50 protein-coding genes (1 of these 50 running past the window's edge) are annotated in these 57,671 nt (G+C 53.2%); 15 read left to right on the plus strand and 35 right to left on the minus strand.

Annotated features, from left to right (window positions below; all coding sequences use genetic code 11):
* Positions 1–273: 273 nt before the first annotated feature.
* Entirely contained in the window at positions 274–1,053 is a 780-nt protein-coding gene (locus J0A68_RS17845) for a glycerophosphodiester phosphodiesterase (RefSeq protein ID WP_206579602.1), read from the minus strand.
* A 111-nt stretch (positions 1,054–1,164) separates the two neighbouring features.
* Complete coding sequence (locus J0A68_RS17850; protein ID WP_206579603.1) at positions 1,165–3,777, minus strand: DUF4838 domain-containing protein; 2,613 nt, start codon at positions 3,775–3,777, stop codon at positions 1,165–1,167.
* A gap of 174 nt (positions 3,778–3,951) precedes the next feature.
* On the opposite strand from J0A68_RS17850, the gene J0A68_RS17855 reads away from it, so the two are divergent.
* Positions 3,952–6,279, plus strand: coding sequence for a hypothetical protein (locus J0A68_RS17855; RefSeq protein ID WP_206579604.1), 2,328 nt, complete (start codon positions 3,952–3,954; stop codon positions 6,277–6,279).
* 124 nt (positions 6,280–6,403) lie between these two features.
* Positions 6,404–8,674, plus strand: a complete 2,271-nt coding sequence (locus J0A68_RS17860; RefSeq protein ID WP_206579605.1) for a hypothetical protein — start codon at positions 6,404–6,406, stop codon at positions 8,672–8,674.
* Positions 8,675–9,492: 818 nt separating this feature from the next.
* Here the strand turns inward: J0A68_RS17860 and J0A68_RS17865 are convergent.
* The 5 genes from J0A68_RS17865 to J0A68_RS17885 are packed head-to-tail and all read right to left on the minus strand — an operon-like array spanning position 9,493 to position 13,428.
* Entirely contained in the window at positions 9,493–10,734 is a 1,242-nt protein-coding gene (locus J0A68_RS17865) for a DUF4153 domain-containing protein (protein WP_206579606.1), read from the minus strand.
* Between the two features lie 45 nt (positions 10,735–10,779).
* Entirely contained in the window at positions 10,780–11,106 is a 327-nt protein-coding gene (locus J0A68_RS17870) for a potassium transporter KefB (RefSeq protein ID WP_206579607.1), read from the minus strand.
* A 30-nt stretch (positions 11,107–11,136) separates the two neighbouring features.
* Positions 11,137–12,468 carry a cell envelope integrity protein CreD gene (gene creD, locus J0A68_RS17875; protein ID WP_206579608.1) on the minus strand — a complete coding sequence of 444 codons (1,332 nt, stop codon included), beginning with the start codon at positions 12,466–12,468 and terminating at the stop codon, positions 11,137–11,139.
* Between the two features lie 50 nt (positions 12,469–12,518).
* A complete protein-coding gene (locus tag J0A68_RS17880) occupies positions 12,519–12,812 on the minus strand; it encodes a winged helix-turn-helix domain-containing protein (RefSeq protein ID WP_317195129.1) in 294 nt (97 codons plus the stop codon).
* 1 nt (position 12,813) lies between these two features.
* A complete protein-coding gene (locus tag J0A68_RS17885) occupies positions 12,814–13,428 on the minus strand; it encodes a hypothetical protein (protein ID WP_206579609.1) in 615 nt (204 codons plus the stop codon).
* Positions 13,429–13,804: 376 nt separating this feature from the next.
* On the opposite strand from J0A68_RS17885, the gene J0A68_RS17890 reads away from it, so the two are divergent.
* Both J0A68_RS17890 and J0A68_RS17895 read left to right on the plus strand, forming a co-directional pair.
* The gene (locus J0A68_RS17890; RefSeq protein ID WP_206579610.1) at positions 13,805–14,104 is read left to right on the plus strand and encodes a PAAR domain-containing protein; all 300 of its coding nucleotides are present in this window, start codon (positions 13,805–13,807) and stop codon (positions 14,102–14,104) included.
* Positions 14,105–14,308: 204 nt separating this feature from the next.
* Positions 14,309–16,843, plus strand: coding sequence for a phosphoenolpyruvate carboxylase (locus J0A68_RS17895; RefSeq protein ID WP_206579611.1), 2,535 nt, complete (start codon positions 14,309–14,311; stop codon positions 16,841–16,843).
* 72 nt (positions 16,844–16,915) lie between these two features.
* Here J0A68_RS17895 and J0A68_RS17900 read toward each other — a convergent pair whose 3' ends face one another.
* From J0A68_RS17900 to J0A68_RS17930, 7 genes are all read right to left on the minus strand, one after another.
* Entirely contained in the window at positions 16,916–17,569 is a 654-nt protein-coding gene (locus tag J0A68_RS17900) for a hypothetical protein (RefSeq protein ID WP_206579612.1), read from the minus strand.
* Positions 17,570–17,579: 10 nt separating this feature from the next.
* Entirely contained in the window at positions 17,580–18,131 is a 552-nt protein-coding gene (locus tag J0A68_RS17905) for a DUF4136 domain-containing protein (RefSeq protein ID WP_206579613.1), read from the minus strand.
* A gap of 54 nt (positions 18,132–18,185) precedes the next feature.
* Positions 18,186–18,779, minus strand: a complete 594-nt coding sequence (locus J0A68_RS17910) for an outer membrane beta-barrel protein (RefSeq protein ID WP_206579614.1) — start codon at positions 18,777–18,779, stop codon at positions 18,186–18,188.
* A gap of 2 nt (positions 18,780–18,781) precedes the next feature.
* Positions 18,782–19,423: a DUF4136 domain-containing protein gene (locus J0A68_RS17915; protein ID WP_206579615.1), complete on the minus strand. Its 642-nt coding sequence runs from the start codon at positions 19,421–19,423 to the stop codon at positions 18,782–18,784.
* 19 nt (positions 19,424–19,442) lie between these two features.
* The gene (locus J0A68_RS17920) at positions 19,443–19,913 is read right to left on the minus strand and encodes a hypothetical protein (RefSeq protein WP_206579616.1); all 471 of its coding nucleotides are present in this window, start codon (positions 19,911–19,913) and stop codon (positions 19,443–19,445) included.
* A gap of 124 nt (positions 19,914–20,037) precedes the next feature.
* Positions 20,038–21,237, minus strand: a complete 1,200-nt coding sequence (locus J0A68_RS17925; protein ID WP_206579617.1) for a BamA/TamA family outer membrane protein — start codon at positions 21,235–21,237, stop codon at positions 20,038–20,040.
* A gap of 146 nt (positions 21,238–21,383) precedes the next feature.
* On the minus strand, positions 21,384–22,040 hold the full coding sequence (locus tag J0A68_RS17930; RefSeq protein WP_206579618.1) for a porin family protein: 657 nt from the start codon (positions 22,038–22,040) through the stop codon (positions 21,384–21,386).
* Positions 22,041–22,292: 252 nt separating this feature from the next.
* Between J0A68_RS17930 and J0A68_RS17935 the strand changes: the two genes are divergently transcribed.
* Positions 22,293–23,693, plus strand: coding sequence for a sugar porter family MFS transporter (locus tag J0A68_RS17935; protein ID WP_206579619.1), 1,401 nt, complete (start codon positions 22,293–22,295; stop codon positions 23,691–23,693).
* A gap of 19 nt (positions 23,694–23,712) precedes the next feature.
* Here J0A68_RS17935 and J0A68_RS17940 read toward each other — a convergent pair whose 3' ends face one another.
* The 3 genes from J0A68_RS17940 to tamL are packed head-to-tail and all read right to left on the minus strand — an operon-like array spanning position 23,713 to position 27,620.
* The gene (locus tag J0A68_RS17940; protein WP_206579620.1) at positions 23,713–24,288 is read right to left on the minus strand and encodes a phosphatase PAP2 family protein; all 576 of its coding nucleotides are present in this window, start codon (positions 24,286–24,288) and stop codon (positions 23,713–23,715) included.
* Positions 24,285–25,196: an oxygen-dependent coproporphyrinogen oxidase gene (hemF, locus tag J0A68_RS17945; RefSeq protein WP_206579621.1), complete on the minus strand. Its 912-nt coding sequence runs from the start codon at positions 25,194–25,196 to the stop codon at positions 24,285–24,287. The genes J0A68_RS17940 and hemF overlap by 4 nt, the downstream gene beginning before the upstream one ends.
* 6 nt (positions 25,197–25,202) lie before the next feature.
* Complete coding sequence (tamL, locus tag J0A68_RS17950; protein WP_206579622.1) at positions 25,203–27,620, minus strand: translocation and assembly module lipoprotein TamL; 2,418 nt, start codon at positions 27,618–27,620, stop codon at positions 25,203–25,205.
* A 19-nt stretch (positions 27,621–27,639) separates the two neighbouring features.
* On the opposite strand from tamL, the gene J0A68_RS17955 reads away from it, so the two are divergent.
* Positions 27,640–28,389, plus strand: a complete 750-nt coding sequence (locus tag J0A68_RS17955) for a TrmH family RNA methyltransferase (RefSeq protein WP_206579795.1) — start codon at positions 27,640–27,642, stop codon at positions 28,387–28,389.
* Positions 28,386–29,390, plus strand: a complete 1,005-nt coding sequence (locus J0A68_RS17960) for a bile acid:sodium symporter family protein (RefSeq protein WP_206579623.1) — start codon at positions 28,386–28,388, stop codon at positions 29,388–29,390. The genes J0A68_RS17955 and J0A68_RS17960 overlap by 4 nt, the downstream gene beginning before the upstream one ends.
* Before the next feature lie 88 nt (positions 29,391–29,478).
* Here the strand turns inward: J0A68_RS17960 and J0A68_RS17965 are convergent, their stop codons facing one another.
* The 11 genes from J0A68_RS17965 to J0A68_RS18015 all read right to left on the minus strand — a co-directional run bounded on the left by J0A68_RS17965 (position 29,479) and on the right by J0A68_RS18015 (position 38,525).
* A complete protein-coding gene (locus tag J0A68_RS17965) occupies positions 29,479–29,739 on the minus strand; it encodes an acyl-CoA-binding protein (protein ID WP_206579624.1) in 261 nt (86 codons plus the stop codon).
* Between the two features lie 124 nt (positions 29,740–29,863).
* Positions 29,864–31,150, minus strand: a complete 1,287-nt coding sequence (locus J0A68_RS17970) for a citrate synthase (protein ID WP_206579625.1) — start codon at positions 31,148–31,150, stop codon at positions 29,864–29,866.
* Positions 31,151–31,393: 243 nt separating this feature from the next.
* Complete coding sequence (locus J0A68_RS17975) at positions 31,394–31,816, minus strand: BrxA/BrxB family bacilliredoxin (RefSeq protein WP_206579626.1); 423 nt, start codon at positions 31,814–31,816, stop codon at positions 31,394–31,396.
* Between the two features lie 24 nt (positions 31,817–31,840).
* The gene (locus tag J0A68_RS17980) at positions 31,841–32,179 is read right to left on the minus strand and encodes an iron-sulfur cluster assembly protein (protein WP_206579627.1); all 339 of its coding nucleotides are present in this window, start codon (positions 32,177–32,179) and stop codon (positions 31,841–31,843) included.
* Between the two features lie 2 nt (positions 32,180–32,181).
* Positions 32,182–32,613, minus strand: a complete 432-nt coding sequence (locus J0A68_RS17985) for a SufE family protein (RefSeq protein ID WP_206579628.1) — start codon at positions 32,611–32,613, stop codon at positions 32,182–32,184.
* Complete coding sequence (locus J0A68_RS17990) at positions 32,610–33,833, minus strand: SufS family cysteine desulfurase (protein WP_317195130.1); 1,224 nt, start codon at positions 33,831–33,833, stop codon at positions 32,610–32,612. The genes J0A68_RS17985 and J0A68_RS17990 overlap by 4 nt, the downstream gene beginning before the upstream one ends.
* Positions 33,834–33,840: 7 nt before the next feature.
* Entirely contained in the window at positions 33,841–35,109 is a 1,269-nt protein-coding gene (gene sufD / locus J0A68_RS17995; RefSeq protein ID WP_206579629.1) for a Fe-S cluster assembly protein SufD, read from the minus strand.
* Positions 35,110–35,126: 17 nt separating this feature from the next.
* The gene (gene sufC, locus J0A68_RS18000; protein ID WP_206579630.1) at positions 35,127–35,891 is read right to left on the minus strand and encodes a Fe-S cluster assembly ATPase SufC; all 765 of its coding nucleotides are present in this window, start codon (positions 35,889–35,891) and stop codon (positions 35,127–35,129) included.
* 42 nt (positions 35,892–35,933) lie between these two features.
* A complete protein-coding gene (locus J0A68_RS18005; protein ID WP_206579631.1) occupies positions 35,934–36,329 on the minus strand; it encodes a four helix bundle protein in 396 nt (131 codons plus the stop codon).
* A gap of 35 nt (positions 36,330–36,364) precedes the next feature.
* Entirely contained in the window at positions 36,365–37,810 is a 1,446-nt protein-coding gene (gene sufB / locus J0A68_RS18010; protein WP_206579632.1) for a Fe-S cluster assembly protein SufB, read from the minus strand.
* A 241-nt stretch (positions 37,811–38,051) separates the two neighbouring features.
* A complete protein-coding gene (locus J0A68_RS18015; protein ID WP_206567844.1) occupies positions 38,052–38,525 on the minus strand; it encodes an Lrp/AsnC ligand binding domain-containing protein in 474 nt (157 codons plus the stop codon).
* A gap of 482 nt (positions 38,526–39,007) precedes the next feature.
* On the opposite strand from J0A68_RS18015, the gene J0A68_RS18020 reads away from it, so the two are divergent.
* Positions 39,008–40,930, plus strand: coding sequence for a M14 family metallopeptidase (locus J0A68_RS18020; protein ID WP_206579633.1), 1,923 nt, complete (start codon positions 39,008–39,010; stop codon positions 40,928–40,930).
* Positions 40,931–40,936: 6 nt separating this feature from the next.
* Entirely contained in the window at positions 40,937–43,765 is a 2,829-nt protein-coding gene (locus J0A68_RS18025) for an alpha/beta hydrolase family protein (RefSeq protein WP_206579634.1), read from the plus strand.
* A gap of 370 nt (positions 43,766–44,135) precedes the next feature.
* On the opposite strand, the gene J0A68_RS18030 is transcribed toward J0A68_RS18025, so the two are convergent.
* Positions 44,136–45,131 carry an IS256 family transposase, variant Zn-binding type gene (locus J0A68_RS18030; RefSeq protein WP_438839575.1) on the minus strand — a complete coding sequence of 332 codons (996 nt, stop codon included), beginning with the start codon at positions 45,129–45,131 and terminating at the stop codon, positions 44,136–44,138.
* A gap of 264 nt (positions 45,132–45,395) precedes the next feature.
* On the opposite strand from J0A68_RS18030, the gene J0A68_RS18035 reads away from it, so the two are divergent.
* On the plus strand, positions 45,396–45,890 hold the full coding sequence (locus tag J0A68_RS18035) for a hypothetical protein (RefSeq protein WP_206579635.1): 495 nt from the start codon (positions 45,396–45,398) through the stop codon (positions 45,888–45,890).
* 18 nt (positions 45,891–45,908) lie between these two features.
* On the opposite strand, the gene J0A68_RS18040 is transcribed toward J0A68_RS18035, so the two are convergent.
* The 4 genes from J0A68_RS18040 to J0A68_RS18055 all read right to left on the minus strand — a co-directional run bounded on the left by J0A68_RS18040 (position 45,909) and on the right by J0A68_RS18055 (position 50,104).
* A complete protein-coding gene (locus tag J0A68_RS18040) occupies positions 45,909–46,640 on the minus strand; it encodes a LytR/AlgR family response regulator transcription factor (RefSeq protein ID WP_206579636.1) in 732 nt (243 codons plus the stop codon).
* The gene (locus tag J0A68_RS18045; protein ID WP_206579637.1) at positions 46,637–47,734 is read right to left on the minus strand and encodes a sensor histidine kinase; all 1,098 of its coding nucleotides are present in this window, start codon (positions 47,732–47,734) and stop codon (positions 46,637–46,639) included. The genes J0A68_RS18040 and J0A68_RS18045 overlap by 4 nt, the downstream gene beginning before the upstream one ends.
* A 103-nt stretch (positions 47,735–47,837) precedes the next feature.
* Entirely contained in the window at positions 47,838–48,827 is a 990-nt protein-coding gene (locus J0A68_RS18050; protein ID WP_206579638.1) for a Kelch repeat-containing protein, read from the minus strand.
* Between the two features lie 5 nt (positions 48,828–48,832).
* A complete protein-coding gene (locus tag J0A68_RS18055; protein ID WP_206579639.1) occupies positions 48,833–50,104 on the minus strand; it encodes a DUF4270 family protein in 1,272 nt (423 codons plus the stop codon).
* A 230-nt stretch (positions 50,105–50,334) separates the two neighbouring features.
* On the opposite strand from J0A68_RS18055, the gene J0A68_RS18060 reads away from it, so the two are divergent.
* Positions 50,335–51,555, plus strand: coding sequence for a BamG-related protein (locus J0A68_RS18060; protein WP_206579640.1), 1,221 nt, complete (start codon positions 50,335–50,337; stop codon positions 51,553–51,555).
* A gap of 12 nt (positions 51,556–51,567) precedes the next feature.
* Complete coding sequence (locus J0A68_RS18065) at positions 51,568–52,125, plus strand: hypothetical protein (protein WP_206579641.1); 558 nt, start codon at positions 51,568–51,570, stop codon at positions 52,123–52,125.
* 85 nt (positions 52,126–52,210) lie between these two features.
* Here J0A68_RS18065 and J0A68_RS18070 read toward each other — a convergent pair whose 3' ends face one another.
* On the minus strand, positions 52,211–53,005 hold the full coding sequence (locus tag J0A68_RS18070; RefSeq protein WP_206579642.1) for a thymidylate synthase: 795 nt from the start codon (positions 53,003–53,005) through the stop codon (positions 52,211–52,213).
* Positions 53,006–53,151: 146 nt separating this feature from the next.
* Positions 53,152–54,192, minus strand: a complete 1,041-nt coding sequence (locus J0A68_RS18075) for an endonuclease/exonuclease/phosphatase family protein (RefSeq protein WP_206579643.1) — start codon at positions 54,190–54,192, stop codon at positions 53,152–53,154.
* Between the two features lie 243 nt (positions 54,193–54,435).
* On the opposite strand from J0A68_RS18075, the gene J0A68_RS18080 reads away from it, so the two are divergent.
* From J0A68_RS18080 to J0A68_RS18090, 3 genes are all read left to right on the plus strand, one after another.
* A complete protein-coding gene (locus J0A68_RS18080; RefSeq protein ID WP_206579644.1) occupies positions 54,436–55,011 on the plus strand; it encodes a DUF2911 domain-containing protein in 576 nt (191 codons plus the stop codon).
* Between the two features lie 125 nt (positions 55,012–55,136).
* The gene (locus J0A68_RS18085; protein WP_206579645.1) at positions 55,137–57,551 is read left to right on the plus strand and encodes a penicillin acylase family protein; all 2,415 of its coding nucleotides are present in this window, start codon (positions 55,137–55,139) and stop codon (positions 57,549–57,551) included.
* Between the two features lie 6 nt (positions 57,552–57,557).
* Positions 57,558–57,671: the start of a hypothetical protein gene (locus J0A68_RS18090; protein WP_206579646.1), read on the plus strand. The gene runs 258 nt beyond the window's last position; the window shows 114 of its 372 coding nt (coding positions 1–114); it begins with the start codon at positions 57,558–57,560; its stop codon lies beyond the right edge, outside the window.

Here is a 57,671-nt window from a genome sequence, read left to right on the forward strand (position 1 = left end):
ACATTGGAATTGAAACCAAGAATACCTGAACAACCAAAGAAGAAGAATCCATTGAAAACAGAAATTCTAACTCGATAATTGACAGAATAGTGACAACCATTTTCAGGCATAGTCAGAGTATCAAGTAGCAAGTAGCTAGAACCAAGAACCAAGTAGGGAGTATCAAGTAGCTAGAGCCTAGAGACAAGAGCCAAGCGGGTTGCAGAATAACCAATAACCACTTACTACTTACTGCTTACCACTCACCACTCACCAATTACCACAAACCAACCACTACTTCCCCTGGATCAGGCCGAAAAGCAGTTCCGGCTCGTCGGTGGTGATGAAGTCGACTTTTTGGTCGAGCAGCCACTGCATGTCCTCGGGATTGTTGACTGTCCAGACATTGACGGTCAAGCCGAGTTCTTGGGCTTCCTTGATCCACTCGGGCTTAGCCCTGACGATGCGGATGTTGTAGTCAAAACCGAAGAACCCCGCTTCTTTCAGTTCTGCGGGGGATTTTTCGCCATTGAGGTAGGCGACATTGGCCTTCGGGTCGAGCTCAATGATCTTTTTGCCGGCCTCGTAGCTGAAGGTGATGTAGTCCACCCATTTTTCGGCCTTCATGTCTTTGACGATCGCCACGCATTTGGCGGCCAGTTCCTCGCTGCGCGCCACGCTGATCTTGGAGGGCTTGACCTCGACGATCAGCTTGGTGCCGTTTTGTTTCATGCCTCGCTTGAGGTATTCCTTGACCGTGGGGATTTTTTCGCCATTGGGAAGCTTTTTGCTCCGAAGCTCTTTGAAAGAAGTCGTCTCTATGGGCATTTCCAAAAAGTCCGCGTCGTGGTTGACCACAGGCACCCCGTCGGCAGTCATCCAGACGTCAAACTCGGAGCCCTCACACTGCAATCGCACGGCCTCATTCAAAGAGGCAATCGAGTTTTGGGGAAGTCCGTTTGCTTTCCATGCACCGCGATGGGCGATGACGCTGTTTTTGTGGAAAGATCCTTGGGAAAAAGAAAGCGCGGTAGTCATGACCAAAGCCAGGCTGGCAAGAAGTAGTCGAAGCATTTTGTTTTGGTTTTTGAAAAAGACAAAGTGAAGCCTAAAGTAGAAAATCGGCCCAAATTGCCCATCCGGCTCCTATAATTTCACAGAAACTTCACGCTAGACGGCCGCTCTCTAGTCCCGGATCAGCCAAACCTCCGAGACGAGCGTGCCCCAACCCCCGGAGTTTCGCCACTGCTCCACCGTGACACGATCCCCGTTGGCGACGTCGTCGGACTTTTGAAACTGGATCACCAGCTCCCCGTCTTCGGTCAGCTTTGCGGGAATGTCAAACGTGAAAAAGTCGCTCATCTGGAGGGGCAGTTCCAAGTCGTCGGCAAGGATCTGTCCGTCGGCCAAGATCGACTCCGACTGCTGGTTCATGCGCATGGCGTAGCGCTCCTGGTACCAGGGCCTGACGAGAGTCACGCGGATCTTGTAGCGTGCCTTGGGATCGAGGTCGCGGTAGCGCAGCGTCACACCCTGGGATTCGTCTTGGGTGAAGTGCATGGAGCGCTGGCTGGGACGGTTGCCTTCGGAAAGCATCTCCTGCAGGTAGGGCTGTCCATGGTCGTAAGGGTAGCCAAAGACCACATTGGGAGCGGAGTTGCCCGTGCCGAGGTTGTCGTAGCGACCGCCTTCGCCGGGGTTTTCGTAGTCCGTGATCAGGGAAATCAACTCCTCTCTTTCTTTTCCTTTGGCGGCGATAGCCCGCCGGACTTGGCGGTCGAGCCAAGCCAAGCCGATGAAATCGTGCTCCAGGTTGAAATATCCCTCGCTTCTCGTGCCAAAGAGCTGGTCGCTTTCTTCTCCCAGTCTTTGGGCTTCCGCTTTCAAGGCGGTCATTTCCGGCGTTTCGTCTTTGGCTTTGCCCATCAAAAGAAGGGCCTGCTGAAGGCCTTGGTTCGAGGGTTCTTTTCGGACCAGGTTTTCGAGTTGGCTTTGGATGTCGCTTTGTTGGGTGACCATGAGCTGGATGTAGCGGTCGAGCGCGGCCTTTTGCATGTACATGCGCCAGAGCCAGTTGTCTTGGCTCCAGTTTTCCGGCATCAGCTTGCCCGCCTCGGCCACCAGCTGGTAGTAGGAAAGTACGCCTTCCTTCTCGGGGAGAGGCTTTCCGGGGATTTCTTCCAGATTTTCTTCGAGCTGGAAGATCGCCTTCGCCATCAGTGGTGCCGCCTCTGGCCCAAACCAGTTTTTGGCGTATTCCGCCACCACGTCCTCGACGGAAGCACGGGGGTTCCAAAGCAGGCGCTGCCACATCCACTGGTTGAAATGGTCATGGTTGCCGGAAGAGTGGGTGATGTCACCGACCCCGTAGCGCATGAGATCGTCGAAAACCCGGTGGTATTGCCTTGGCCAGGCGAAGAAAGTCAGCCGATGATACACCTGGGTCAAATACTGATCCGGCCTACGTTCGTAGATGTCATGTCCCCAGTGGGGCGGCAGGTCGCCGTTCTTGTCGGCGCGCGGATACATCTGGATGTAGGCGTGCTGGGCGTATTTCCAGTGGGTGATTTCGTTGTAGAAGACCAGTCGGTGTCTGGCGGGCATTTGCCGGGTGATTTCCATGGGATACAGTCCGTAGGGGCCGAAACCGGGATAGCGAAACAGGTCCATGCGGTGCGTTTGCCGATGGCCGGGCTGCCAAGTCGTCGCATCCGAACCCGGCCCATAGCCCCAGGCCCACAGCCAATTCCTAGGCTTCTCGTTGAGGTAGTCGAAGATGGCCTGATCGTCGGCATTGTCAAACTTCTGGTTGGTGAAGTAGATCCGTGTCTCGGGATGATACTTGTGGAAAATGTTTGCCATATCCTCTACCAATCGAATGAAGGTCAGGCCATAGGGGTCGCAGCGGTCGCATTCGCAGCCCCCGCCGTCTCCGCCATGAAACTTCAGCAGATCGTAGTCCGGGGCTTCCTTGGCAAACCCCTCGAATTTCTCCAGCATGTAGGCCCGGGCAGCGGGCACCGAAGGGCAGACATAGCCTTCCCTGCCAATGGACTCAAAGGCATTCCATTCCGGATTTTTGTTTTCGGGAGCCGTGTTCGCCCCGAACGCGCCCTGGGTCATCAGGCCAAAGGACTTGATGAACGCATACATGGGACCCTCGTCCACGCTGAAGATGTTGGCGCCAGCCAAGGCATAGTCCAGAATGACGCGCTGGGTTTCCTCCTCAGTCCAGTTGCGGACTTTGGCCAGGCTTTTTGCCACGCCACTCTGCCCAAACTGCGTTCCCCGAATCTCAAAGGCGGGAGCAGTCCTGATTTGCAGGGACTCGGGGAGGAGGATTTCGCTTGGCTCGTATTTCAGCTGGCGCAAAAGTTCGCCTACAGCGTAGAGGCAGCCCCTGTCGTCGATTCCGGCGGCGAGAAGGGTGTTTTGGTCTAGGCGCTGGAGCAAAAATCCCTCCGGCCCTGGTGCGAGCTCGGTCAGCGGCTGGATGCGATACTTGGCAAACTGGGCCTGCAAGGCCGGGTGGTTTTCTGGCCTGCCCAAAAGAACCCTCAGCGCTTGTCCTTGCCCTTGGGTTGGGGCTTGGCCGACGGTGACTGTGATTCGGGACTTTTCCAAAATCCGTTCTTTCAGCAATACCGCCACCCGCTTTTCCACCGCTCCGGCATTTTCTCCCAAGACAATCTCCACCTGCCCATGCCTCTCAAGGCCAATGTCTTGTGCGTAGAGCTTTGCGAAGCAAAAGATCAGGGAACAAAGGCAGAGTAGGAGGTTTTTGGGCAGGGTTTTCATGAGGATGCAGGAGCTTGGGAAAGCTTTGGTGGAGCCTTGGTTTCTGGAATAAACTACTGCTTTGGAAGAAAAATGGGCTATGGACTAGCCCAAAAACCGGATGCAGCGGTATTGGATACGAAAGCTTTCCAATCACCCTTTTGGGAGCGAGCGTCTCCCAGCTTCCCTTTGCCCATGCGAATTAAAATAGCCTTTCTTTTCCTCAGTTTGATTTTGACGGCCACGGCCGTCCAGGCGGCGTCGATCCCGGTCGGCAAGCTGAGCGTGCTCATCTCCGACGGTGTCAAGCCCCAAGTGCGGCAGTCGGCCTTGGAGATATTGCAGGAGGAAATCGGCAAGCGAAGCAAGACCAGCGTCAGCCCGATCACGCATTGGACCGAAGCGGGGAAGTTTACCGTCGCCCTGGCTTTGGCTAGCGATACGGAACTCGACGGAAAGCAGGTGCCTAGGCGCTCTGGGGAAAATTTGCCGGAGCTGCGGCCCGAGGGCTACCGACTGCTGTGGCAGGACAATGTGCTCTGGATCATCGGGGCGGATTCCCGGGCATTGATCTTTGGGATAGGGGAGCTGCTCAGGACGGCCTCTTTTGCCAAAGGCCAACTCCTGATCGACGAGCGGCTGGATGTCGCCTCCGCGCCGCAATATGCCCTGCGCGGGCACCAGATCGGCTACCGAAACACCGCCAATTCCTATGATGCCTGGACGGTGGAGCAGTACGACCAGTACATCCGCGAGTTGGCGCTTTTTGGCACCAATGCCATAGAAAACATCCCGCCTGACGGAGGCAATGACAACAGTCCGCATTTCAAGATTTCCCGCGAGGAAATGAATGTGAAGATGAGCGAAATCTGTGACAAGTATGATCTGGAGTACTGGATTTGGACTCCGGCCACGGTGGACTTGAGCGATCCGGCCATCCGGGCCAAGGAGCTGGACATCCACGAGGCCAACTATCCGAAAGTGCCCCGCCTGGACAATATCTTTTTCCCCGGTGGCGATCCGGGACACAACCATCCCCGGGAGGTGCTGCCTTTCCTGAAAGACCTCCACGCGCGGCTCGTGAAGTACCATCCCAATGCCGGAATCTGGATTTCCCTGCAGGGCTTCAGCGAGGAGCAGGTGGATTATTTCTATCAATACCTGGAGCAACACAAGCCCACCTGGCTTCGTGGCGTCGTGTCTGGCCCCAGCAGCCCGCCGATCTCCGAGACGCGCTTTCGCCTGCCCAAGCAATACAAGCATAGAAGCTATCCCGATATCACGCACAATGTGCGCTGCGACTACCCCGTGCCCAATTTTGACCAGGCCTTTGCCCTGACCATCGGTCGCGAGGGCATCAATCCCATGCCGGTGTTTTATGCCGGGGTGCACAACAAATACGCGCCTTTTACCGATGGTTTTGTCTCCTACTCCGACGGCTGCCACGACGATGTGAACAAGGTCATCTGGAGCCAAATGGGCTGGAATCCGGAAAAAGAAGTCCGCGACGTCCTGAGGGAATACGCCAACTTTTTCTTTGAGGCCAAAGTGGAGGAAGCGGCAGCCGAAGGCATCCTGGCCCTGGAGAGCAACTGGGGCGGATCCATCATCGACAATGGCGGCATCGCCCCGACGCTGGCGTATTGGAAAGGCCTAGAATCGGCCAATCCCCAGCTGGGCGACAACTGGAGATGGCAGATGCTGGTGATGCGGGCCTACTACGACGCCTACGTTCGCCAGCGCAAGATCTACGAAACCGGACTGGAAAAGCAGGCCAACCAACTGCTCTTGGACTACGAAAAGCTGGGCATCGACGAGGCTATGACGCAGGCTCTGGAGCTGGTGAACCGGGCCGATACCCAGCCAATCGAAGGGGAATCGAGGAAGAAAATCGAAGAATACGCGCAGGCGCTTTTCGAATCCATTGGGCTGCAGACCAGCGTGGACAAGTACCAGGCGAGCAATTCCCAGCGGGGCTGTATCCTGGACTTTGTGGACTATCCGCTCAATAATCGCTGGTGGCTGGCCGATCAGTTTGACTCGGTGAGAAAAATGGGCACTGAGGCGGAAAAAATCGAGCAGCTCCAGCTGATCGCCAACTGGGAAAATCCCGGGCCAGGCGGCTACTACGACGACATTTCCAACATCGCCAAGAGCCCGCATGTCACCACGACGGTGTACGATGCGGTGGACTTTGGCTGGTGGGACAATGGCTACAGCCGCTGGAGGCTATCCTCCCAAGTCTATCAGGTGAATCCCGAACTGGAATACGGGGATCTCGATCCCGATGCCCGCTACCTCATCCGGGTGACCGGTTCGGGCGATGCGCTGATCCGCGTGGACGGCAGACGCCTGGAGCCTTTGGTGTATGAAAAGGAACTGGGCGGGTTCAAGGAGTTTATCATTCCCAGGGATTTGGTGGGGGACGGCAAGATCTCGGTGAGCTTTGACCGGCCCGAAGAGTCGCACCTGCGCTGGAGAAATTACTCCAGGATTTCGGATGTGTGGCTGATCAGGAGGTAAGGATGACAGATGACCGGTGTCGGATGGATAATTGAAAGATTGAAAGATTGGAAAATTGGAAAATTGGGGCTGACATAAAGGAGTCGCTGATGGCCCAAGTGTCCTTTTTTTATAAAAGAAAAAGATGAGAAAATCGATATTACTTGTTTCCGCGTTTGGGGTTTTGCTCTCGGCTTGCCAAAAGCCTGAGCGCCTGGCCAAATCCAAGCAGCCCGTCTATGAAGACGTGGCCTACCTGCAGGACTATGCGGTGAAGTACTATGCGGAGGGGGAAAACGTGGAGTTTAAAAAGGTGTTTACCGACCGGAATGAGGTTATCCAAATCCTCAGTTCCGAGGGACTTATGATCCCGGACAATGGGCATTTTCAGTATCCCGGCAAAATCCGAAAAGACCAGCGCTACCTCCTGATGGGCGACAAAAAAGTCGCGGATTTGCTTCTCCATGAAAACCAGTTCGTCTACCTGGACGGAGAGGCGGTCTTCAGCAACGCGTGGGCTGGAAAGCTTTTTTCCAGACACGGGATGCCCGAGGCAGACTTGGTCGTGGGCGGAAGGGATTTTACCTTTTTGGTAGCCTCAGGCGCTTCTTTTTCCCTAGTCCAAGACTCGAAGGTCTTGGCCAAAGGCGAAGTCGGCGCGGACATCTTGGACGGGAAATACGATGCAAAAGCTGGTGTGTTTTACCTCTTGACGGAGAAGTCGGTCATTCGTGTGGCTGCTTTGGGAGGGGAAAAGCAAACGGTGTACGAGGGGGCAAACCTCAGGGCTTTTGACCTGCTGGCTTCCGGCGGGTTCGTTGTGGCGCGCGGTGAGGGCTTCGTGATCCTCGATGCTGCTGGCCAGATGGATCAGCCTCTTCGCAGCAACCTGCCTTGGCCCGAGCTGACGGCCGTGCGGGAGATCGATGGGATGCTCTGGTTTGGCTCGACTCGCGGCGCTTTTATGCTCAAGGATGACGGCAAATTCAACTATTACTATGGAGAGCGCTGGCTGCCCGGAGAGCAGGTGGTGGACATTGCCGCTGGACCGGAAGGGTCGGTTTTGATCCTCACGGACAAAGGCCTCGGGCAGATCAGGTTTGAATGGATGACGCTGGAGGAAAAGGCCCTGCGCTACGAAAAGCAAGTGCGCCAGCGCCACATCCGCTACGGCATCAACAGTAACCTGAGCCGACTTAGCGGCCACGACTTGGCTACGGCGGAAAATGGACTGGCTGACAGCGACAACCTCTGGACCGGCATGTACTTGGGCAGCCAGCTGTTCCGCTACCTGGTGACCCAGTCCGAAGAGGCCAAGCAAAACTGCATCGAAACTTTCGAGGCCATGGAGCGCCTGCACCACATCACGGGGGTGAAAGGCCTTTTTGGGCGGACTTTTGAGCGCAGCGGACACTACGAGTTTCGCAAGGAGTACCGCACCTATGTGGAGGATTTTTGGTACGAAGGCTACAACGACAACGTGAGTTGGAACCACTCCACCGATCCGGAATGGGACTGGAGGGCCAGCGCCAGCAGCGACCAGACGGTGGGGCAGATCTTTGCGCTGATCCTGATGGGCGAATACATGGACGACGAGGAATACCGCCAGCGTGCGATCACGCTGCTGGATGACATGATGGGCTACATCGTCGCAAACAACTACACGCTGGTGGATGTGGACGGCAAGCCCTCGCTTTGGGGCTTTTGGAATCCCGAGCACATCAACCGTTTCCAGCCTATGATAGGCGACCGCAAGATCTATTCTTCCAATCTTGTCGCCTTCCTGCAGGCGGCCTACAAGCTGACCGGCAAGGAACTCTACAAGGAAAAGGCGCTGGATCTGATGCAAAACCACGGGTATCTGGAAAACCTCGCCCGGCCTTTCAAGGAAATCGGTCCAGCCCCGGCTGATGCGGACAACTGGAGCAAAATGCTCTCTGAGGAATGGAACCACAGTGACGACGAGATGTACTTCCTGGCCTATTGGGGTCTGTATCCCTACGCGCTGAATGACACGTTGAGAGAAGTGTATCGCGAGGCGATCAAGGATCACTGGGAGTTTGAGCGGCCGGAGAAGAATGCCCTGTGGAATTTCTGCTATGCCATGACGGGAGCCGAGGACTTTGACCTAGAGGAGTCGGTGTGGCACCTGAAGGAATTTCCCCTGGACATGATCGAGTACAAAACCGAAAACAGCCATCGCAAGGACATCGTCCATGTGCCGGTCAACTTCTGGGGACAAAACACCTCGGAGGTCCTGCCGCCTGATGAACGCCCCGAGTTGAAGCATAACCGGAACCTGTTCACCCTCGACGCGCCGGACAGGAAGTCCGAACTGAGCGCGGGCGACACGTATCTGCTTCCTTATTGGATGGGCAGGTACTTGGGGGTGATCAGCGCACCGGTCAAAAGATAATATAGATAGTTAATGGGTAGTTTAATTGGTTAAGTCCTTTCCCGTGTGGGAGAGGACTTTTTTTGTCAACTCGGGTGGGATTTTTTCACCACAGAGAGCGGGAGAAATGGGGGCTCAATGGAGTCGTGGAGGTTTCGCCAAAACCCGTGGAGGATTGGGCTGGATTTTATGCGCTTCGCGCCGGGTTTACCACCGAGACGCTGAGGACGCAAAGGTTTCGCAGAGTTTTTCTCCTTTCCCTCCGTGCACTCAGTGGCAAATTTTCTTATTGGATTTTTAACCACAGAGAGCGGGAGAAATGGGAGGGGGTAAAAGTCTTGGGACGGAAGCAATTTTTTGTTTCCCCTCCATGGTAAGATGACGTATTCAAAGCCCCATCGGGGCGGCCGGTGAATAGCCTAGGGTTTTAACCCTAGGTTATGGTGTTGGGATGTTTGATGGGAAGTTTTGGCCGAAAGGAGCTCAATAAAAACCATCAGGTTTCGCCAAAACCCGTGGAGGATTGAATCCTGTTTTTGCGCTACATAGAGACTTCGCGAAGATTCCCACCCTTATCTCTGCGCCTTTTGCGAGAGAGGAAAAAAAACCCACAGATCGGCACAGAAAAAAAACACGGATCAAGCACAGATTTGACACAATTTTCTGTGCCGATCTGCCTTTTGGCCACTCAGGGCTAGAGGGGAAAGGGGGGAGCGGTAGGACAGGGCTGTTGTTCTTAGCGCCTTCGTGTCTTCGTGGCAACTAATCTCCTTTGAAAAAAAGCCACAGATGCACGGATTTCCGGACTCATCCGTGCATCTGTGGCATTTCTTTTTTTTCTATTCAAACCCAAACAGCATGGGCAGAACAAAAACCACCACGGCACTCCAAACCATATACACGGGCAGGTAGCGCACGACCGACTTGCCAACGTCCGCGAGCTCGGCTTTTTTGACCGCACTGTGGTAGAGCTTCCAGGAGATGAGGAAAAGGTGGATCAACATCAGCAGGTTGCCGCCCAGCACGGCCGTACGGTTGGGGGTGAAACCCAGCTCTGAGATCCGGAAGATGATGGCAGAGATGGCGATCCCATTGACAATGATGGTGACCAAGGAAAGCAAAAACAGCGTCCAGGCTCCAAAAGCCCTTCTTTCCTGGGAAGAACCTTCGGCCACGGAGAAGAAGATCAAAGCCATGACCCCGATCAGCAGCAGATTAAAAAGCAGGAGAAATTCCCGGTCGTTGTAGGGATCTTTGCCGGTCACGGCGATGGCTATTAGATAAAAGACCAACATCACCAGCATGATCGGGCTGAATATCTTGGCGATTACCGGAGATACTTTGTTCACCAGCTGGGGATTGCTATGGGCGAGATAGGTGCCGAGGATAGGGATGGCGGGAAGTCCGAAGGCTGCGACATAGTGTGCCCAGAAGTCTTCGATGGGTACTTCGATTAGCGAAAACAAGCCGATGGTGATTGCGCTCAGCAGAAAGGCGGCGATGCCGATCAGTACCGATAGGACGGCGGCTTCCCCGTTAAACCGCAGGAAGTCCAGGCGCTTTTGCCAATCCCCGAGCTCTGGCCCGGAATAGGCGACGCCTAGCATCCCCCAGAGGAGCAGCGGCAGGTGGATACAGGCCAGTACGAGCGTGTCTGTTTCCTTTCCAGGTAGGGAGTTGATATAGACCAGCGAGAGTCCGGTGATGCCGATGAGGACGGATTTGGCGTTGAGTGAGAGCTCGTTTTTCCAGGCGAAAAAGGCAGTGATCAGCGGCAATACGATATAGCTGATGTTTCGCGGATAGAAAAACTCCTCGTCGATGGAGAAGATTTCCGGAATCTTGGCCAGAAATCCTGCGAAAAGAATAGCCAGGACCACCCAAAGGTGTTCCTTTTGGCTGCCCCAGGAGATGCCGTCGGCTTTGTCGCGAAGGCGCTCCTGCCAAAACTCGGCGATTTGCTGGCCTTGGATCTGGGGATAGACAGCTTGAAAAGCCCGTTTAAACTCGGACTTGTTGGCCCGGTAAAGCTTTTCCAGTTCTCCGGGCTGTTGGAGGTGGGAGAGAATTTGATTTTGCATGGTGCGGGGGATCAAAGTTGAATCTATGGATTTCTAGGGGAGAGTTTAGTCCCAGTGACCGGTGAAGTTGAAGGCGATCACCGCGCTGAGCCAGAGGATGACGAAATACACCAGGGTGCTGAAAATAACCGCGATGAGTTTTTGGCTGCCGCGGGGAAACCAGTGGAAACCCATCAGGTAGAAAAACACCCCGCCAAAGGCTCCTCCAGCGGGAATGATCGTGAGGGGAACGGCCATCCAGAGTTTGAAGCTGTCGCCTGAGGAGATGATCAGGAAGAGCAGGAGCGCCAAGGGCAGGATGGCTCCCAGCAAAGCGGGCAGGGGCAGAGACTTGAGCTCGATGTCGAAGGGGGCGTGCTTAGATGTTTTCATGGTTTAGGGGATTTTGAGGGGGAATGTTGCTTAGCTTTTGTACCAGTCGATTTTCCTGGAGATAAACATGGTCGTCGCCAATGCGATGAACAGGCCGATGCTGCCGATCAAGAGGGCGTATTCCTGCTGCTTGACGATCACGAAGATGAAGGTGTAGAAGAGGCCCAAGATCCCGGCAAACAGGCCGGTCGTCTTCAGGTCTCCAAAGAGGCTTTTCGCATAGCCTGCCAATAGTCCAACCGTCGCGGTGCTCGCCAGAAGGTAGGCCAGCGGGAAGCCCAACTGCTCCGAAAGCGCAATGAGCAGGGTGTAGTACAGCACCAGCGAAAACCCGATCAGGGTGTATTGCAGGGGATGGATGCGTTTTTTGGTGAATATTTCCATCAGGAAAAGCGAAAGGAAGCTCAGGATGATGATCAGTACCGCATACTTGGAAGTCCTGACGCTCTGTTGGTATTGGTCGGCGGGAAGCTTCAGGGAAAGGCCAAAGGCACTGCCTTCGACGGCTGGAATCCCTCCGAGAAACTCTTGGCCAAAAGGCCGGTTGAAGTGGAGTACTTTCCATTGGCTGCTGAAGCTCTCCTCGTTCAGCTCCCTGGATTTGGGCAAAAACTCCCCTTGGAAACTCGGACTGGGCCAGTTGCCGCTGAGCTGCATTTGGGTGGTTTTTCCGACAGGCGCGACCAGAAACTCCTTGCTTCCTTTCACTTTTAGCTTGCCGGAGAAGTCAAATCCCAAGTTGGCGGAGTCCAGCTGCAGGGGGACTTGGAGTCCTTGTAGCTGTGTTCTTCCGTCCGAAAAGGGCTCGGCGGCAAGCGTGGAGCCATTGAGCTCGATCTGTGGATTTTCGCCGATACCGCGGAGGTCGGAGAGTCTGAGGTAGAGGGCTGCCTGATCCCAGAGCATCTGCTCCGGTTGGAGGTTGAGTTTGGACAAAGCCAGGGGCTTGAATTTGGCCTTCAGCTCCAAGTCTCCGGAGTAGACCACCACGTCAAAAATCCCCCTGTGAAGCTCCTGTGCATCGAGGTTGGCCGTGATGTCCAAGTCCTCAGGAAAGAAATAGGCAGTGCTGAGTTCCTTCGTTGTTTGTGTTTGTCCGCCAGTTTCGGTCTGTTTGGTTTGGTAAAAAGGCACGCCCAGAAAAGGACCGGCTAGGGTCTGGGCGCGAGACCATTTGCCGCTGACTTCCTCTTCGGCTTCTTCCATGCGGGTCTGGCGCTCCTGGATGAGATTGAGCGTCATCGACTGGGGGATGAGCAAAATGACGACGATGAAGCCGATGATCAGGAGCTTGATACTGACCGACTTGCTTACCAGGTTTTGGGTCTGGTGGAGGATGGAGGGATTGTGGGTGTGTTCCATTGGGTTTGATTAAAAGTACTTTGATTTTCAAAGTGAATGGATAAATTTTTTTAGGTTTTGTTTTCGTTGATCAAATTTTCAAGGAAGTCCAGGTGTGCCTGGAAAGCCGTTTTTCCTGCTGCGGTCGCGGAATAGTTGGTCATGGGCTTTCGGCCCACAAAGGTTTTGTCAAAGCTGATATAGCCCGAGCTTTCGAGGTTCTTGAGGTGAGAGGCGAGATTGCCGTCGGTCACCTCCAGGATCTCTTTGAACGAGTTGAAGTCGTACTGCTCATTGACCATCAGGATGGACATGATCCGCAGTCGGACGATGTTTTCAAATGCCTTGTCGAAAATCCCCTCCACGTCACCGGTCGTATTTGTAATACATCATCGAGCCATAGATCACATGCAGTACGCCAAAGCCCAGCGTCCAGGTGATCAGGCCATAGCCCGGAAAGAAGGCCGAAATGATTCCCAAAGCCAGTTCGCAATACCCAAGGTACTTGATGTCTCCGAGGGAAAAGTGGGCCGCGTTGATCAGCGCCAGGCCGTAGAAAATCAGGGTAGCCGGAGCTACGATGATCAGGTATCCCCTGGAAATCAAGGCAAGGCTGAAGATGCCGCCGACCACCAAAGGGATGAGCAGGGCGGAGATAAAGCGCTTGCTGGCAGAGGTCCACAGCTTGGAGGAAGTGCGCTGGCTCTTCCTTTGGCTCAGCGCCCAGCCGGTATAGAGTGAGAGTGCCAAAACTGCGCAGGCAGTCACCAAAAGCCTCAGCAGCGTCTGATCCTCCTGGATGTAGCTCGTCCTGAATCCGAAGGGCGGGTTGGGAAAGTAGATCCAGTAGTAGGCCATTCCCGCGCCGATCAGCGCATAGATGCCTGCCAGTACTCCAGACAGGCCGCTCAGGGACAGGAAGCGGGTGCTCCGCTCCATCATCGACTTGATTTCGGCTAATTCTTGCTCCGGTTTTTTCATTTTCAAAAGTACTTTGAGATACAAAGTAAATGAACTTTTCAATTCCTTCGCCATGAGCCCGAAAAAAAATATATGGTTATCCGCTTTTATGCCAGTAGGTAGCCGTGACGATACAAAAGAAGGCTAAACTTTAGGCTTTGCCCTACTTCGGTCTTCGGTCATCGGTCTTCCAGCCCGATTGAAGAAGCAAATGCGCTTACTGGTAAGTTTGCGGATAATCATGAAAAAATAAAAGAAATAGCGCCGACCCGGGGGATTTTTGGAGATTCTCAGGACAGCTCTACGATAAATCGTTATTTTAGATGGAGACTGAGGACTCTTAAGTCCCTGTTCTTTTGTTTTCGGCGTATCACGATCCCTCCAAACCGAATGTACTATGCCCATGGCCGCCAGACTCACCGACATGCATACCTGCCCGATGCAAACTCCTGGGACGCCACCCATTCCCCATGTGGGCGGCCCTGTGATCGGTCCTGGAGAGGCTACCGTTTTGATAGGAGGGATGCCGGCAGCCGTGGTGGGTGATTCCTGCGTCTGCGTAGGTCCGCCGGACACCATAGCCATGGGGTCTTCCACCGTAATGATCGGAGGGAAGCCCGCTGCTAGGGCAGGAGACTCCACTGCCCACGGAGGCTCGATCGCCATTGGCTGCCCCACGGTGATGATAGGCGGCTAGGCTTCGATGTGGCCTTTGGGACTGAAAGGCCATTTTCAGGGCTTTTCGAGGCCTATGTCGGTTACTTTTTCCTTTTTTATCAAAAACCAGAAGAAAATCTGTCATTTTGAAAAAATGTCGGATAGATACTTGTAGAAATTCTAAATTTTGTTCTATAAAATGGAAATTTTACTAATTTGCCTGACCTATTAAAATCGACCCTGAATGTATCCTATTTACGACACTCAAGTCGCCAAGCGATTTACCATCTACAACAGTCTTTTTCTCGACCTGCCCTTTGACGACATCTATGTGACGGGGACGCTGCTGCCTTTTTTGGGTAAAGCCTGCGAGCGTGGCTACGCCTCCGGCAAGTCGCCTAGGGAGATCATCGACGGGTTTTTTGAGGAGATGATGCCTGGTGAAAACGAGAAGAAACGCTTCGATTTCCTCTTTGAGATGATCCAGTACGTGGAGCGTCAGGTGGTATTGTTTGACTCGATCGAGGATGCCGCCTACGAAAAGATCAACGACATCTCGGGCAAAGGCTCGGTGAAGGCACTGATCAACCGTGTGGAAACCGACCGCAAAAAAGAGGCGCTGATCGAGAAGCTGAAGAACTTCTCCGTGAGGCTCACCCTCACAGCCCACCCGACCCAGTTTTATCCCGGCAACGTGCTCGGGATCATTACCGATCTGGAAAACGCCATCCGCACCGATGACCTGGAAAACATCAACCTGCTGCTACAGCAGCTAGGCAAGACGGGCTTTATCAACCGGGAGCAGCCGACACCGTTTAACGAGGCCGTGAGCTTGATCTGGTATTTGGAAAATGTGTTTTATCACAGCATTCCGGATATCATCATCCGTCTGCTCAAGGGGCTGGATCAACCGCTGCACACTTGGGAAAACCCGGCCATTCTCAAAGTGGGATTCTGGCCTGGGGGTGACCGTGACGGCAACCCCTTTGTGACCCACGAGACGACCATCCAAGTGGCCGACCGCCTGAAAAAGTGGCTGATGCGATGCTACTACCGTGATCTGAGAGCGCTCAAGAAGCGTCTGACCTTCAAGCATGTGGAGGAGCATATCGTGAAGGCCGAGCGTGGGATCTTCTTCACGTTGTTTGAAAACAAAGAAGTCTACAGCTCCAAGGATGATCTACTGGCCATCCTTTTGGAAGCACGGGAGGCGCTGATCAAGTACCACGATGGGCTTTTCCTGGATCTGTTGGATCGTTTTATATTGAAAGTCAGGATCTTTGGATTCCACTTTGCGCACATGGACCTGCGTCAGGACAGCCGCAAGCATGATGCGTTTTGGGAGGAGGTCTTCAGTATCCAGGGCAAAGAGTTTGTGGGCACTGAGGAGGAGTTGATTGATAAAGTAATGAAAACCAAGGCTCTGCCTTCTTTGGAGCATTTCGAGGAGCCATTCCATCGAGAGATCCTACAGTCTATGGCCACGGTCAAGTCCGTGCAGAAGACCAACGGGGAAGAGGGCCTTCACCGCTATATCATCTCCAACTGTCAGTCGGTGCTGCATCTTCTGGAAGTTTACCAATTGGCCAAGCTCACCATGGGCGTGAAGCCCGGGGGACTGCCTGTGGACATCGTACCGCTCTTTGAGACCGTCGAAGATCTCAAAATGGCTCCGGAGATTATGACACGGCTCTACACCATGCCGGAATACAAAACCCACCTCAAGAGCCGAGGTAGCAAGCAGAGCATCATGCTGGGCTTCTCCGATGGCACCAAAGATGGAGGCTACCTCAAGGCAAACTGGTCTATTCTGGTAGCCAAGGAGGAACTCACCCGCGTGTCCAGGGAACATGGCATCCAGGTCGTGTTCTTTGACGGTAGAGGCGGACCTGTGGCAAGAGGTGGCGGAAACCTACACAACTTCTATGCATCACTGGGCCAAAAAGTGGAAAACTCCGAGATCCAAGTGACGATACAGGGACAGACCATTTCCTCCAACTATGGCAAGCAGGTGTCCTGTACGTACAACTTTGAGCAACTGCTCAGCGCGGGGCTCGAAAACCACCTCTATCCAGATGCGGAGAAAAACCTGAATGACGAGCAGCGTGCCCTGATACAGCAGCTGGCTGACTCCGGCTACGAAGCCTATAAAGCGCTGAAAAGCCATCCGAAGTTTGTTCCTTACCTGGAGCATGTCGCTCCCTTGAAGTTCTTTGGGATGACCAACATCGGCTCCAGACCCATGAAGCGGGGCGGGGGATCCGGGCTGAAGTTTGAGGACCTGAGGGCGATTCCTTTCGTGGGCTCTTGGGCTCAGATGAAGCAGAATATCCCAGGCTTCTACGGCGTGGGCTCCGCCATTGCGGAGTTGGAGAAGGAAGGCAAAATGGGCGAGCTGAAGAAGCTGTACCAAGACAGCCTTTTCTTCAGAACCCTGCTTGGAAACTCCATGCAATCCCTCAACAAGTGCTACTATCCCGCTACTGCCTACCTGAAGGACAATCCCGAGTACAGCGAGTTTTGGAAAATGCTCTATAAAGAGTTTGAATGCTCCGTGGAAAAGCTGAAGCAAGTGGCAGGGATGGAAGAGCTGCTGGAGGACAATCCGGTATCCAAGGCCTCCATCGAGATCCGCGAGCGCATTGTGTTGCCGCTGATCACTATCCAGCAGTATGCGATACAGATCGGCTTGGAAAACGGCGCTTCTGCCGAAATCCTGGACAAGCTCATCCTGAGAACGATGTTTGGAATCATCAACGCCACCCGAAACGCGGCATAAGGAAACGGGAAAAAACAAAAGAGGCTGTCTCATCCGAGACAGCCTCTTTTGTTTTTTTGATACTGGTGTGGTTTACTTCTTCGCGATCGACTTGGCGATGATGCCGTCTTTGACCATCAGGTCTACCACGACACCGGCAAAGGTGTGGGAGAAGGTGTCCAGATTGCTGGGGTTGGTCGTTTCGGATTGGGAAGACCATACCAGCGCCTCAGACTTGGCATCGTAGAGGTTTACCTCGATGTAGTACATCTTGTCGGTGGTGTAGTAGCCTGGGTCATAGGTCATGGCGCCATAGTAGCCATAGTACCCCCCAAATCTGCCATAGTATCCTCCATAGCCCATGGGCGCATAGGTCGTGGTGCCCTGTACATAGCGGGTTTCGGAGGTCTGGTCCAAAAGCGCAACGGTCAGGATGCCGTCATGTCCGGCGGCGCGTACTGCTTCCAGCGCCTTGGCCATGCCTTCCTTGTCCTTGGCAGTACCGAGCGGGATGAGCGTCAAGCTGCTGGCGGATTTTACCCCATCTTCTTCCAGAGTAGCCACCAGCTCCTCCTCAAATGCCTGTCGATTGACCAAGTTGCTGCTGAGGCCAGTCACCAGGATGTTTTCATAGGGTGTGGAGGGCTTGTCTGGGCTGGACCAGGAGCCGATGATTTTGGTGCTCGGTGAGCAGGCGGCCAGGATAGACGCTACGGCTAGGCTGGCCAGAAAAGAGAGTTTTTTCATGAGATTAAAATTATTTGTTGTTGATGTCTAGGTATTCAAAAATCTGGTCGACCGCATTTTGGACGGCCTGGGGTTTCTTTTCTTCCTTCTTTGGGACGACTTCCGATATCATTCCGGCCCACACCAGGACATTGCCGGGGCTGTTGACGATATGCACCGTGAGGCTGCCCTGTCTGTAGGTATTGACGGGGATCTCCCTGACCTCCCAGTAGTAGTTGCGTTGTCCCGCGTAGGTGAACGGGTCTGTGCTCAGGTTAGTCTCCCGAGTCTGAACCTTTTCCTCCACGACCACACCAAAGTTTACTCGGAGGTCTGGATTTGAGGCGATCTGCTTGATGCCACGTGCTTCCATCGCTTCCGCAAAATTGCGCTTCAGCTGGTCGACAATTTCCCCATACGGTGCCAGGCTGTCGTTTGGCGTATCGATCTGCGCAAAGTCGAAGGAAGAATAGTTGCTTAGCTTAAAGTCTTCGTATTTGTTTTTTTCCACCACCACCCGCGTGGGAGAGCAGGAGCAAAAAGCTCCCAGCGCCAGTGCAAAAAAGAGGAAGTGCTTTCTCATGTTGATCTGGGATTGGGATTTTTCACCAACAAAGCGACAATAAGATAAGGGTTTTTAATTGTTCATGATCACCAGCCCGACATTAAAGCTCAAGTTGGACTGGCCTTCCAGCCCACCTCCCTCGACTGTGCCGTAGTATTTTGCGCCGACCCTAAAGGCGACATTGTCGCTCGGTTGGATCAATGTGCCCAGCTCTGGACGGAATCCAAACTGCCAATGTGTGTCCTCCGATTGGTACATGCCCATTTCTATCGTTCTCTTGTTGGCCACCGTACCTATCCCCAGGGTGAAATAGGGGCGAAACAGATCCGTGAAAGAATGGTAGTAGGCCGCCGTAGCCATGATAGGATAGGCGTACTGGTATCGGTATTGGATACCAGAGAGCGAAGCCGTCTCGCGGGTATAGACCTCATTTTCGGTTCTTTTGAAGATCGTCGAGTGGCCGACCTCTCCCCCCACCGCGAGGTGATCCTTGATGAATTTTTGGTACTCAAAGACAAAGCCCCTTCCCGAGGTCACGTCGATGAAGTCCGCCGTGTTGCCCGTAGGCACCGTCACGACATAGTTGAAGCTGTAGAGCGATCGCTGGGCTTGGGCCGAAAATCCAATACCCAGGAGCAAGAGAAAGAAGGTTAACTGCTTTTTCATGGTTATTTCTGAAGGTAAGGAGATTGGGAAAATGCTTGTTTTAGGGTTCGGTCGATCCGATTGGCGGCATTGCCCTCACCTTCCAGCAGACCATTGACGATGGCTATCCAGTTGACGGGGATTTCGTTGGCGGCGTTGATGCCCTTGGGACTGGTCATCTGGACGAAGATGCTGCCCGATCTCACCGCCGTGACGGTAGGAGGGTAGTATCCCGGATAGTACCATCCCCAGCCAGGGCCGTAGCCTGGGTAGTACCAGTTCCAATACCACCAGTCATAGTAGTAGTAGACTTCGGTGGTTTGCAGCGCGGAGGGCAAGAGGATCAAGTCTGGGTCGGCTGATTCCGCGACTTCCCGATAGCCCAGGGTATTCATGCTGCTCCTGAGCGTAGCGAGGATGGGGTTTGCCAGTGTGGGAGGCAGGTATTCGGGTCCGTCCGAGTCACCCGGCAGCCCTCCATTGGAGATGTAGATGACCTCGTCGGGCAGCGCGTAGGTGCTTTGGGCAGAAAAATCGAATGCTGGATTGTAGTTGGTGTACACCACGTCTTGTTCCTCGACGTAGGTAGCACCTTCTGGTGAACAGGCAATAGAGCCCATCACCAGAAGGAGTGCGGCGCTAGGCCGTCTGAATAAACTGAGCATAAAAAGGGAAATGGGATTCTTAGATGTCTCCGACAAACGGCAATTCCTGCTGGATCACGTTGCGGATGGTATTGGTAATGTAAAATTCCACCTGGATAAACTTGGCCGCATCCATGGCTGAGGTGGCTTTTTTGAACTTGGAATAGTACGTGGAATACAGCTTGTTCAGTGCCGCGTCGTTTTTCAGTGAGCGGGTAGCCAGTGCGTCCGCCTCTGCATCACCGATGTGGGTGAATTTTTCGATGTAGTCATTGATGATCAGGATGCGCTCCTTGCTGATCTCTTTTCTGGCAGCTTCAAACTCCTCATAGACTGGCCAAAAAGCAGCGGCCTTCTCTGGGCTCAGTTCCATGTAGGCTTCGATCAGCGTCTTTTTGTCCTTGCCAAAAGCATCCTGTATCAGCTTGATTTCCTCGTCCACAGTTTGGGCAAACGAACCGGCAACGTTGATTGCAAACAGTGCCAGGGTGAAGAGTAGTAATTTTTTCATGGTTTTGTGAAATTGGATTGGAAAAAGAGTTTTGAGTAAAAGTTCAGAGGTAAAACTGGCGTTTTGTCCAAAAACATTTCATGATTAAAATCAGCTTTGAACTTTATTTTGAAGCAAATTCCCCTCAAAAACTTTCATTCACATTGAGGTAGAAACCTGAGTTTCCCTTTTGTCCAAAGCCATAATCAGCCGAGATCGTCGTCCGGTTTTGTTTGTTGATCATGACCCTCAGACCTAAGCCATAGCCTGGGTTAAACTTTTCAAAAAGCTTTTCCTGAGTGGTCTTGCTGCCGAAGCTGGCCGCGTTCACGAATACCGTCCCCCCAAAGGTCTCCTTGTTTTGCTGGAGCGGAAATCTCCATTCCGCCTCGGTATACACCATGCTTTCTCCCCTGAATCTACCCTGGGCATAGGCCCGTCCCGATCTGCCAAACATGTCCCATCCCATGCCCGGGAGGTTCATGTAGGGGACTTTGCCGGAGACCAGGAAGTTGCCAAAGCCCCAAAGCGCGACCAGGTTTCTTTTGCGCTTTTCGCTCAGATTGATGTAGTGGCGGTAGTCCAGCAGGAGCAGGCTGGAGCTTTGGTCGGAGCCCAGAAAGCTGGGGTTGATCTTGTATTGGACCCATGCAAAGTTTTTTTCGTAGGGCGACACGGAATTGTCCCGATTTTCCATCACCATGTTTAGACTGATGCCGGAGAGCGTGTACTTCTCGGTGTCAAAGCCCATGTCGCTGTTGTACCGATCATGGGCGAATTCCAGGTGGTCGGTGATCTCCTCGTCCTGAAAGTTTTTGATTTTGGAATGGACATCGAGGTGATAGCCCGCCCCGAGGTAAAGCTTGGAGTCGCCTATGCGCTTCAATATTGCCTCGTAGAAGCGGATCAGCCGAAAGTCCATCTGCTGTTCGCCCCACCAGACGCCGGGCTGGTTGGGGTTTTCCATGGGCTCGTTTGGCGTACTGCTGCCCAGGCCGTAGGTAGGCTGGGAAGTGATGAAATACCGCCAGTCGCCGATCAGGATGGTCTTGTTTTCATTGAGGAAGATGTTGCTCCTGGAGCTGAAGATCCACTGCTGCTTGGTCGTGTAGAGGAAGTTCCCGACGAAGTTGGACATTTTGGTAGTCTGCGGGTCACCCATGTACCAAGTGGCTGAGGGCGCCAAACCAAAAAGCCAGCCATTGGCTGGATTGGAGCCTATCGCCGGAAGCGGCACCAGCTTAAACTGGTTGATTTTGTTGGGCTGATAGGTGATGGAGTCCGACTGCGCCGTCAGCTTCAGTGAAGCCAGCAGCAGCAGACTAAGGAGAAAGCCTGATTTCATTGAGCTGGATTGGGTTTGCTTGTGGGGATTTGATATCCAATCTAAGCTTTAGGAGGGATTTCGCAGGGAAATTTTCGCCAATCCGATAAAAATAATTGGGGATTAGTAGGGGGTAGGGGGAAAGCCCAGCTTTCCCCCGGAGATGCTTATTGGGGGAAGCGGAACACCAAGCCTCCGTCAAACCCAAACTGGTAAATGGTGGAATAGGTGGAGACTCCAGCCCCGGCTCCGCCTGTGCCAAAGTAAAGTCCTCCGCCCGCACCCTGCACGGCAGACATCAGGGAAGCCTGGATGCGGATGCCTACTTTCTCGGCCAGCCAGAAGTTGGATCCACCCCTCAGTGACCAGGCAAACTTGGTTGCGCTATCGTTGTTGCCGTTGTCGGGATTGGTGATGTCGGAGATCACCATGCCGATGCCAAAGCCAAAGAAGGGCTCGGCGACCTCGCTTACCGGGAAGTAGTTGGTACCGTTTAGCAAGATCCAGTTTGCTGCCAGATCAAAATCCGTCTCTTGGATCTGTCCGCCCAAAATCCCTCCGTCCTGATACACGATGGGAGCACTGGTGTCCTGTCTCAGGTATTGCAGTTCAAAAGCTTTGGTAGTGTTGGGAAGTTGGTACTCCAGACCGGCTCCCCAGCGAAATCCACCCTTGATTTTCCCGTCGTAGTAGGAAGTGGAAGAGTAGTAGCTGTTCACCTTGTCGTCGAAGACATAGCCGGCGTAGGTGTTGAGCCTGAGCTCTTGGGAGTAGGATGCTCCGGCGATCAGCGCCAGGACAAAAAGCAGGGCAAGTTTTTTCATAACAGGATTGTTTGTGATAGTTTTCAAAAATCTGGGGATGTTTTAAACAAATATGTCACAGACTTTTCCTCCAATTCATGACAAAAGTCAGTTTGGGGAACTTGGGGCTCGAAGCCCAAGCAGAAGCACCTGGGATTTGATGCCAGAGTAACACCTTTCGGAGCTGGAGAACTTCTGTCCTGCCAGTACAGGATTGTATCTCTGCGAAAATCCGGTATTTTTTGCGATCCAATCCCTTTTTGATCTTAGCCCATGACCCCACGCTATCCCTACAACCAAACCTACATCTGGCTGATCAGCATGACCGCCGCCTTGGGCGGGTTTTTATTTGGATACGACTGGGTGGTGATCGGGGGCGCCAAGCCGTTTTACGAGCCCTACTTTGGCATCACCTCGGCGGAGGATCAGGGCTGGGGCACGAGCTCGGCCCTGGTGGGCTGCATGGTGGGCGCCATTCTTTGCATTTTCCTCAGTGACAGGTTTGGGCGGAAGCGTCTGCTGATCTTTTCGGGTTTTCTCTTTTCTCTCTCTGCCGTAGGCACCGCCTTGGCGGATACGTTTTGGAGTTTCAATCTCTATAGGATCATGGGCGGGGTAGGAATGGGCATCGCTCTGAACCTTTCCCCTCTGTACATCTCGGAGCTTGCCCCGCCGGAGAAGCGGGGCAGGTTGGTCACCATCAACCAGTTTCTGGTGATGCTCGGGGTGCTGCTGGCGCAGATCGCCAATTGGCAGATTTCCCTTCTCGACCGCGATCTGGCGGACAACGCGGACTTTGCCGCCATTGCTGCCAGCTGGAGTGGACAGACGGGCTGGCGCTGGATGTTTGGGGCAGAGGTGGTGCCTGCGATGCTGTTTTTCATCCTGATGTTTCTGGTGCCGGAGAGCACACGCTGGCTGATCAAAAACGGGCAAACGGAGCGGGCGGTGAAAATCCTCGACAAGATCGGAGGTCCCGACTATGCAAAAGACTCGCTGCAGGAGACCCGCTCGACGCTGCGGGATGGGGATTTGGGAAGGGTGGATCTCCGCGAGCTGCTGGGCAGCAAAGTCCTCAAACTACTCGGGATTGGGATTTTTCTGGCCTTTCTACAGCAATGGAGCGGCATCAACGTGGTGATCTACTACGCCGCGGATATTTTCCAGGCCGCGGGGTTTACCCTGAAGCAGATGATGCTCAATATCGTGGTGATAGGAGGGGTGATGGTGCTGTCGATTTTTGTGACTTTTGCCCTGGTGGACCGGTACGGACGCAAGTCCATTCTGCTGGTCTGCCTCGCTGCGATGACCCTGCTGTATGGCGGATTGGGATACTCCTTTTTCGCGGATCTCGGGGGTACTCCCGTGGTGATCCTCGTCCTGCTCAACGTGATGTTTTATTCCATTTCGCTCGCACCCCTGCTTTGGGTCTTGCTTTCGGAGATTTTCCCTACGAGAATCCGCGGAGCGGCTATTTCCATCGGCGCGTTGGCACACTGGGTCGGCAACTTCACGCTGACCTACTTTTTTCCAGCGATCAAGGAAAACCTGGGCTGGGCAAACAACTTTTGGCTGTACGGGGCAATATGCCTGTTTGGATTGCTGGTGATCTGGCGGGTTTTGCCGGAGACCAAGGGGAAAACGCTGGAGCAGCTGGAGAAAGAACTGGGCTAGCCATCTTCCGCTCCAGCTGCTACTTCAGGGCTTTTTTGATCAATTCCCGCTTGATGTAGACGATGGCAAACCAGGATAGCCAGGCGAAAGCAGCACCGATCAGGGCCCCGATCACCACGTCCATAGGATAGTGTACGCCAAGGTAGATCCTCGAATAGCTGACTATGACGGCGTAGAGGTAGAGCCATGGCAGGTACTTGACTTTTCCCTTCAGCTTTCTGTTGAGAAAGACCGCCATGCCAAAGCTGTTTGCCGCATGGGAGGATACAAAGCCGTAAAGGCCCCCACAGCGCTCGTAGTTGTACATCAAGCCATCCCACCTGGGATCATGGCAGGGCCTGAGGCGCTCTACGAAAGGCTTCAGAAAGCCGGAGGTAAACTGGTCCGTCGCCAAGATCGTCAGCGCCACTCCTCCCAAAACCCACCAGGCATTTGCCCGGTCTTTTTTGAAAATCAGGTAAATCAGCCAGGCAAAAAGCGGAACCCAAGTGACCGTCTCGGAGATCCGGTACATGATCGGATCCAGCCAGTCCACGTGGTGGGAGTTGAGCCAGAGAAACAACTCCTCATCCCAGGCTTTCAGGGTTTCGATCATTGCTCAAACGTTAGCCAGTCGATGTCTTTTTTCAGGTGCTTCAGGGTGAATTCCTCCGCACTGCCTTGGACTGGCTCGTGCATGTAGGCCCACTCAGCCTGTGGAGGCATGCTCATGAGGATGCTTTCGGTTCGGCCATTGGTGTCCAGTCCAAACTTCGTACCTGCATCCCAGACTAGGTTAAATTCGACATAGCGCCCCCGGCGGAGGTTTTGCCAGGCTTTTTCATTTGTGCCAAAGGGAAGCTTTGAGTTTTTCTCCATGAAGTGGGAGTACACCCTCGGGAAAAGCCTGCCGATCTCCAGACTGAAGTCCAGGATCTGCTGAAAGCCCTCGTCGGTCTTGGCGCTCAGCCGGTCGTAGAATATGCCCCCGATTCCGCGGGTTTCATCCCGATGCTTGACAAAAAAGTAGTCGTCCGCCCAGGCCTTAAACTTGGGGTAATAGCCCGGATCGAAGCGGTCGCAGACTGCCTTCACCTCGCTGTGAAAATATCGGGCATCTTCTACGTCGATGTAGTGGGGAGTGAGGTCAATCCCCCCTCCAAACCAATGGACGCCGTTTTCCATTTCAAAGTACCGGATGTTCATGTGGATGATCGGGACCATGGGGTTGAAGGGATGCAGCACGATGGATACGCCCGTGGCGAAAAAATCCCCAGAGGACAGGCCCAATTTTTTGAGGATTTTTTCGGGAGTGGGGCCATGTACGGCGGAGAAAGCCACGCCGCCTTTTTCGATCACGGCTCCATTGCCGAAAATCCGGGTGCGGCCTCCGCCTCCGTCTTCCCTAGTCCAGACGTCCTCTCTGAAGTTGCCCTGACCGTCTCCCCGCTCCAGCCCAGCGCAGATATGATCCTGCATTTGACGGTATATCTCGGCGATTTCGGTTTTTGTTTTTCTGCTCATGATGCGTTAGAAGGGATATCCGATCCCAAAATTAAGTACTGTCTGGCCTCTGACACCAAAAGGCCGCTTGAAATTGATGTTGTCCAGCACCCATCGCTCCCCTTCGGGCTTGGCGGGATCCACTGCCTTGGTAGCCAGGTCAAGCCGGATCACCAAAAAATCAAAGTCCATCCTCAGGCCGAGTCCGGTGCCGACGGCTAGCTCCTTGTAGAATCGGTCGTACCGGAAATCCGCCCCCGGCCTGGCCGAGTCGTAGCCGATCACCCAGCTGTTTCCAATATCGACAAACAGGGCCATGTCAAAGTAGCCAAAAAGCTTCCTGCGGTATTCCAGCATGCTTTCGAGGATCATCTCGGCGGGCTGCTCGTTGGTGTAGTCGTATTCTCCTCCCTCTCCGGTCTCCGGAGAGAAGCTGCCCGGGCCAAGCCGACGGGCCTGCCAGGCCCGGATGCTCGTCCCGCCGCCGGCGAAGAAGTATTTTTCGTAAGGCAAAATCCCCGCACTGACGCCATAGGGCCTAGCCCAGCCAAAGTTGAGCCGATAGGCCACCTGCTGGTTTTGGTCTATGGGGTAGTAGCGACGGAAGTCCGCTTGGGTCTTGACCCATTGGAAGTTGGCGTAGTCGATCCCCGGTTCGCTGTTGCTTCGGACGTCGAAAAAATTCAGCGTAGTCCCGCCGCTTTCGGCGAACAGCCTTAGCAGGGACGCCTTGTTGGAAGTGAAGTCGCCATACTTGTTGAAGTTGATGACCGTCTGTCCAGAGATGCTGCTGATGAAGGAGGGCAGGAAAGACCAGATGAGGTTGTTGCCCTCGTTTTGAAGGTCTTCGAGGATGTCGAGGAATTCATCCTGGATTTTGGGTGTGCGGATGTAGCTGATGTCCGCGGCGTTGAGGGTGTAGTGGATGCGGTTGGTAGAGGTGGCCCAGGTATAGGACAAAAGCCCGTTTACGGCATTTCGCGTGTATTCGGGACGGTTGGTGTAGATGTAGCTAAGGCGCGTTCGCGTGTTGGGGTTGTAGCGTCCGTACTTCTGGAGCGAGCCGGGAGCAAAGGGGATCAGAAAGCGGGGGAAGATCACCGTCACGCCTGTACTGACCTCGGAGCTTTGGTACACGCCCTGTCCGGTGGCAGAGGCCACCCCCTCCAGTCCCGCGCGGAAGTTGAATTCGAGGATTTCCCCGGCGCGGAAGAAGTTTCTGTTTCGCAGCGAGGTGCTAAAGAAGGGGCCGGGCAGCTGCTCGGTGATCGTCATCCCCAGCTGGTTGGTCAGTTGGTATTTTTGGTTGGGCTGGGTGAAAATATGGGCGGTCAGGGAAGTGCCAAGCGTGTCAAAGGTAATGTTGACAAAGCGGAACAAGTCGAGGTTACTGAGTTGGCGCTGGGTTTCGATGGCAGCGGTGCGGCTGTAAGGTTGGCCTGTCTTCAGGAAAATCCTGGACGCCAAGACCTTGGCCGAATAGCGGTCTCTGTAAAACGAAAAGTCGATGTCGCGGAAGGTTTCCTGTACGCGACGGTCGGCAAACTCGTTGCTGGGAGGGTTGATCCGAAAGGTGATCGAGTCGATGGTGTAGACTTCGTGCTTGTCGGAGAAGGTGGGTTTTTGGATGATCTGCTCCAGGTTGATCGTTTTGGCGGCGGTATCCTGGTAGGCGATGTAGTTGATGTACGACTTCGAAAACATGAAGAAGCCGTTATTTTTCAGCAACTCCTCGATCCGGTTTCTTTCCATGACGATGTTGTCCTGGACGTAGTACTCGCCGACCTTGATATGGGAGTCTTTCGGCCGCTGCTTGAGCAGCTTGATGATCTCCGGATTGTCGGAGCGGGTGTAGATGGAGTCGAGTACGTAGACCGGCCCCTCCGTGATCTGGTAGGTGACAAAGGCTTTTTTCTTTTTTGTCTCCACCGAAAAATCGACGCTGGATTCAAAGAAACCGTGGTTGACTAGGTAGCCCTTGAGGTTTTCGACGGTCGTCTCCGTCTCGGCGCTGTCCAGGACCACGAGCGGATTGCCGGTGCGCATGACTGCGTTGCCATACTCGAGCTTCTTTTCCAGGCTTTCGGTCTTGGCGTTGAGCTTGTCCTGCTTTTTTCGCAGCTTCTTGTCATCCGGGAGGGAATCTCTGGCCTGTCTCACTTCGGCCAGAGATTCCTCGGTGCGCTCCAGTCTTGCGGCGACCTCGGTGCTGTCGTAGAAGTTTCGCCCTACCCGGTAGATGGTCACCCCGAGGGAGCTGCCGAGAAAGCGCGTGTTGGGCTCTTGCTCGATGAGTCCGTAGAGCTCGTCCTTGTCCGATTGGTCTATGCCTTCGATCTTGTTTTCATAGACGGCGTACTGCCCTTCCTGCAGATCTTTGGTAAGTGAACAGCCTATGCAAATCCCAAGGAGAGCGATAAAAAGTATATATTTGGATGATTTCAAATCGGAATATGCTGACGGGATGCTGAGCAAAAATACAGTTAAGTTTATTAAATCCTTACATCAAAAAAAATACCGAAGCGAGAGCGGAAGGTTCTTTGTAGAGGGCGAAAAGAGTGTTTTGGAGGTGCTGCAGTCCGATTTTTTGGTGGATACGCTGGTGACAACCGAATCTTTCGAGGAGAGGCATTTTGGCCAACTCAAGTCCTTTGGTGGACAGCATATCACCGCTACGCAGAAGCAGCTGGAGGACCTGGGCCAGTACCAGTCCAACGATGCCGCGCTGGCCGTGGTGCAGATGAAGCCAAACCTGGCCTTTGAGCCAGCGGGTGAGTCTCTCATCCTCGCATTGGACGATGTCAGGGATCCCGGAAATCTCGGCACCATCATCCGCGTGGCCGACTGGTACGGGATAGACAAGCTGGTGTTTTCACCGCAGACTGCGGAATTTTACAATCCCAAGGTCATCCAGTCCACGATGGGGTCTTTTACCCGGGTGAAGTTTTTCTACGAGGACTTGGAGAAAGTCTTCGCAGCCTGGCAGCTGCCCGTTTATGGTGCTTTTTTGGATGGGGAAAACATCCACACCCTGCAAGGCCCCGCCGCCGGAGTGCTGCTGATGGGCAATGAATCCAAGGGGATCTCCCCCGCACTCGAACAGAAAGTGACCCAAAAAGTGACCATCCCCGGTTTTGGGAAGGCAGAATCCCTCAACGTAGCCATCGCCACGGCCATTCTCTGCGACAACTTCAACCGCCTGATGCGCCCATGATCAACAAATTGGCCCAGACGCTGCAGCGCGTGGGAATCAATGGATTTTTGCTTGGCCTCTTTGCTGCGATAGGGCTGGCCGCGGTTTTACCCGAGGTGGGGTCTTCCGAATCCGGAATCCCCTGGAAGCCGATGATCAATCTGGGGATCGCCTTCGTGTTTTTTTTCTATGGGGTGAAGCTCGATCCGGTACAGCTCAGGTCTGGCCTTTCCAACTGGCGGCTCCACCTGCTCATACAGCTGGCCACCTTTCTGCTTTTTCCGCTGCTGGTTCTAGTGCTGCTTCAGGTGATGCCGTGGATTGATGAGGATTTCAGGCTGGGCATCAGCTACTTGTCGGCCTTGCCTTCCACGGTCAGTGCGTCCGTGGTCATGGTCTCCATTGCCGGTGGCAATCTCCCGGGAGCGATCTTCAATGCCAGCATTTCGAGCCTGCTGGGCGTTATTCTGACGCCCGCCTGGATGGGCTATCTGGACGGAGGAGTGGCCGGCGACATCGACTTTTGGTCCACACTGGGGGAGCTTACGCTGAAGGTCATCCTGCCCGTTTCCTTGGGCGTGTTGAGCCATGGCTGGCTTTTTCCCAAGCTCAGCTCTATTCTGCCCAAGCTGAAATACGTGGATCAGACGGTGATCATGATGATCGTCTTTACCTCCTTTGCGGAGTCTTTTTCCCAGCGAATCTTCTCCGCCTATGCGGCTTCCACCCTGCTGACGGTGAGCGTCTCGGTACTGGCTGTTTTCGTGCTGGTCTGGGTAGTACTGGAGCTGACCACCCGGGTACTGGGCTTTTCGATACAGGACAGGATCACTACCCTTTTCTGTGGGTCAAAGAAGTCCCTCGTCCACGGCGTAGTGATCGGGAAGGTGATCTTTCCGGACGCGGCTGTCTTGGGACTCGTCCTGCTGCCGGTGATGCTGTACCATATCCAGCAGTTGATTTTGGGAAGCATTCTGGCGGGTTATTTCGGGAAAAGAAAGGCGGGTCAGCCAGTGGGATGAGTCGGACGCCTTTTGGCTCCAAGTATGAAAAAAAAAAGGAAGCCCCTGCAAAGGGCTTCCTGGCTTGATTTCTTGGGATGAAAATCGCTTACACGTATTTTTCGGCAAGCTGCCCGACCAGCTCCACATAGAGCTCAGCAGCCTCGGACTTGCTTTTTCCCTTGTAGGCAAGCCAGCTGTTGTATTTGGCGGCAGCTTTGAAGTCAAAGCCGCCCGGTCTTTCCCCTTCGTTGTCGCCCTCGGTAGCCTGCTTGTAGAGACCATAGAGTTTCAGCAGTTCTTCATTGCTCGGTTTGGAGGTGAATTTTTGGGTCAGCGCTACGGCTTCTTCTAGCGTGGAGGGTTTCATATAGGGATTGGGTTTTTTCTGTCAAAAAATGCCAAAAAAGCCCGCAAAATCCAACAAGGCTGAAAAAGTGGGCACGAAAAAAGCCATTCCTTTTGGGAATGGCTTCGGCGCTTGATGAGCGGAATTATCGTTTGTTGATGAAAGTGTAGTCGCGCTCGGTAGCACCGACGTAGACTTGACGCGGACGGCCGATCGGCTCCTTGTTTTCGCGCATTTCTTTCCACTGGGCGATCCAGCCTGGGAGTCTGCCGAGGGCAAACATCACCGTAAACATGTCGGTAGGGATACCCAAGGCACGGTAGATGATGCCAGAGTAGAAGTCGACGTTAGGATAGAGCTTCCTGTCGATGAAGTACTGGTCGTTCAGTGCGGCATATTCCAGCTCCTTGGCGATGTCCAGTACCGGATCAGCTACTCCCAGTCTGCCCAATACTTCGTCTGCGGCCTGCTTGATGATCTTGGCTCTAGGATCGAAGTTTTTGTAAACTCTGTGGCCGAATCCCATCAGACGGAAAGGATCGTTTTTGTCCTTGGCTTTGTCCAGGTATTTCTTCGCATCGCCGCCGTCAGCCTTGATGGCTTCGAGCATCTCGATCACAGACTGGTTGGCACCGCCGTGGAGAGGACCCCACAGGGCGTTGATACCCGCAGAGATGGATGCATAGATGGAGGCTTGGGAAGAGCCAACCATGCGGACAGTAGACGTAGAGCAGTTTTGCTCGTGGTCAGCATGGAGGATGAGCAGCTTGTCCAGTGCGGTGGCTACGATAGGATCTACCTCGTAGGTCTCGGCTGGCAGCGCAAACATCATTTTCAGGAAGTTGGAGCAGTAGTCCAGGGAGTTGTCCGGATAGTTGACCGGATGTCCCATCTTGTTTTTGAATGCCCAGGCGGCAAAGGTCGGCATCTTGGCCAGCAGTCTGACGATGCTCAGGTTGACCTCTTCCTCAGACTGGTTTGGATTCAACGAGTCGGGATAGAATGCCGACAGGGAGCAGATCAGGGAAGAAAGCACGCCCATAGGGTGGGCATTGGACGGGAATCCCGCCAGGATTTTTTTGATGTCTTCGTGAACGAGCGTATGGAGGGTGATTTCCTTGGTGAAAGCGTCGTATTCGGCTTGGGTGGGCAGCTCTCCGTAGATCAGGAGATAGGCGACTTCGAGGAAGGTGGACTTTTTGGAAAGCTCTTCGATTCTGTACCCTCTGTACCTCAAAACCCCCTCTTCTCCGTCAAGGAAGGTGATTGCACTCTTGGTGGCTCCGGTGTTTTTGTATCCTGGATCCAGGGTGATCAGACCAGAAACGTCGCGAAGCTTACCGATTTCAATTGCACTTTCGTTTTCAGTACCTGTGATGACAGGAAATTCATATTCTTGCCCCTTATAGGACAACTTGGCGGAATCAGACATATATCGTTTTGGGATTGCTTATTTAGTAGGTTAGTTCAAAAGATGCCCTCAAGTTAATAAAATCGAATGTTTTTTAAGGATATTATTATAGCACAGGATGGTTTATTATTTCGGAAGCGATTTCGTAGCCGTGCTGCAGCCCTAAACCTAGAGGCAGCTTTTGCTTCCCTGCTGGGCTTCAGCCAGTTTTGCTCGGAATCCTGTCCAGCAGGTGCAACAAAAAAAGCCCAACAGGGCCTTTTTTTAGTCACAGAAATGCTCAAACACTTCCACGAGGTGGTCGCCGATCATCTTGGCGTTTCGGCCTTCGATGTGGTGACGCTCGATGAAGTGGACGAGCTCGCCATCCTTAAACAGCGCCATGGCCGGAGAGGAGGGAGGATAGGGAAGTACCAGTTCTCTCAGTTTGGCGACAGCATCGCGGTCATTTCCCGCAAATACGGTAGCCAGGGTAGTGGGCTTTTTGGGGGAATTTTCCACCGCGTAGCGAACGCCCGGTCTGGCGGCGCCTGCGGCGCAGCCGCATACGGAGTTTACCACTACCAGCGTGGTGCCTTTATGGTTTGGGCCGAGATGCTCCGCCACCTGCTCTGCGGTGCGGAATTCTTGGAATCCGGCGTCGGAAAGTTCCGCTCTCATAGGAGCGATCAGCTCTTCAGGATACATATTGTTGAGGTTTGATTTTCGGTGTTAGAGAAATCCAAGTTCTAGTTTGGCTGCTTCGGACATCATATCCTGGGAGTAGGGAGGGTCAAAGGTGACTTCTACTTCCACGTTGTTGATGCCCTGGATCTGCTGGATTTTGTCCTTGACCTCGGTGGGGATGTACTCCGCCGAGGGACAGTTGGGCGAGGTGAGCGTCATCAGGACGTACACGTTGTTGACAGGATACACGGTGATCTCGTAGATCAGGCCCAGGTCATACACATCCACGGGGATTTCGGGGTCATACACCTGCTTGATCGCCATGACGACTTTGTCCCTTAGGCTGGTTTCTTGTCCGTTTTCCGATGTGTTGTTGGTTTCCATGGTCAGGCGTTTTGCTTGGTTTGAAAGGCAAACGCGTACAGCTTCATTTGCTTGATCATCGAAGCGAGGCCATTGGAGCGCTGGCTGCCGATGATGCTGCCCATCCCGATCTTTTCGATGAAGTTGAGCTCTGCGTCCAGGATTTCCTCGGGGCTGCGGTCGTTGAGGACGCGGATCAGGAGGGAGATGAGGCCCTTGGTGATGTCCGTGTTGGAGTCGGCTTGGTAGTGTACTTTTCCATCTACCTCGTCGGCGATCAGCCAGACCTTGGATTGGCATCCCTTGATGATGTTGTCCTCTTTTTTTTCCCCTTCGGGAAAAGACTCCAAAGAGTTGCCGAGCTCCATGATGTAGAAGATCGTCGATTCCTTGTCGTCGCCGAGGATTTCAAATTCGGCTACTATCTCGTCCTGTATTTCTTTGATGCTGCTCATTTATTCTTAAATCTCGCGATTTGGGCGATGCCCATTGCCAGTTTTTCGATTTCCGATTTGGTATTGTAAACCGAAAAAGAGGCCCTGACGGTTCCTTCGATCCCGAATCTTTTCATCAGCGGCTGGGTGCAGTGATGGCCTGTCCGCACGGCGATTCCCTTGGCGTCGAGCATCTGCCCCACATCGAAAGGATGCATCCCGTTGATGTTGAAAGACAGGACGGCGACCTTGTCTTTGGCCGTGCCTACGGGGATAAAGCCCTTGATCTCCCGGGTCAGCTCGTCCGCATGGGCCAACAGGGCGTCTTCGTGGGCTTTGATGGCCGGTTTGCCCAGCGCATTGACAAAATCCAGCGAAGCCTTGAAGGCGATCACATCCGCAATATTAGGGGTTCCCGCCTCAAATTTGAAAGGAATGTCGTTGTAAGTGGTTTTTTCGAAGGTGACCTCTTTGATCATTTCCCCTCCGCCAAGGAAGGGCGGCATGGCTTCCAGCACCTCTCTTTTGCCGTAGAGCACGCCCAATCCGGTAGGGCCGTAGATCTTGTGGGCCGAAAAAGCCAGGAAATCGCAGTCCAGCTCCTGCACGTCGATCTCCAGGTGGGAAGTGGACTGGGCTCCGTCCAAAAGGACTTTTGCTCCCACAGCGTGGGCCGCATCGATCACTTCTTTTACGGGGTTGATCGTGCCGAGCGCGTTGGACGCGTGTACGATGCTGACCAGTTTGGTCTTGGGGGAAAGGAGCTTTTCGAACTCCTCGAAAATGATTTCCCCAGCCTCGTTGATCGGGATGATGCGGAGGACTGCTTCTTTTTCCTCGCAGAGCATCTGCCAGGGAACGATGTTGGAGTGGTGCTCCAGCGTGGAAATAATGATTTCGTCGCCTTTGCCGATGAATTTTCTCCCAAAAGTCTGGGCGACCAGGTTGATGCCCTCTGTGGTTCCTTTGGTGAAAATGATTTCTTCGGCCTCTTTGGCCCCGATGAATGCCCTTACCGCTTCGCGAGTCTCCTCGTAGTAGCGGGTGGCCCGGTCTGCCAGGGCATGGGCGCCACGGTGGATGTTGGAGTTGTCGTGGCTGTAGTAGCCAGCCAAAGCATCCAGCACCGCCTGGGGCTTTTGCGTGGTGGCCGCATTATCAAAATAGATCAAGGGCTTGCCGTGTACTTCCTGGTGAAGCACAGGAAACAAGCCCCTGATCTGTTCGATGTTCAAGCTCATGGTGGGATTAGAATTTGCTTCCCAATCGCGCCTGGATGAGCGCGTCGCAGTAGTCGCGGAAGCTTTCCGTTTCGATTTTTTCCAGCACTTCTCCGGCAAAGGCATGCAGCAACAAGCCTTTTGCCTGGGTCTTGTCGATGCCTCGTGCCTGCAGGTAGAAGAGGGCTTCCTCGTCCAGCTGGCCTACGGTGCATCCGTGGGAGCACTTCACGTCGTCAGCCCAGATCTCCAGTTGGGGTTTGGTGTTGACAGTGGCGTCCTCGGAGAGGAGGATGTTGTTGTTTTGCTGGAAAGCGTTGGTCTTTTGCGCATCCTGACGGACAAAGATCTTCCCGTTGAAGACGCCGCGGCTTTGGTCGGCAAGGATGCCTTTGTACAGCTCGTTGGATTCCGCATGGGGAATGGTGTGGTCCACGTTGGTGTGGTTGTCCACGTGGGATTTGCCATTGAGCAGGTAGATGCCGTACATATTGCCTTCGGAGTTGCTTCCGCGCAAGTTGAGGTTCAGGTTGTTTCTGACCATGTCGCCTGACAGCGAAATATTCACCGAGGTGAAGCGGGCGTCTTTTTGGATATCCGTCTCGATGGTGCTGACTTCGAGGGCGCTTTTTCCTTCGTTTTGAAGTCGATAGTAGCGGATTTGGGAGTTGATGCCTCCCTTTACTTCCACCACTTCATTGACAAAATAAACCGCGTCGCCTAGGCTGACGGTCTGGTCGATGAAGGTCACCTCTGCGAAATCGCCCGCCTCGATCCAAACTCTAGGCTGGATCACTTGTCCGGCGTTGGCTTGGTCAAAAGACAGGAGCAGGATGGGCTTTTCCACCTGGGTTTTCTTCGGTACGGAGATGAAAACCCCGTCTTGGAAAGACGCTTGGTTCAGTGCCGCGAAGGGATCTTTTGCCGGATTGGCAATGGAGCCCAAGGGCAGGTCGGTCTTTGCTGAAAGCAGGGAAACTTCGATGCCTTCGATCTTGGAGGAAAGCTCGGGAAGGTATTGTCCGTTGGAAAATACCAGCACGTCGCCCTCAAAACCTTCGTACAAAGCGGCCTTCACCTGCTCAGCGGTGATAGACACAGGTTGGGCTACCGCGAAGTCGATGAGGCTTTGCTCCAGTTTTTTGGAGATGTTGGTAAACTTGTATTCTTCAGCTTTGACAGCAGGGAGGCCTTGGGAAGCGTAGGCTTCTTTTGCCGCTGAGCGGGCCGCGGCAAAGGTACTTGGCGCTGCGTCGATCAGACTGCTGAATGCATCTTGTTTGGTCAAGGTACTCATGATTGTGGGGTTAGCGATCAGACAGTGGCAGCGGAATCAATCTCATCCTTGATCCAGTCGTAGCCTTTTTCCTCCAGTTCCAAAGCGAGTTCTTTGGTGCCGGACTTCACGATGCGGCCTTTGTACAGCACGTGCACGTAGTCTGGCACGATGTAGTCGAGGAGACGCTGGTAGTGGGTCACCACGATGGTGGCGTTCTTGTCTGATTTGAGCTGGTTTACCCCGTTGGATACGATTCTCAGCGCATCGATGTCGAGACCGGAGTCGGTTTCATCCAAGATGGAGAGGGTAGGCTCCAGCATGGCCATCTGGAAGATCTCGTTTCGTTTCTTTTCACCTCCGGAAAAGCCCTCGTTGAGGGATCTGCTGAGGAGCTTTTGGTCGATCTCCACGAGCTTCATTTTCTCCTTCATCAGGGTCAAAAACTTCACCGCGTCCAGCTGCTCCAAGCCTCGATATTCCCTTACTTGATTGACGGCTGTTCTCAGGAAGTTGGTGGATGACACCCCTGGGATCTCCACAGGGTATTGGAAAGCAAGGAAAACGCCTTCTCTTGCGCGGTCTTCGGGAGCGAGTTCGAGAAGGTCTTTGTTTTGAAACACCACTTCTCCCTCGGTCACTTCATATTCTTCGCGGCCTGCCAATACGGAGGCGAGCGTAGACTTGCCCGAACCGTTTGGCCCCATGATCGCGTGGACCTCACCCGCTTTTACTTCAAGATTGATACCTCTCAGGATGGGAGTCCCTTCGATGGAGGCATGTAGGTTTTTTATGCTTAACATACTTCGAAATTTGACATTTGAAATTTGAGATCAGGAAGCCCCTCACATGGGCTTAAACTTGTTACCCCGATACTCGCTCTCTTTTAAATATTTAATGAACCCGGCTATAGATCTTGAAATCTCCAAGTTCATCGCAAGTAGTTCCTGAAGCTTTTCTTCAGTAATATAACCCCGGTCAAAAGCTCGATAGAGCTGTGATCTAGTTTCTCCTGCTGAGCCTTTGGCTATGCTGAGGAAGTTGACGAATTCTTTGTTGCCTTCCCGCTCAAATCCTTCAGCGATATTGTCGGCCACAGAGCCGGAAGATGCGTTTATTTGATTTTTGAGGCTGAAATCCTTTTCAAAGCCGTTTTTCAACGTGAGTTCAAAGATTTCTTTGGAAAACACCCTTGCCTTTTTCCAGATATCCAAATCCTCGAAGCGGCTGAAGGTTCCCATAATTTCAAATCATAAACCTCAAATTTCAAATTCCTCTAGCCAACAGAACCCTCAAGCGTCAGGGCGAGCAGCTTTTGCGCTTCGACGGCAAACTCCATGGGGAGCTGGTTGAGCACTTCTTTGGCATACCCGTTGACGATCAGGGCGACCGCGTCTTCGGTGGCGATGCCACGCTGGTTGCAGTAGAAGATCTGATCTTCGCCGATCTTGGAAGTGGTCGCCTCGTGCTCCACTTTGGCGCTGGGATTATTGATATCTATGTAAGGGAAGGTATGCGCACCGCAGCGGTCGCCCATCAGCAGGGAGTCGCACTGGGAGAAGTTTCTCGCGTTGTCCGCGCGCTTCATCACCTGTACTTGGCCACGATAGGAGTTTTGGGACTTTCCTGCGGAGATACCCTTGGACACAATACGGGACTTGGTGTTTTTCCCGATGTGGATCATCTTGGTGCCGGTGTCCGCCTGCTGGAAGTTGTTGGTCACGGCCACGGAGTAGAATTCGCCGATGGAGTGATCGCCCTTCAAGATACAGGAAGGATACTTCCAAGTCACCGCGGAACCGGTTTCCACCTGGGTCCAGGAGATTTTGGAATGGTCTCCCGCGCAGATGCCACGCTTGGTGACGAAGTTGTAGATACCGCCTTTTCCGTCTTTGTCGCCTGGGAACCAGTTTTGTACGGTGGAATATTTCACCTCGGCATGAGCCGCGGCGTAGATCTCTACCACCGCTGCGTGAAGTTGGTTTTCATCACGGGAAGGAGCGGTACAGCCTTCCAGGTAGCTGACGTAGGACTCTTCGTCAGCCACGATCAGCGTTCTTTCAAACTGGCCGGTGTTGGCGGCGTTGATTCTGAAATAAGTGGAAAGCTCCATCGGGCAGCGAACGCCCTTTGGGATATAGCAAAACGATCCGTCGGAGAATACCGCGGAGTTTAGCGCCGCATAGTAGTTGTCGGTCATCGGAACGACCGAGCCGAGGTATTTCTTCACCAGCTCGGGATGCTCTTTTACAGCTTCGCTGAAAGAGCAGAAGATGATGCCTAGCTTGGAGAGTGTTCCTCTAAACGTAGTAGCCACGGATACGGAGTCCAGTACGGCGTCCACAGCGATACCCTGCAGTCTCTTTTGCTCATTCAAAGAGATGCCCAGGCGCTCATAGATTGCGAGGAGTTCAGGATCCACCTCATCCAGGTTTTTGGCTTTCTTCACCTGCTTGGGAGCAGAGTAGTAGCGCAGGGCTTGAAGGTCGATTTTAGGGTAGGTGACGTTGGCCCAGTCTGGCTCGGTCATTGTCAACCAAGTGCGGAAGGCTTTCAGACGCCACTCGAGAAGCCACTCCGGCTCCTCTTTTTTAGCAGAGATCCATCGAATGATGTCCTCGTTCAGTCCGATCGGAGCCTCATCGGCTTCGAAATTGACCGACCAGCCATGTTCGTATTCTTTGGAGGTTAGTTCTTCTAAAATTGAGTTGTCTTTGCTCATGAGCTGAGTTATTTAGACTAATTATATTTTGACTGCGAAGGTACAACATATAATTAAAATAATATGTTCGCAGCCATTCGAATTATCTATGGGCGATGCGAAAAGCATATTAAAAAGCTTTCAAAACAGCTTGATTTTCAACAATCGGGCCTGAAAAAATAAAATCCGGCAAAAGCCGGAATTCATGTGACTTGCCAAAAGCAGCGGTTAAATTATTTATTTGTTTTTAATCTAAATAGGCTTACTTCTCCTTGTCAAAAAACTGGATGGGTCTGTTGATGCTTTCTTCCAATACGATCAAGGTCTCTGTGCGGTCGATTCCGTCGACTTTTTGGATTTTGTCGAGGACCAGTCGGAGGTGGTTGGTGTCGCGGCAGATGATCTTGGCAAAGATGGAATAGTTGCCGGTCGTATAATAGGCGCTGACCACCTCGGCGATTTCTTTCAGCTTTTCGATGACGTTGTCGTAGAGCGAGCTTTTCTCCAGGTAGATTCCGAGGAATGCGGAGATGTCGTAGCCCAGTTTTGAGAAGTCGATGTTGAGCGTAGCGCTCTTGACGATTCCCATGTCCTCCAATTTTTTCATCCTCACGTGGACAGTTCCTGAGGATACAAAGACCTTCTTGGCAATTTCGGTGTAAGGGGTTTTTGCGTCTTCGTTTAGCAAAGAGATAATTTTGAGGTCTATGTTGTCGATATCTAAAATTTTGTCCATTTTCCTATAGAGGATTTAGATGATTGTTAATGAAGGATGCGGTAAATTAGAGATTGTTCAAAATATTGCAAAATTTTTTTTTCAATTTGTAATTATTGACAAAATCCATTTACTTTGGGCTTATCAATTAACAACAGTTGAAAATTTGGTTTTGACAGGTTTGGATTGCAGATAAGTCTGATATCAAATCAAAAACCAAACAATTGGTATTCATTTCGAAACTTTTAATCTCTAAAGTTATATTTGGGTTTATATTCTGAAAAGGGTCTTGCTGCTGGCAAGACTTTTTTGTTGCCCTTTAGGCTCGGAAAGCCGGAATAGGGTGCTCTGGCCAAGCTGGCGGTAGTCGGGCCGTTGCCGATTTTTTGAGGGTCAAAGGGCTTGATACCCACTTGAGGGATGTCCGGTCTTTTTTTTAAGCGGTGGGACAAGCGTTGGTGCGCTTGCGTATTTTTAAGCAACCATAAAAACCACACTGCCTTATGAGAAAAACTACCCTGCTGACCGCGGCTTGCCTTGTTTTCGGCATGGCCACCGCCCAGGTCAGGCCTTTTGAGCCCGAGACACTTTTTCCCGAGAAAAACGAAAAATCGAAATTTCATACGGTTTCTGGCGAACGGCATGGCCCTTCGTTCTTCAGGAAGTTTGAGTTTCCCGAGGTCGAATACAAGCCTGGAGAGAAGCTCACTTTTGACAAATACCATACGGTGGAGGTCATGTACCACTGGTACGAGACCTGGGCTAAGCAATACCCAGACATCGTAGACCTATACGTGGTGGGGCAGTCGTTTGAGGGCAGGCCGATCTACCAGATGACCCTGACCAACAAGAAGACAGGCAAAGATACCGACAAGCCCGCGGCCTATTTTGAAGGGGGGAGGCATTCCGGAGAGATCACCTCCAGTGAATCCATCCTTTGGCTGACCCAGCATCTCCTGGAGGGCTATGGCAAGGACGCGGAAATTACCGCGCTCATCGACACCAAAGCCATCTACCTCCGTCCCCAAAACAATCCCGACGGCTCCAATCTCTACCTCTACACCGAGCAGCGCAATAGAAGTACCGTGCGGCCCACAGACAATGACCGCGATGGGCTCCTGGACGAAGATCCGGAGGAGGACCTGGACGGGGATGGAGTGATCTACCAGATGCGGAAGAAGGCCGTGACGGATGAGGAAAAGGAAAAAGCCAACTTTGTCATTGATCCCAAAGACCCTAAAGGCCGACTGATGGAGCGGACGTTTCCCGGCAAAGGCGAGTACCTGATGTACACCGAGGGCTATGACAACGACGGCGATGGCAGCTACAATGAGGACGGTATCGGCGGCCTGGATCTCCATCGAAACTATCCAGAAAACTGGCGTCCCAACTCCGGTGGTGACCTGACGGGCCGTGGCTATACCCAAGGCGGGGCAGGGGAGTACCCGCTCAGCGAGCTGGAGTCGCGCGCCACCGTACTGTGGATGCTCAGCCATCCCAATATCTCCGTCGTCAACTCCATGGATACCCGAGTCCCGATGCACCTTCGCGCCCCCTCGACCTCCAAGAGCGAAGAGCGCATGTACCCCGAGGATCTTGCTATATATAAGGAGATGGACCAGCTCGGGCTCTCCTTCACCGCTTACCCTTGGGCTGGCGACGTCTATGAGACCTATGCTACCCGATACAAAGTCAATTCCATGACTGGCGATCCCCTGAAGCCTGAGCCACTCTTTGGCCACGGGCCGGATTTCGGCTACTTCTACTATGGCAGCATCTGGTATGGGGACGAGCTCTGGAACAACGGCGCCATGAAGGATTACGACGGCGACGGGATCTACGACGACTACGATGGACTCATGTGGGACGATGAAGCCAATGACAGCAAGGGCTTCAAGCCTTGGACGGCCTTCACCCATCCCGTATTGGGCGAGGTGGAGATCGGGGGCTTCCATCCGAAGTTTTTTGGGCAAAATGGGCCTCCCTGGCAGCTGGAAGACTGGGCCAAAAAACAGGCGCTCTTCAATCTCGCCATGGCCAAACGGCTTCCGCAGCTGGCGATCTCCGATCTGAAGGTCCAAAAACTTGCCGACGGGGAGTTTGAAATCACGCTGGACTGGAGCAATGCCGGGCAGCTGCCGGTGGCGCTGGAGCAGGCGAAATTGGTAAAGATCGTGCAGGAGGATAGGGTTTCCCTGGACTTTGATAAGGAGCTTACCAAGGGCTATGAGGATGCCCAAGTGAAGATCACTGCGCCGAGTCTGCACGACAAGACCGTCTACTCCGGGTACACCGGAGTGGGGGAGAAAAAGACCGCCACCTTCCGGGTCAAGGTCGAGGGCAACGAGCCCGTGAAGGGGAAGGTCAAGCTTTCCTCTACCCGCGGAGGATATCTAGAACGAGAATTTACCTTAAATCAACAATAGCTTACCATGTTTAGAAAGTACAGCACCCTACTGGGTTTTGCCTTGCTTTTGGCCTCGCAGACGGGTTTTGCGCAGCAAAAGCGATCCCTAACCCATGCCGACTACGACGGGTGGGAGAGCCTAGGCTCCGAGCAAATCACCAAAAACGGCCAATTCGTCGGCTATCAGATCAGTCCACAAGACGGTGACGCAAGGCTGGAGATTTTTCCCTATGCCAAGCCAGCTGGCAAGACGGTGATTCCGAGAGCAATGGGTTTTTCATTTTCCGCAGATGACGCTTTTGCGGTGGGAAAGATCGCTCCGCAAAAGGACTCTGTGCGGGTCCTCAAGCTGAAAAAGAAAAAGGCGGATGACCTTCCAAAGGACAGTCTTTTTATCCTCCAACTGGCGACGGGAAAGATCGAGAAGCTAGCTCGGGTGAAGTCTTTTTCGATTCCTTCGGAAAAAGGCAGCTGGATCGCCGTCCATTTTGAAAAGGAGCTGGCCAAAAAGGCGGATCCTGCCGACTCGGTCAAGTCCGACTCCACCAAGAAGGCCGAAAAGCCCAAGAAAACCGACGGCACCAAGCTGCTCGTCCGCTCACTGGACGGGGCAAAGTCTTGGGAGTTTGAGCGGGTGAAGTCTTATGGTTTCGCGCAAAACGGGGATTTTCTCCAGTACACCCTTGCTGAGGAAGACACCCTGGACAATGCGGCGCTTTATGTTCTGGATCTGGCCACGGGCGAAAGCAAACTGGTGCATGAGAAGATGACGGCCTACAGCGGCCTGACTTTTTCTCCCCAGTCCAAGTACCTCAGCTTCATCGCCACGGACGACTCGGCCAAGCACAAGAAGCCTGAGCACAAGCTTTTCCTATATCAAGTTGCCCAAGGAAACGTCACCCAGGAACTGGGCAAAGAGACCGCCGGGCTTCTTGAAAATGGGCGCATCAGTCCAGATCGGGTGCCGAGATTTTCCGAGGACGAAAGCCGTATGTTTTTTGGAGTGGCCAAGGGCTACAGGGATTTCGCCTATGAGGACGACACGACCATCCTCGACGAGGAGCGTGTGAGCCTCGACATCTGGGGCTGGCAGGACGCAGAGATCCAGCCCATGCAGCTGAAAAACCGCTCTCGGGAAGAAAAGGCGAGCTATCTGGCGCTGCTGGAGACTGGCTCCGGGAAGGTGATCCAGTTGGCGGATCCTGAGCTGGACGATGTCTATCTGGAAAACAAAATCACCCAGGACGTGGCGCTGGCGTCGACCGACCAAGCCTACCGCAGGAGCTACAGCTGGGATATTCAGACTGGTCGGGATGTGTATTGGATAGACTTGAAGACCGGCAAGGCCAGTCTGATCGAGAAAAATGCATCAGGAAATCCACGCCTTTCCCCGGAAGCGGGCTATGCTTACTGGTACGATGGGCGAGACAGTGCATGGGTGGCCTATGACTTGGCAAAAGCGGAGAAAATCAACCTCACCAAGGAGATTCCTGTTCCCTTTTATGAAGAGCTGCACGACTCGCCTTCTTTGCCCGGCAGCTACGGTGCAGAAGGCTGGCTTGCCGACGACGCGGCCATCTTGATCAGCGACCGCTACGATATCTGGAAAGTCGATCCCAAAAATCCGGCTGCCGCCGTGAGCATCACGATGGGAGAGGGGAGAAAGAACCGTGTCACTTTTCGCAGGGCGAGCCTCAAGCGAGACGAGCGCTTTATCGATGCCAAGGAGCCACTGATCCTCAGTGCCTTCAATGAAGTGACGAAGGAAAATGGCTTCTATTCAGGAAATTTTGACGGAAAGTCCGCTCCGAAGCAGCTGCTGATGACGGCCAACAACTACTATGGCTTGCGAAAGGCGGAGGAATCCAGCCAAGTCATCGTCAGGAGAACCACCTATCGTGAAAATCCCGATGTCTACCTCACCGATCTGAGTTTCAAGTCTCTCACCAAGGCCTCCAATCTCAACCCCCAGCAGGCAAACATAAAATGGGGCAATGTGGAGCTGGTGTCTTACCTGACCTTGGATGGGGATGAGTTGCAGGGTTTGCTCTTCAAGCCCGAAGGCTTTGATCCAGCCAAAAAATATCCGATGATGGTGTATTTCTACGAGCGAAACAGCGATACCTACCACAGCTACCGCACTCCCGCGCCTAGCCGCTCCACGATCAATATTCCCTATTTCGTAAGCAATGACTATATGGTCTTTGTGCCGGATATCAAGTACAAAATCGGCTTGCCGGGCCAAAGTGCGCTGGAATGCATCGTGCCAGGCGTCCAAGCCGTGGTGGCCAGAGGCGGTGTGGATACCGACAACATGGCTATCCAAGGCCAAAGCTGGGGCGGCTATCAGGTCGCTTACCTGATCACCCAGACCAACATGTTTAAGGCGGCTGGGGCTGGTGCGCCTGTGGTCAACATGACCTCTGCGTACGGGGGAATCCGCTGGGGAACCGGGATGAGCCGCATGTTCCAGTATGAGCAGACCCAGTCCCGCATTGGCGGCACACTTTGGGAAAAACCGCTCTACTATCTGGAAAACTCCCCGCTCTTCATGATGGACCGCGTGGAGACACCCGTATTGATCATGCACAACGACGAAGACGGCGCAGTGCCCTGGTATCAGGGGATCGAAATGTTCATGGCCTTGAAGCGACTGAACAAGCCTGCCTGGCTGCTCCAGTACAACGGCGAAGACCACAACCTTACCCAGCGCAAAAATTCCAAGGATCTTTCCGTCCGGCTCAGCCAGTTTTTTGACCACTATCTCAAAGGCGCTTCGGCTCCGCTCTGGATGACCGAAGGCCTGCCTGCGGTCGAAAAAGGAAGGACGCTGAAATACGATTTAGGCAATTAGTTTGATCTGTTTCAAAATTGGTTTTGAGACTAAAATTTCAAAAAGTCCAGAGTTTTAGCAGGGAATTTGGCGGAAGTGGAGTTTTTTTTTGCGCTGACACGAGCTTTTTTTCGCTTCTCCGCCCTTCTTTTATGAAATTGTGACATACTAGTGAAAAAGCAAAAGGCTGAGAATTTTAGGCAATGTACTGAAAAGTAGTTGGTGACATTGGTTGAAAAATTTCATAACATTCGATGCTGACTTGAAGGGGAATCAGGCTCTGGTGGAGACCAACCTGCCAGCAATAAAGTCAGTGCATTTACAAAAAAAGAGGGCCGGGTATTTGATACTCGGCCCAACTTTTTTTGGGATGCTTTATGGCTAAGAAAACTCATTTTTCATTAGACAGAAAGACATACCATCTGATGAACCCAACGCGGTGGCTCAAGGTAAGTCCTCGGTGGATATCCAGGTGGTTTTTCAGATGGCTGAAGAATCCTTCGATGCCGTTGGTGGTTGCCGGAATAGTCGGATTGGTTAAGTAATGGAACATATTGGGAAGTGCCCGTTTGATGGTTTGGTAAGATCTTCTCAGCAGTTTGTGCGTGTACCAATACCTGGCGGTTTCCAAATTGAAGCTCTTCTCATTGAGGTATTCTCTGTGGCGTTTTTGCCAGTCATTCAAGCTTTTTTCCCAGCTGATCCTATCGTTGTGTGTCTTGATTTGCAGGATCAAAAGCACCAGCCTTCGCAGCTCCTGGCCGGAAACGTGTTTGGGGTATTGGGTTAGCCAGATCAGGCACATGCGCTGAATATGCACCAAACATCGCTGCACAGTGACCTCGGGTACGGCTGATTTGATGGCCTTAAGGATGCTTTTGTGGCCGTCGGTGGTGATGCTTTCCAGCTGGATTCCCAGCTGAATCAGATTGGCGAGATCTTCTCTGATCTCCGGATAATGCTCCCCGTCCGAAAAGCGGATTAACTGGGTGTAGCCGTCCAGACTATCCTGATAACAGACCAAGCAAAACCCCTTGAAATAGGTGGCATCCAGTCGTAGGTTCACCTTTTCCCGCTTCCGGATTTTAACCAGGGGGGACTGGTCAAGGTACCGGTAGAAAGTCTTCTGCAAAGTATCTTTGCACAGACCGCTTTCCCGACACAGTGTCTTGAAAGTTTGCCTTTCCAACACCCATTTTTTGAACCAGACAAACCTGTTCCGATGGGTTTGATCCTTGGAACTCCGAGTGAAGAAAATCCCACAATCCTTGCACTTAAACCGCTGCTTGCCGCACTGTTTTCCCCAGCGGATCACCTCCAAACTTCCGCAGGCCCAGCATCTCTTTTTTTTGACTTTCCATGAACAAAAAAAGTTTACTGAAACCACTTTCAGTAAACCCTCTGTATCTAATTGTAAATCAGCTCCTTTTAGGGTGTGTCACCAACTATTTACCAGTAATATGCCGAATTTTATAAATTCTCAGCCTTTTTTTATAAATAATTTATTTTTAAAAGCCTTTTTTTGAATATTAAACGCAAATAACCTATTTTTACTAATCTTACTTTTGGTCTATATAATAGTTGTTTTATGTTAGGTGTTATAGCGAAGCTTTTGACTGGTTACAAGACAAAACACAGCAACTCAAACGGTGTGAAGATTAAGATACTCTACCGCGGAAAACTGCCGAGTTCCGATCCCCTGCTGATCCTGAAAGAAGCCCGGCTCAAACTGTCGCAGCAGCCTACTCCGCTTTCGATTGACTTTGACTTTGAAAACAACTGGAACCAAAGAGTAGAGCTCATCAAAGGAAAGAACCCCAATTCCATCGCATCTTTTCGTCAAGGAAGTAATAAATACAAAGTCTCGCGGTACGTGACCAAGGAAGGGGGCGCTCGTCTCAGCCTGTATGCGATCGCATGCGACGAGGAGATATTCGCCGTATTTTGCAGACTCTATGACTTCGGGAAGTGTTTTTCGGAGATCGAGCAACAAGCAGCGGCCGAACTAGGGGGCAAAAGGGTCGGAAGCTACATGATTTCCAAAAACGGATACGGCGTCCTGTTAGACTCCTTGGGCCAGTCCCAGGCCTTTCTTTGGAACAACGGGGAAGCACTGGACAAGTGCTTCAGCAGCCTGCAGAGCTGAAAATAAACGGCCTATGGTTTAGGTGTTTCCGTTCACCACCAGCTCGTAAAAGAAGTCCTTGAAGCTGTCACCGATCAGCAGAAATTCCTCCTTGCCTTTCATTTTGACCCGGTTGCGGCTGATATTCTCGATTTTGTCGATGGAGACGATGTAGCGTTTGTGTATGCGCACGAAGCCCTTGGAAAGCAGGATGGCTTCGTAGTGCTTGATGCTGTTGAGCGTCAGCAGGGGTTTGGTCTCGTCGACCAGATGGATTTTGACATAGTCCTTGTAGCCTTCCAGGTAGGCGATGTTTTTCAGGTCGATTTTGATCGAGGAGTATTCTGCTTTTACAAAAATATAATCGAGCCCTTCTCCGGTGGCAGCAAAGCCCTGGACGGTGTTTTGGCTTGGGATAGACTTGTTGAGCAGCTTGCTGATCGCCTGGAAAAAGCGCTCGAAGCTGATCGGCTTCAATAGGTAGTCGATGGCGTTGATTTCGAAGCCTTTCACGGCAAAGTCGGTGTAGGCCGTGGTGAAGATCACCGGAGGCTTGAAGGGGAGGTTTTCGTAGAAAGCGATTCCGCTGATATCCGGCATATTGATGTCCAAAAAAATCAGGTCCACGCTCTTGGACATGAGCAGGGGCATGGCCTTGAGTGGGGAGTTGAAGCTGCCCACATGCTCCAATACCGGGAATTTGGCGATGTAGTCCTCCAGTACCTCAATGGCCAAAGCCTCATCGTCGATGACAATACACTTGTAGTTCATTTTTTGATGGTTAGGAAGGTTTTGAACAGGTTGTTTTCGATTTTTTGCGTAAAGCTGTATTTGCCAGGGTAGCTGAGGTTCAGTTGCTTGTCCAGGTTTTTGATCCCCAGCCCGCGTTGTTCATTTTTGGGTTCGAGGGAGGCGCGTCGGTGGATGCTGTTCACCACGGAAAACCTCACCTCCCGCTCGTTTTCCTCCAGCGAGATGAGGATAAAAGAGGGCTGCAGGTAGCTGATGCCGTGTTTGAAGGCGTTTTCCACCAAAGTCATCATCAGCAGTGGGACGATGGGATAGTCGGGATTTCGCACCGAGACAGTGAAGTTGACATTGGGGCCGTTTTCCTCGGAAAACTTCAGCTTTTCCAGATTGATGTAGTTTTTGATAAAGCTGATCTCGTCGCCCAGGCTGATCTTGCTTTTGCCCGACTCATAGAGCACGTGACGCAGCAGGTCCGAGAGCAGGAGGATGGCGCGGGTGGTGTCCTCGGATTTTTTGCGAGCGAGTGAGTAGATGTTGTTCAGCGAATTGAGCAGAAAGTGCGGGTTCAGCTGGTTTTTCAGAAAATTGAGATCGGCGATGGCCTTCTGCTTTTCCATCTGGTCGTTTCGCTTTCGCTCCGAGTCGTAGAGGAAAAGCAGCTCCAGCGTGGTGCCGAGCCCCAGTCCCAAGAGCAGGCGCAGGTAGTCGGGAAAGAAGAAAAGAAAGCGGAACCTCGGCCAATCGATCATCCCTTCGCCGGGACGCGGCATATTTTCCCTTGGCTGCATGTTTTCTCTCTCCGTTCTCATCCGAAATTCCTCAGAAGGCCTGTTTGCGGGAGGACTTCCGGTGAGGGGCAGCGCGATGAAGAAAAAGGACATCAAGAGGATGCCCAAGGAGTAGGCCTTGTAGTTTCGGCGGTAGACGTAGGTGGGAATCAGCCAAAAGATGTTGGCCAGGTAGAAGACGGTCAGGACCGAATAGGAAACCAGCGGATTGACCGGCGGATGAAAGCGCTGGTTTTGGTCAGCAAAAAGGTAGAGAAATGCCGGCGAGACAAGGATCCCGATGATCAGGAAGTGAACGATGGTCTTGAGGAACTTTTGCTTGTCCATGGCCGGACGGATGGGTGAAGGTGGCAAAGGACGGGACTTCCGGACGTTTTTTCCGAAAGCCCCGGCTGCGTTTAAGATTCTTTAAGGGCGGTTTTAACGCTTTTTAATCTTCATCGTCATAGTCCTCAAAAGGATGGAACTCATAGATGTCGTCAAATCGAAGGCTGGAGTTGCGTCCCAGCAGCACAAAGGCCCGGTCATTGGCGTAGAAGACCGAGGAGCCGGTCCGGAGCGTTCCTTCGAAGGCCGTTTTTTCGTTCCAGCTGTCCAGGGAGGGGATGTATTCCCAGGTGCTGCCGAGCAACTGTCCATTCGAGCCGAGCGTCACATAGCCATAGCCGCCCAGGGTGAAGGCCGCCGCTTCGTTTCGCGCCATGGTGTAATCGTCCTCTTCGTCCAAGGCCGTTTTTTCCGTCCAGGTGAGACTGGTCCCGTCCAAAGCCCAGAAGTCGGATTGGTAGAGGCCGTTGTTGATGCCGCCGCCGAGGTAGGCTTTTCCGTCGAGGATAAAACAGAAGGCGCCCTGTCTTTTGGCTCCGCCAAAGCTGGAAAGCGCCGTCCAGCTCTTCGTTGCAGGGTCGTATTGGAAAAAGTCCTTCTGCTCGCTGCCGTCGAATCCGGTACCCACATAGCCGCGTCCGTTGAGCCCAAAGGCAAGGGCATTGTAGCGGGCAGTACCGGGAAACGACTCGATCTGCGACCAGGAGTTGGTGGAGGGATCATAAGACCAAAAGTCGGAAAGCCGGTTTCTGCCGTCGTATCCGGTGCCATAGTAGGCGATGCCATCGATGGAGAATGCCACGGCGTTGGCTCTGGCGGTGCCGGGAAAGTCCGCCCTCTTGGTCCAGGAGTCCGTATTTGGATCATATTCCCAGAGGTCGTTGAGGTAGGCGTCGCCGGTATAGCCGCCGACCAAGAAGTGTCTGCCATCGATGGTAAAGGCGGAGCTGTTGGCGCGGTTGCTGCCTTCGAAATAGGACCTGCGGATCCAGTTGCCCGTGTCTTCGGTGTCATCGTCGCTGCTCACGCAGGAGGCAAAAATCATCAGGGCGAGTGCCAAGGTAAAACCCAGCAGTTGGTTTGTACTTTTCATGGAGTTTAGTTTAATGGAATTAGTATGATTTCTAGTCTCGGTTTTTGGGTGGAGGAGTTGGTGCCCAGGGCCAGATAGCCAGTGTTGAGCGCCTCGCCGGCCATGAGCTCCATCCAGAGGTAGCTGTCGGGCTCGCCCCCTCTTATTTTGTCGTCCACATAGGATGTGGCATCCAGGAGGAAGTAGGTGTTTTCCTGAAACTCGTTGTCCAGGCTGTAGAGCGATGCCTGGCTGAGATAGCCGTCTAGCAGGCCTATTTTTCGCTGGATATAGATGTCCAGACTCTCCGCCACCGGATTGAGCGAGCCGTCATAGGTGAGCCGTTTGACGGGGAGCACGAGCTTGGCCTCAGCGACGTAGTACCCGCTGGGGATCTCCCCGATGCTGGTCAGGCTGCCCAGTTTGAGTCCGATGGCGGATAGGCCCAGCTCATCCGCCAGGGCCATGTCGCCGGTCTCCTCGGCGGGAATCCAGGTCTTGGTCTCCCGGTTTGCAAAGGGCGTCGCGTCCCGGTTCATCTCCAGGTGGGTGAACGTCTTGGAAGAATAGAGTGAGCTGCTCACGCTGATTTTCATCTCCTCGCTGTAGCGGTTGGTCTCGTTTTTTTCTTGGTAGTAAAAAAGCAGGTAGGTGTCCGTGCTGAGCTCGATCAGCGGGCTGCTGCCCTCCACTTCCAGATTGAGCCCGTGAAAAGCGTCCCGAAAGTCGTCAATGCTGGAAAGGATGGACTGTGCTCCCTTGAGCTTTCCGAAAAGCTCCCGGCCAAACTCCATGGGAAGCGTGACCCTCACCGAATCCCAGACGGGATAGACCTGCACTTCGGCCGTGGCAATCGGCTTGGTCTGTAGGGATTCGAAATGGTAGAACACCTCGTCTTCATTCGCATAGTCAAAGGCCTCGTCGATTTCGTTGATTTTTAGCCGGAAGCTTTGCAGCGTATCGTAGCGGGTGCTGGAATATTTCAGTACCAGCACCAGGGAGTCCAGCTCCCTGGATTCGTCTATCGCGGCGAAGCTCTCCGGGGCAAATTCGAAATAGGGACTCGCCTCGATATGTCCCCGGACGGGATCCGCATAGGAGCCCAAGAGCATGGAGGTCTTGCCGCTGGTGACCAGCGAGTCCAAAAACACCGTCCCGAGCTCCAGCTCGCTGTGGACTATCTTTCGTATGGAAAAGTCATCTTCCAGATCTACCTCTGGGATTTCTTCGAGATAGCTGTTTTCGAAGCAGGAGGTGAGCAAGCATAGAAGGAGTATCCCCAGTGACTGTATGCGCATCTTTTTTTTCTGCAAGGCTAAGACAAGCAGGCAGGAGACTCCCTGCAAACTAGACCTCGGGGGAAAATCCCTCGCCCAAGGGCTTGTTTTTGCCGAGCAAAGCCCGATTGGGCAGGTCGGTGAAAAATGCCCATTGGTGGAGTGATTTCGGGTGTTTCTCCATGGAATTCCCAGTTTGGTCTAGTTCTGTCTCCAGCCCGGATCCCTCGGTCTAGGTTTGGGGAAAAATCATGAAGCGTACGAGTGTCATATTGTTTTTAGCCTACATGGTCACGGCATTGCCCGGGTTTGCCCAGCGCGGACACGGCTCGCTGTACTCCTATTTTGGCGCGGGTACCTATACCTACGACAATTTTGGGATGGCCAAAAGGCTGGGGGGAGTCGGTTCGGCAGTCCGCTCCCCTTATTTTCTCAACCAGATCAATCCAGCCTCCCAAAACAGCCTGGAAGTCGGTTTTACCTTCCTCTTCGAAGGCGACATGAGCTACAACTACCAGCAGCTGCAGACCGAGTCTGAAGTCCTGAAAAACAACTTTTCCAACCTCAACGCTTTCCAGTTTTGGTTTCGGGCTTCCAAAAAATCCGCCTTTTCCCTGGGACTGACCCCCGTGACGCTACAGGATTACAGCTTTTCAGACGTCGTCACCTTTGAAGGCATGCAGGACCGCTACCTCCGCACCTACCGGGGCTGGGGCAATACCAACAAAGCCTATGTCAACTGGGCCTATGAGCTCACGGATCGGATCTCACTGGGGATACGGCCCTCCTTTGTTTTTGCCAACTACCAGAAAGAAAGCACCTACCTCAATGCCACCGAAAGTGGCTACATCACGGATAGGACCGGCTCCAACTCCGGCTTTGGCTTGGAAGCGGGCATACAGGCTGATCTCCTGGCCACGCCAAAATACAAGCTCACCTGGGGCGCAAACGCACAGTACTACTCCAAACTGACTGGAACCTTCAATGAGGGGATTTCCACCTACACCGATCGTCTGGTGCTATATCAGGCCGATGAGGAGGCGTCCAGCTTTGAGCTGCCCAAGACGATTCGCACGGGGCTGGCCTTCCAGTCCGGAAAGCTGCTGATCGCGGGCGATGTGCTCCACAATTTCTCCACGGACTCCTTCGAGCATAGCCAGGCTTCCCAAGTGTACGCGCTCGGAGCCGAGTTTGTGCCGGGTTATTTTGCCCCCGAATTGCTGAAATCCATGAGCTTCTCCCTCGGTGGCAGGATGGATACCGGGTCGTGGCTGTTCGACGGGCAGTCCGTGAAGTCTTACGCCCTGACCACCGGAGTGGGACTGCCGCTCAACCGCTCCACTCGGGTCAACCTCGGGTACCAGTACCAAAAAACCGGAGAGATTCAGGTCCTTGCGGCAGAGGGCCTTCACACCATCACGCTTCAGTTTTCCTTTGGAGACCGCTGGTTTCAGCGATATAAGTTTGAATAATCCCACCTTCCCATGAAAATCATCCCCGTCCGGCTAGGGATGGCATTGTATTGCTTCCTTAGTCCCTTGGTTCTTTTTGCCCAGACTGTCCAAAAGCAGAAAAGCGGCAGCGCCGAAGTCCAAATCACCACCTGCAGTCCCGAGGAACTGATCGGGCTCATCAAGTATGACTCCCGGGAAGCGGCGGAAAAGGTGGGGCTGGACGTGGCCTCCGCGAGCTACGGGAAATTTGACAGGGTGCTGCAAGAGCATAGCAGCAAGGTGGACGACCTCGTGCAAAAGCATCGGGAGGTCTTCGAGCGGCTCTATTCGCTCAAGGGGCAATATGAAGAGCAAGCCACAGCGCAGCAGGACTTTCAGCCCTTGGTAAAGCTGATCCAGTTGATGGAAGAGCAGCTGCAGCCGATCGGTGTGGAGGTGGAAAAGGAAAACGACTACCTCCACATCCTCCTGGCCCATGTGCTGGAGGACAGGCAGTTTCGCAAGTGGGAGCGGTATCAGGCGAAGGTCAAAAAAGAACGGGGCCCGCACTATCCCCGACCTATGGCTGGGCCGCTGGCAATGGATTGAAAAAGAAAAACCTCCGATCTAAAGTAGTTTCGGAGTTTTTTTTTCAAATCTCAAATTTCAAATCTCAAATCTCAAATCTCTTTCCCTACACCGCCACTGCAGCCTTGATATGCGGGTGGGGATCGTAGCCGACCAGCTCAAAGTCCTCATACTTGAAGCCGAAAATATCCTTCACCTCGGGATTGATCTTCATCGTCGGAAGCGGTCGGCATTCGCGGCTGAGCTGGAGTTCCGTTTGCTCCAGATGGTTGAGGTAGAGGTGTGCGTCGCCAAAGGTATGGACAAACTCGCCCGGCTCCAGATCGCAGACCTGCGCCACCATCATGGTGAAGAGGGCGTAGGAGGCGATGTTGAAAGGCACGCCGAGAAAGACATCGGCACTGCGCTGGTAGAGCTGGCAAGACAGCTTGCCGTCCGCCACGTAAAACTGGAAGATGGTATGGCAAGGGGGCAGGGCCATGTCGTCCACGTCGGCCACGTTCCAAGCGCTCACGATGTGGCGGCGGCTGTCAGGCTTGGTCTTGATCTGGTGGATGAGGTTTTTGATCTGGTCGATCTCGCCGCCCTTTCCGTCAGGCCAGTGTCGCCACTGATAGCCATAGACCGGGCCGAGATCGCCGTTTTCGTCCGCCCATTCATCCCAGATGGACACGCCGTTTTCCTTGAGCCAAGTGATGTTGCTGTCTCCACGGAGAAACCACAGCAGCTCGACGATGATGGAGCGGAGGTGCAGTTTTTTGGTCGTTACCACCGGGAATCCCTTGGCCAGGTCAAAGCGCATCTGGTGTCCAAATACGCTGATCGTGCCGGTGCCGGTGCGGTCTGATTTTTTTACACCTTCGTTGAGAATCCTTCTCATCAAGTCGTGGTATTGCTGCATGGTATGGGGGAGAAATTCTTGGCCGGCAAGTTAAGCCATAGGTTTAAGATTTGACAGGAAAAGATTCACTTGGTCCGCGTCGGGACGTCCGCAGATGGTCGGAAGCGGGAAGTCGCCACTTTGAGCGGGAAGAGGAGGGGTTGCTTTTACTCCCTTCCTTCCCAGGTGAAGGTGGCCGTGACGGGGTAGTGGTCTGAGTAGTCCACCTCGCGATGCGTGTCAAAATAGACCGGCCGAAGGGAAGGATCCGCAAAAATATGGTCGATCCTCAGAAAGAAGAGGATACGGTTGTAGGTGAATTCAAATCCGCGGCCAGCTTTCTCAAAGGCGTTGTCCAGTTTTTCGCTCAGTTTGAAATACACGAAGGAGTAGGGCACCTCATTGAGGTCGCCCATGAGGATCACGGGATGGGGACTGTTGCCGATATGTTCGTACAGGATAGACAGCTGCTGCGCACGGGCGAGGCTTCCCCGGTGCAGTTTGCCCAGCGTCTGCCGGTAGACCTGCTTGGCCCTGTCGTAGTCGTTGAGGGAGCCGGTCTCTATCGCCATGGATTCGAGGTGGGTGTTGTAGATCCTCAAGGTGTCGTTGCCGACTTGGATATCGGCGAAGATGGCCCCGTTGGTGACCTGGTTGTCGAAGACGACTCCGTCGTTGACGATGGGATATCTGGAGAATATCGCCATGCCCTGGGACCGTTTTTGGGGATTGCCGTCCACGACGTGGTACACGTGCTCATATTCCCCGTTGTTGCCCAGCAGCTTGATGGCATTTCTCGTGGAGGAGGTGTAGTCTTGGTGAAATTCCTGAAAGGCCTTCACATCGGCCGGATGCTCAGCGAGCCATGTGAACACGTTGGGCTCTTGTCCATCGGTCTTATGCTGCCGGTAGTAGAAGCTGTGGGTGTTGTAGGTCAACACTTTCAGCCCCTCCGCGTCCTCGTTGCGGGGATGGATCTGGAAGGTGATCAGGATAAACTTGTATCCGATCACCAAGGCGGCCAGGGGGAAAAAGGCCAGCCTCCGCCAAGACAGGGCCAAGACACAAAACAGAAAGATGTTGACTATGAGGATGATCGGGATGAAAAAAGGCAGCAGGCCCGCGAAGCGGAAAATCTCCGGGGAAACGAAAACGCTGGAATAGAGCAGCAGTGAAGCTAAAAATACCGGTACTGTAATGAATTTCATCTAGGCTGGGTAGAGAGCAAAAGAAACAAACCCGAATCCAAAAGTGGTGATTTTCGTATCATTTTTCTCATAAATAAGATCCTTTTGGACAAAACATTCTTACTCAAAGCAGTAGGCAAGGGTTGCGAAAAGGAAGTCCAAAATACGGCCAAGCGGGACAATCAAATTTCAGCCCCGCACTTGGAATCACGTGATTTAGTTTAATTTTACGTAATTACCCAATAAATTAATCTTCTACCTCACATGAAAAAAATTAGAAATACATGGTTGGCGGCGATGATCCTAGCCTCGGTGATTGCCTGTCAGCCCAAGACTGCCGAGACCAGCTCGGAGGCAGTGGTCGAAGAGTCCAGTGCAGCGGAAGAAGCTGAGAGTGAGCAGCGCCCCAGTCCGTTGGTCGTCGAAGAAGGACAGATCGGCGGCAAAACCATCTCCGTACACTACGGTTCGCCATCGGTGAAGGGGAGGACCATCTGGGGTGATCTGGTGCCTTACAACATCGTCTGGAGAACCGGCGCCAACGAGGCTACCTACATCGATATTCCGCAGGACATGACCGTGGAGGGCCAGCCGCTGAAGGCAGGCAAATACTCGCTTTTCACCATCCCCAAAGAGTCCGGAGCCTGGACGGTGATCTTCAATTCGGATTGGGAACTGGAGCATGGACATTTTCAGTACGATGAGAAAAAAGACGTGCTGAGAGTGGAGTCCACCCCTACCTGGGAGGAGAATTCGGCCGAAATGCTCAGCATCAAAGTGGAGTCTCCAGGTCTGGTGATCCGATGGGACAAAATGAAGCTACCGATAGCCATCCAATAAGAAGCTATTTCGAAATCCTTGGTCTGTTGACCGGGGATTTTTTTATGGCGTCCCATAGGCCGGTACCCCATGCGGCCAAGTGTCCCGACTCCTATTTTCCCCGTCCTTCAAATGTTTGACTTACGATGAGGTTTTTTTCATTCTTTCTGGTGCTGGCAATTGCATTGGCTTTGGCCTTGGCGGTGTCGATGCCGATAGGGCAGATTCCACCCCTTGCCCCACTTCTGGATCCCAACCATGGTTTTTGGCAAAATACCCTCAGCGAGGACGAGCTCGCTGTGGAGGAAGTTGACCTGGAAAACCTCAGCGCCCCAGTGCAGGTGACCTACGACCAAAATCTCATTCCGCACATTTTCGCGGAAAATGAGGCCGATCTCTATCGTGCGCAAGGCTATGTCACGGCCCAGCATCGCCTCTGGCAGATGGAGTTCCAGACGATGGCGGCGGCAGGTAGGGTCTCCGAGATCGTCGGGCCGATCGCCTTGGATCTGGATCGGATGACCAGAAGAAAGGGGTTGGCCTATGGCGCAGAGCTTGGGCTGAAATACCTGCAGGAAAGCGACTCCGAGACCCTCGCGCTGATCGAGGCCTATGCAGATGGGGTAAACCAATACATCGCCCAGCTGAGCGATGCCCGATTGCCGGTGGAATACAAAATCCTAAACTACAGGCCGGAGCCTTGGTCGGCGTTTAAGACCCTGCTCTTGCTCAAATACATGTCCGATATGCTGGTGGGAGACCGCGATCTCGAGTTTTCGAATCTGCGAAAGATCCTTGGCGAGGCGAAGCTGAACCGGCTCTTTCCCCAGTTTCCCGCCGCAAACGATCCGATAATCGAGTCGGGAAAGGTGTGGGATTTCGAGCCCTTGCCCGTGTCCAAGCCGGACTCTGTGGATTATCCTACGGACGCGATCTTGATAGAGCCCCTGCCGCAACCCGAGGAAGGCACCGGCTCCAACAATTGGGCGGTGGCCGGGAAGAAAACCAAAAACGGAAACCCCATCCTCGCGAACGATCCCCATCTGAGCCTCAATCTGCCCTCCCTCTGGTATGCCATGCAGCTCAGTACTCCATCCAACAGCGTGAAAGGGGCGACCCTTCCGGGTGCTTTGGGGGTGATTTCCGGGTTTAACCAAGACATTGCCTGGGGCGTGACCAATGCTACCCGGGACACCCGAGACTGGTACAGGATCACCTTTCAGGACAAAAGCCGGAAAGCCTATCGCTACGGCAATGGCTGGAAGGATACGGAGTTCCGACTGGAGCAGATCAAAGTGAAAGGGCAGGCGACCTTCGTGGATACTGTAGTGTACACCCACTACGGACCGATCGTGTACGACCGCAGTTTTAAGACCGAGCGCCAAGACGTGGATTTTGCGCTGAAATGGACGGTGCATCAGGGCTCCAACGAGCAAAAGACCTTCTTGCTGATGAACAAGGCCAGAAACCACAGTGATTACAACAGGGCCTTGGACCACTACACTGCACCTGCGCAAAATTTTGTCTTTGCCTCCAGGTCGGGAGACATTGCGATGCGGATACAGGGCAAGTTCCCTTTGAAATGGCCGGGTCAAGGCAAGTTTCTCATGGATGGTGCTGATCCCAGGATGGAGTGGCAAGGCTATATCCCCAATGCCCAAAACGCAGCCACGCTAAACCCGGAGCGGGGCTTTGTCTCCTCGGCAAACCAACACCCCACAGACTCCACCTATCCCTACTATGTGTTTGACAATACCTACGAACACTACCGCAATCGCCGCCTCAACAACCGGCTGAGGGAAATGGATCAGATTACGGTGGAGGATATGAAGGAGCTCCAGTTTGACGACTACAACCTCCAGGCTGCCGAAGCGCTTCCCGTTTTGATCAGTCTTTTGGGTACGCACAAGGCCGACTCCCCCGAAGCGGATAAGTACCTTAAAGAACTCAAGTCCTGGGATTTTTTCGCCGACCCAAACCAAAAAGGACAAACGCTATACTCCATCTGGTCATCGGAGACTTTCGAGAGCATCTGGCGAGAGCTGTCGGGGGCTAGAGCGCCCGTGGTACGGCCGTCCAGCTACCAGACTGTGGAGCTGCTGGCCAAATATCCCCGGGATTCGGTTTTCGATGTGAAGTCGGTAGAGGGAGTCGAGACTGCGGAGTACCATGTGAAGGCAGGCTTTGACTCACTTTTGGTCGCGATGGCCAAGTGGGAGGCTGAGGAGGGAGACTACGCCTGGACGAACTACAAGAAAACCACCATCCAGCATCTGGTGCCCACATTCAAGTCCTTTTCTGCCACCAATGTCTACACCGGCGGAGGCTCGGGGATTCTGAATGCCACCGGCAGCCGCCATGGCGCGAGCTGGCGCATGGTAGTAGAGCTGGGAAGCCAAATGGAGGCCTTTGGGGTGTATCCTGGAGGACAGTCGGGCAACCCCGGAAGCAAGTATTACGGAAACTTTATCCCCGTTTGGGCCAAAGGAGAGTACCTCGATTTCGGCCTTCGGACCCAGGGAAGTTCTGAAGCCGTCCTTTTTACCACCGTTTTAAAATAGCCTGCCATGAGATTTATCTTTCTTACCATTCTCGTCGCCATACTCGTAGTCTTCCTGAATCCAGTGGCTCCCTATTGGGTTGTGATGATCGGGATTGCGGTTTTGGGAGCCCTGATAGCT

The sequence above is a fragment of the Algoriphagus oliviformis genome (genome assembly GCF_017254915.1).
Classification (GTDB): Bacteria; Bacteroidota; Bacteroidia; order Cytophagales; family Cyclobacteriaceae; genus Algoriphagus; species Algoriphagus oliviformis.

Excerpts from the sequence above, each read along its gene's own strand:
- J0A68_RS17845 (WP_206579602.1), bottom strand. The coding sequence starts at position 1,053 with ATGCTTCGACTACTTCTTGCCAGCCTGGCTTTGGTCATGACTACCGCG.
- J0A68_RS17850 (WP_206579603.1), bottom strand. The coding sequence starts at position 3,777 with ATGAAAACCCTGCCCAAAAACCTCCTACTCTGCCTTTGTTCCCTGATC.
- J0A68_RS17855 (WP_206579604.1), top strand. The coding sequence starts at position 3,952 with ATGCGAATTAAAATAGCCTTTCTTTTCCTCAGTTTGATTTTGACGGCC.
- J0A68_RS17860 (WP_206579605.1), top strand. The coding sequence starts at position 6,404 with ATGAGAAAATCGATATTACTTGTTTCCGCGTTTGGGGTTTTGCTCTCG.
- J0A68_RS17865 (WP_206579606.1), bottom strand. The coding sequence starts at position 10,734 with ATGCAAAATCAAATTCTCTCCCACCTCCAACAGCCCGGAGAACTGGAA.
- J0A68_RS17870 (WP_206579607.1), bottom strand. The coding sequence starts at position 11,106 with ATGAAAACATCTAAGCACGCCCCCTTCGACATCGAGCTCAAGTCTCTG.
- creD (WP_206579608.1), bottom strand. The coding sequence starts at position 12,468 with ATGGAACACACCCACAATCCCTCCATCCTCCACCAGACCCAAAACCTG.
- J0A68_RS17885 (WP_206579609.1), bottom strand. The coding sequence starts at position 13,428 with ATGAAAAAACCGGAGCAAGAATTAGCCGAAATCAAGTCGATGATGGAG.
- J0A68_RS17890 (WP_206579610.1), top strand. The coding sequence starts at position 13,805 with ATGCCCATGGCCGCCAGACTCACCGACATGCATACCTGCCCGATGCAA.
- J0A68_RS17895 (WP_206579611.1), top strand. The coding sequence starts at position 14,309 with ATGTATCCTATTTACGACACTCAAGTCGCCAAGCGATTTACCATCTAC.
- J0A68_RS17900 (WP_206579612.1), bottom strand. The coding sequence starts at position 17,569 with ATGAAAAAACTCTCTTTTCTGGCCAGCCTAGCCGTAGCGTCTATCCTG.
- J0A68_RS17905 (WP_206579613.1), bottom strand. The coding sequence starts at position 18,131 with ATGAGAAAGCACTTCCTCTTTTTTGCACTGGCGCTGGGAGCTTTTTGC.
- J0A68_RS17910 (WP_206579614.1), bottom strand. The coding sequence starts at position 18,779 with ATGAAAAAGCAGTTAACCTTCTTTCTCTTGCTCCTGGGTATTGGATTT.
- J0A68_RS17915 (WP_206579615.1), bottom strand. The coding sequence starts at position 19,423 with ATGCTCAGTTTATTCAGACGGCCTAGCGCCGCACTCCTTCTGGTGATG.
- J0A68_RS17920 (WP_206579616.1), bottom strand. The coding sequence starts at position 19,913 with ATGAAAAAATTACTACTCTTCACCCTGGCACTGTTTGCAATCAACGTT.
- J0A68_RS17925 (WP_206579617.1), bottom strand. The coding sequence starts at position 21,237 with ATGAAATCAGGCTTTCTCCTTAGTCTGCTGCTGCTGGCTTCACTGAAG.
- J0A68_RS17930 (WP_206579618.1), bottom strand. The coding sequence starts at position 22,040 with ATGAAAAAACTTGCCCTGCTTTTTGTCCTGGCGCTGATCGCCGGAGCA.
- J0A68_RS17935 (WP_206579619.1), top strand. The coding sequence starts at position 22,293 with ATGACCCCACGCTATCCCTACAACCAAACCTACATCTGGCTGATCAGC.
- J0A68_RS17940 (WP_206579620.1), bottom strand. The coding sequence starts at position 24,288 with ATGATCGAAACCCTGAAAGCCTGGGATGAGGAGTTGTTTCTCTGGCTC.
- hemF (WP_206579621.1), bottom strand. The coding sequence starts at position 25,196 with ATGAGCAGAAAAACAAAAACCGAAATCGCCGAGATATACCGTCAAATG.
- J0A68_RS17955 (WP_206579795.1), top strand. The coding sequence starts at position 27,640 with ATGCTGAGCAAAAATACAGTTAAGTTTATTAAATCCTTACATCAAAAA.
- J0A68_RS17960 (WP_206579623.1), top strand. The coding sequence starts at position 28,386 with ATGATCAACAAATTGGCCCAGACGCTGCAGCGCGTGGGAATCAATGGA.
- J0A68_RS17965 (WP_206579624.1), bottom strand. The coding sequence starts at position 29,739 with ATGAAACCCTCCACGCTAGAAGAAGCCGTAGCGCTGACCCAAAAATTC.
- J0A68_RS17970 (WP_206579625.1), bottom strand. The coding sequence starts at position 31,150 with ATGTCTGATTCCGCCAAGTTGTCCTATAAGGGGCAAGAATATGAATTT.
- J0A68_RS17975 (WP_206579626.1), bottom strand. The coding sequence starts at position 31,816 with ATGTATCCTGAAGAGCTGATCGCTCCTATGAGAGCGGAACTTTCCGAC.
- J0A68_RS17980 (WP_206579627.1), bottom strand. The coding sequence starts at position 32,179 with ATGGAAACCAACAACACATCGGAAAACGGACAAGAAACCAGCCTAAGG.
- J0A68_RS17985 (WP_206579628.1), bottom strand. The coding sequence starts at position 32,613 with ATGAGCAGCATCAAAGAAATACAGGACGAGATAGTAGCCGAATTTGAA.
- J0A68_RS17990 (WP_317195130.1), bottom strand. The coding sequence starts at position 33,833 with ATGAGCTTGAACATCGAACAGATCAGGGGCTTGTTTCCTGTGCTTCAC.
- sufD (WP_206579629.1), bottom strand. The coding sequence starts at position 35,109 with ATGAGTACCTTGACCAAACAAGATGCATTCAGCAGTCTGATCGACGCA.
- sufC (WP_206579630.1), bottom strand. The coding sequence starts at position 35,891 with ATGTTAAGCATAAAAAACCTACATGCCTCCATCGAAGGGACTCCCATC.
- J0A68_RS18005 (WP_206579631.1), bottom strand. The coding sequence starts at position 36,329 with ATGGGAACCTTCAGCCGCTTCGAGGATTTGGATATCTGGAAAAAGGCA.
- sufB (WP_206579632.1), bottom strand. The coding sequence starts at position 37,810 with ATGAGCAAAGACAACTCAATTTTAGAAGAACTAACCTCCAAAGAATAC.
- J0A68_RS18015 (WP_206567844.1), bottom strand. The coding sequence starts at position 38,525 with ATGGACAAAATTTTAGATATCGACAACATAGACCTCAAAATTATCTCT.
- J0A68_RS18020 (WP_206579633.1), top strand. The coding sequence starts at position 39,008 with ATGAGAAAAACTACCCTGCTGACCGCGGCTTGCCTTGTTTTCGGCATG.
- J0A68_RS18025 (WP_206579634.1), top strand. The coding sequence starts at position 40,937 with ATGTTTAGAAAGTACAGCACCCTACTGGGTTTTGCCTTGCTTTTGGCC.
- J0A68_RS18040 (WP_206579636.1), bottom strand. The coding sequence starts at position 46,640 with ATGAACTACAAGTGTATTGTCATCGACGATGAGGCTTTGGCCATTGAG.
- J0A68_RS18045 (WP_206579637.1), bottom strand. The coding sequence starts at position 47,734 with ATGGACAAGCAAAAGTTCCTCAAGACCATCGTTCACTTCCTGATCATC.
- J0A68_RS18050 (WP_206579638.1), bottom strand. The coding sequence starts at position 48,827 with ATGAAAAGTACAAACCAACTGCTGGGTTTTACCTTGGCACTCGCCCTG.
- J0A68_RS18055 (WP_206579639.1), bottom strand. The coding sequence starts at position 50,104 with ATGCGCATACAGTCACTGGGGATACTCCTTCTATGCTTGCTCACCTCC.
- J0A68_RS18060 (WP_206579640.1), top strand. The coding sequence starts at position 50,335 with ATGAAGCGTACGAGTGTCATATTGTTTTTAGCCTACATGGTCACGGCA.
- J0A68_RS18065 (WP_206579641.1), top strand. The coding sequence starts at position 51,568 with ATGAAAATCATCCCCGTCCGGCTAGGGATGGCATTGTATTGCTTCCTT.
- J0A68_RS18070 (WP_206579642.1), bottom strand. The coding sequence starts at position 53,005 with ATGCAGCAATACCACGACTTGATGAGAAGGATTCTCAACGAAGGTGTA.
- J0A68_RS18075 (WP_206579643.1), bottom strand. The coding sequence starts at position 54,192 with ATGAAATTCATTACAGTACCGGTATTTTTAGCTTCACTGCTGCTCTAT.
- J0A68_RS18080 (WP_206579644.1), top strand. The coding sequence starts at position 54,436 with ATGAAAAAAATTAGAAATACATGGTTGGCGGCGATGATCCTAGCCTCG.
- J0A68_RS18085 (WP_206579645.1), top strand. The coding sequence starts at position 55,137 with ATGAGGTTTTTTTCATTCTTTCTGGTGCTGGCAATTGCATTGGCTTTG.